The sequence below is a fragment of the Tenacibaculum sp. MAR_2009_124 genome (assembly GCF_900105455.1).
GTDB lineage: Bacteria > Bacteroidota > Bacteroidia > Flavobacteriales > Flavobacteriaceae > Polaribacter.
Window position 1 is genome coordinate 115343 of record NZ_FNSF01000005.1, and the last position, 57671, is coordinate 173013.

Sequence of the window (57671 nt, forward strand, 5' to 3'; positions counted from 1 at the left end):
ATTCAAACGTTCCAATAATGCGGCAGATAATAATGAAATTCCATATTGATAAGACGCATTCATCCAACCAAACCCTTCGCTTGTTATGTATTCAAAATCTACTCCTACATTACCATATTCAGCAAATACTTTATGGGTAGCCTCTACTACATCATATTTTTCTGGAATTGTACCATTATAATCGACTGCATTTTTTGTAATCATATATAACCATCGATAAATTACTTCTTGTGCTTCATCTTTAAATCCATAATTCAATAAGCCTTTCCAAATCATCATTTGATGAGGCGCCCAACCATTTGGATAATCCCATTGTCGTTGAGGGCGTTCTTTCGAAATTTCACCTCTACTTTCTTTAGTACATCCGGCAATGCCACCGTTTTCCAGCAGTAAAGGCAATATATTTTTAACCAAAGCTTGAGCCTGTTCTTCCGATGCCAAATTACACCATAACGGAATTAAAGATGTCGCTGAAACAAACGGCACCTGTTCATAAGTTATCCAATTGTAATCAAAATAACAATTGGCTTCCCCATTCCATAAATACGTATTAATTAATTCTTTTCTATTATGCGCTTTTTCCTCCCAAAAATCACTCGTCATTCCTTCAAAACTATTATTAAACTCTTCACTGATTAATTCTGCAAAGTCCGTTTCATATTTGTATAGAAAAGCATTTAATTCTACTAAATTAAGATCTGCACAGTTCCCGTCAATTCTGTATGAAGTATCATGCCCTGACTCTCTTACGCTTCTGTCATGAATAAAATAGGTATCTAAATAATGATTACTTACTTCTCCATTAACATATTTTCTTTCATACTCATTCATCGTAAGTCCGAGTTTCTCTGCACAAGGAATCATAACAGCATCAAAATGACCTTCCTCACACTCTGGAGGGATTCCTATTCCTTCAGCAAGATAGCGGTTTAACCCATTTCTGGTTTCCCTCTTCCCTTCAACCATCCAAACAGTTTCATATTCTTTTATCGCTGTTTTCAAATGACTCTTTAACCATGCCTTATCTTTTGTTACCTCATAAACTTCACGAATTAAAGATGTATAAAAAGGAGGTTGTGTTCTTGTCAGATAATAACTTCTATTCGCATTTAAAATTTTTCCATAATGCTTTATTTCATATTGAAAATTATCTGCCATTCCTTTGGCTAAGTGAACCTTTCCATCGATTAACAGACCAATAGCTTCAAAATAACTATCCCATCCGTACATTTCATTAAAACGACCACCAGGAACTACAAAAGGTACCGCCTGTATTTCCCCATTAACTTCTTCTAACTTTAAACTTAAAACTCCTGGTTTTTTATTAATAGATTTCACATACTCTGGAGTAATTTCCTTTGGTAATTTTACCGTTTCTATTAACAATTCACCTTCTAGTTTTTTATAATAATCAAATGCCAATTCATCATAAAAAGGAACATATACTGGAAGTCTCTCTGCAGTTAAAGATTCATTTTTGGTATCAGCAATTAAACGTTCAATACCATTAGCTCCCATAGTTCTTGTCAGTCCATTCCAATAATAATCTCTTATCATTCTAGAAACCCTAATTGTTGGTAACTCTTCAATAATAGATTTTGTAATTTCTAACTCTGTTTCACCCTTATTTCTAGCGATAACCAATTCCTGAAGTAGATTGGATAAATGGTATGTTCCTTCTATTACACATAGAGCTTCACCAGAAGTTATGGTAAATGACTTTGGCCCATTATCTTCAATAGTTATTTTTTTATCTCCATCCGTATCTTCTTGTGCTAAAAGAGATTTTAAAGTACGCTCTATGGGAATCTTAAACTTCATTTTGTTTTACTTTTTTATTTAAAAAGATGATTGCGACTAAAATTGCAGACATTGGTATCAGAGAGAGATAGAACACACGATCGCCTCCAAGTAAATCGAATAGATTACCAATAATTATTGAGCCTAATGTTCCTCCAATTGCAGAAAAGAATGTTAATATTCCAGCCAAAGCACTATGCTGTGACTTATCTGTATTCGATAAAACCGTTGAACTTAATAATGGGTATAATGGAGCTAAAAACAGACCTATCATGGGAAATAAAAAAGAAACCAATGGCAAATCACCAATTGAGTTGACTTCTTGATTAGGAACGTTATTAGCCATTGGCAATACGATTATTACTAATATTCCTGCTAAAACAAGCCCGGTGATAGCAATATAAAACCATTTTACTTTCTTCACTAATATCCCAGTAATAAACCTACCAATAGCAAATGATGCCATTAAAATGACCGCTACTTGAGTAGCTAATGCAGATGAAATATGTAATGTTTCTTTGTTAAAAGTTGGAAGCCATGTCATGATTCCCTGTTCAGTCATCACATAGAAAAAGGCAAAAATCGCAAATATCCAAATTATGGGTTTAGAGAAAAGTTGAAACATGTTTCTAAAATCCTCTTTCATGGTCGTATCCTTTCTATCCACTTCAATATCGAACTTAGAAAATAGGATAATAAAGAACGATATAGCAATAAGTCCAGCCATTAATAAATATCCTTTCAACCAATTACTGGGATCAGGGTGTTCGTAAAAGAGAGGAAAAACTAGGTACATAAAAATAATTCCAACCATAAAGGTGGTTTCTATATAACTCATTAATTGACTATGGTCCTTTTTAGATTCTGTTATATATCCAATTAAAGCATATACCGCTACTTTAACTATAGCAAAGGTCATTCCTGTAATTGCAAACAAAATTTTCACCGCCCAAAATGAATTCCCCATATACATTCCTAAACAACCTACGAAAACCAACACAAGGCTAATAAGCATTCCTTTTTTATACCCTAGTCTAGGAAGAAAAGAGCCAATAATAAAAGAGACAAAAGCTATGGAAAGATCTTTAAAAGGCTCCAATAGCGCTGCATCAGTTTTTAACACTCCATAAACTTCTTGCGAACGTTCTACCAAAATTCCAACACTATTTAAAAGTGCTGCAAAAACGAAGTAGATTAAAAACAACGATATTTTAATTCCAAAATGTTTCATACTAATGAATTGATTAAATCTATAAATTAATGACCTGCAATAGGAGGAACTTCGATTCCCTTTTCAGAGTCTTTCGGTTCTTTTAAACGCAGGGCTAATACTCCTGAAATGGCGAAAAACACTCCCGCAAATACAATCGCATTGATTGGGCTATCATTTAGAGCATATTTTACAATAGGTCCAAAACTTACAGTTTCAATAAGCATAGGAATAACAATCATCATATTCACAATTCCCATGTATACCCCTCGCCTCGTAGCTGGAATTACTTTTGACACCATGGCATAAGGAATCCCCATCATTGCTGCCCATCCAATTCCTAATAAAATCATTGGTATGAGTAATAAGTATTGATGCTGAATAAAAGGTAAGGAAAGCATTGACAAGGCTGATAAAAACAAACTCAAAACATATACTTTCTTCGACCCGAACTTACTCGCAAGCGGAACCAAAGCTAAAGCCACGATCATGGTTACGAAGTTATATGTTCCATTCATTAGCCCTACTTGAGCCAGAGCATCGCTATCACTATTTCCTGAAATAGAATGTTTCAACATGGGAGAGATAAATTGCCAATAAATAAATAGTGCGTACCATTGAAAAAAATACACACCAGATAGTTTCCACATAAACTTCGGCATATCGGCTATTGCTTCAGCAGCTTCCAGTAAAGGCATTAATAAATCTCCAAACTTTCTAAAGGTATCGTTTTCGGGATTTTTCTTTATCAATCGATATAAAAAATAAAGCCACATAAATGCAATGCCTAGCATTATCACTACTAACAAATTAAAATTTACAAATAGGTAGGGAAAGAGATAGGCAAAACCCAAACCTAGCAATAGAGGAGCTGACAACACAATAAATAATGCGCTTAACACCTGAATAAATGGATGCGGCTTGCCTTCATTAAACTTCTCTATCTCCTTCAATTCCTCTTCAGAAGGAGGAATTTCGGGTGTTTTCATCACCGACCACAATACGGTTCCAATAGAAGCTATAGCTCCTAAGAAAAAAGAATAATATACCCAAGTAGGAATTGCGTGCAACGTCTCATTTCCTCCCGAATCACTAAACCATCCTTGAAACAAGAATAATGAAAAGTTGGCAATTGTAATTCCAGCCCCCACAAACAGACTCTGCATTTGGTATCCAAACGTTAATTGATTGTCTGGTAATTTATCTCCTACAAAAGCTCTATATGGTTCCATCGCTGTATTATTTGCAGCATCTAAAATCCAAAGTAGTCCGACAGCAAACCATAATTCGGGACTAAAAGGGAAGGCCAATAAACACAAACTTGCCAAGATGGCTCCTATTAAAAAAAATGGTTTTCGTCGTCCATATTTAGGAGACCAGGTTTTATCTGAAATAGCTCCAATAATTGGCTGAATTAACAATCCTGTTACAGGTCCTGCTAAATTCAATAATGGTAATTCATCATGATGAGCTCCTAAGAATTCAAAAATAGGATTTACTGCCGATTGCTGCAACCCGAAACTAAATTGAATTCCGAAAAAACCGACATTCATATTCCATATTTGCCAAAAGGAAAGTTTAGGTTTTGTTATCATTTTCAGTTGTTTTAAAAGATTAGTAAATAAAGAAAGGCAGCCAAAACACTTCCTGTAATAGGTCCCAAAACAGGAATCCATGCATAATTCCAATTACTCTTGCCTTTATAAATAATTGTATGAGCTAATCTAGGGCCTAAGTCTCTCGCAGGGTTTATAGCATACCCAGTTGTTCCTCCCAAACTTAATCCAATACCCCAAACTAGTATTGCTACGGGCAATGCTCCAATACTTCCTAAACCAATTGGAATTTCTGTATTATTAAATTCGAATGACGCCCCTGTTATATATAAAATCACAAAAATGAGCACAAACGTTCCAATACACTCTGATATAAAATTATGTAGGTTATGTCGTATCGCTGGGATCGTTGAAAAAGTTACCAATTTATCATCATGAGATTCCGTAATACGATAATGTTGTATGTAAAATAGGTAAACCGTTAAAGCTCCTAAAAAAGCTCCTAGAAGTTGCGCTCCTATATAAGTTGGAACAACTGCCCAACTTATTTTTTCAAGAATTGCGAAGCTAATAGTTACCGCAGGGTTTAAATGTGCTCCACTTGAAGACCCCGCTACCACTACTCCAACATAAACCGCAAATGCCCATGCAGTTGTAATAACTATCCAAGCATCATTTCCACCGAATTTTGTTCCTTTTAGAACCACATTGGCTACCACGCCATTTCCGAGTAAGATCAGTAAAAATGTTCCGATTGATTCAGCTACAAAAACACTCATAATAAAACTGTTTAATTTGACATGTTAATTCTGGGTATTTTTCCTTTTCAGTGAAATTGCAAATCCTCCTCCAGAAGCCATTGATAAGTCTAATGATTTTTCTGCGGTTAACTCTATCTCTTCAATTTTATAATCTTGGGGATTATCATTCCAATGGGCTTTTTCTCCATCTTTATAAATTGTTCCTTTATAAGTAACACCTTTATCAAGGAAATCGAACGTTAATGTTACTTTTCGGGCTTCTTCGTTATTAATTCCTCCAATAAACCAATTCTCTGTTTCCCTTTCTTTTCTAGCAATCGTTACAAAATCTCCTACTTCACCATTTAACACCTTAGTCTCTTTCCAATTTACTCCTACATCACTAATAAATTGAAACATTGGATGAATTTTCCCTTCTTTTAAATAATGCTCTGGAAGATCGCAAGCCATTTGAATTGGACTATTAATTACAACATATAAAGCTAATTGATGCGCCAATGTTGTATTTACCTGATTTCCTTTTCTATATTCGTCAAACTTAATATTAAATACACCTGGTGTAAAATCAATCGGGCCGCTTAACATTCTAGTAAAAGCAACTGTTGGTAAATGATTTGGAGGGTTTCCTCCATCACTTGCCCAAGCATTAAATTCTTGCCCTCTTAGTCCTTCTCTCGCTATAGCGTTTGGATACGTTCTTCTCTTACCAGTTCCTTTAATTGGTTCATGCGCATTTACTGCTATTTTCTTTTTAGCAGCTTCTTCTAATACTTTATGATAATGATTCACCATCCATTGTCCATGATGATATTCTCCTTTCGGGAAGATAGTTCCTACATATCCTGTTTTTACTGAGTTAATTCCATGTTTTTTCATGAAATTGTAAGCAACTTCCATTTGTTTTTCATAAGTTCTTGGAGCCGATGATGTTTCATGATGCATAATTATTTCTATTCCTTTTTCCTGAGCATATTGCATCACTTCATCAAAATTGTAATCCGGATAAGGAGTCATGAAATCAAAAATACCTTCGCGATTCCCACTTAACCATTGACTCCACCCAGTATTCCATCCTTCAACTAACATTCCTTTGATATTATTACCCGAAGCAAAGTCAATCAACTTCTTAGCGTTTTCCGTCGTTGCTCCGTGGCTTTTAGAACTAGCATTTCCTTCAACATAAGTAGTCATGTCTTGACTTGCTTCAAAATCCCAGGTCGACTTTCCAATATGCATTTCCCACCAAATACCAACATATTTCATTGGTGTAAAATAACTGACGTCACCAATAGCATTCGGATCATTTAAGTTAACTATAAGATTTGATTCAATTAAATCTCCAGCTTTTTCTGAGATTTGAATTGTTCTCCATGGGGTCTTGAAGGGTACGGTTATTTTTGCCTTCGCTTCTAAATTTTTTGATCCTACTAACTCACTCACAAAAGCGGTATTTTCTTTATCCACTTTCAAAGTCATCCCTGAATAATCAGTTAAATCTGCTTCATGAAAACTAAGGTAAAGCCCATTATTTGTTTTTAAAGTTACTGGAGTATTTACTGCATTCTCTGGAATATAGCTAGCACTTAAATTGGGATGATTCCTTTTTGACAATGCGTCAATCTCTGAAAATTTCGATTCCGTATATAGATGTTCGTAAATATCCCAATCTCCAGGAATCCACCACGTCGTATGATCGCCAGTTAAATTAAATTCGGTATTTTCATCAGTAATGATAAGTTCTTTTGCGTTTTCCTGCTCAGGAAATTCATATCGAAATCCTATTCCATCATCAAAAACTCTAAAATTCACAACCAACTGTCTTTTTGTTTCTGACTGTTCTTCTAATAGAATTTTCAATTCATTATAAGTATTACGCACATCCAACTGCTCTCCCCAAGGCATTTGCCAAGTATCATCAACTTTAGTTATGCTTGCCTCCGCTATTTTAAAATTAGATTTTAACGGTGCTTGTGTTTTAAATTCAAAACCAATTCCTGAAGAATCAATTACAGTTTTGTTTTCTTTGAATACTTTGTAATAAGGCTCACCTTTTTTATTTAAATTAAAGGTTACCTCAATAGTGTTATCAGGTGACTTTATCCGTAAGACTTCTTCTTTTTGATTACATGATGCTATCAAAAGAAAGTACATAAAGTAAAAATAATAGAGTCTCATAATTTCAAGTGTTAGTTAATACCATTTCAACCTTAATATGACGCATATAAATTGTTTCTATATGGTTTGATTGTTGTTAAAGAATAAACCTGTAGCTGTAGCTATAGCTATGACTGTGTTTATTGTCTAAATTTATTTATACGACATTTCAAAATTCAATTGGTATGAGTTAATTTTCGATAGGCATGTATACTTCTGTTTTCCAGCGTAACGCATCACCTCCATAATTGGGGTTATTATGAAAAATTTCAACTGGTTTTCGAGAAATCGTTATTTTATTTCTCTCTGCATAATTCAAAAGTTTATACCAAGCTCTATCCGATGTTATGTAATTTCCATTGTAAATTACCTTTAAGGCATTTACACTTTTGTTCTGTTTGTATTGAATTTCTGGGTGATTAGGTAAAGAATCATTTTTTATGATAGGAAAGCAAAAATTGAAATGTATACTATCCTTTTCAATATCCCAATACTTAATTTCAACAAATGGAAGACCGTTATAATCAATGTTATTTTTATTTAGAAAACCACTTAAAAAAGAGTAATACTTCATCATTCCAAAAGCCTTTTCATGTTGCCTTCCTTTAATATTTACATAAGCGCAGTAAGTTTCTTTTAAATTACTTTTTTGAACTTCTGACACTTTAATTTCTGACAAATGCTTTGTTAATCCATTAAAAAAATCACTTACTGTTTTTTTTACTCTCTTTTCAAAATTTGTATTCGTAAAAGGAATTGCTATTTTATTCTGAATACTATTATTTTCATCAGTTACATATATTTTGACCTTTGAAATAGAATCATTCAGTCGTTCCATATTCCAATCAAATGTAAACAGCGAATCCTTTGTAGATACTTTCTGTAATAAATGACCTAATTCTATTTGTTCTAATGATGAATTATCTTTTAGAGTTTTGTTCCAAGATTTTAGTGATTGATTAATCGTTCCAGTAGTTGTTTTTACCTTGAACGTAACTAGATAATCGTAAGGTTTGATTAATAAATACCAAAGCAAACCTGCTAGTAACAGCATTGCAACAAGTCCCCATATTTTCTTCACAAGATTGGTTTTATTTTATATTATTCTTTTTTCAAGAGAATCAAATCTCTTTAACTCTCTATTAGTTCATCATTTTAAGGTTCTCAACAACTAAATCTCCGACCTTTCTCCCCTGTCCTACACCGATTTCAACCGCTGCTCTATAGTGAATTCCTCCATACATTCTGCTAATAGCCGCTTCATCTGCTGCGGCTTTAAATGAAGGAAACGATCTAATTGGCAATCCATAAGGTGTTTCTGTATCATCTTTAAAATTAAAGTCGTCTCCAAAAATTGAAGTTAAAACCGTTGAAGCCGCACCAGAAACTACAGAATGCCCACTTGTATATTCTGGAAATGGAGGAGTTTGTAATATCGGCTTCCATTCATCATTAAAATATTTGTTAATTAAGGTTTCTGGTCTCACCAAATTACTCCTATACTTTTCATCCCAGCAACTTATAAAGGCATCGGCAATTGCTATCGATGTTTTGGTATAAGCATAAATTGTCTCGTTAAAATCTGATTGGCTTTTCTTAGTAGCAATTTTCACTATCCCAATCCAATGAGCTCCAGGTGTTATTTTTTTTATCGCAAACATTAAATGCCCTCTCGTTACAGAAACATAAGGGTTACAATCCCAAAACTGAGCGATTTCGATTTTTTTTGAACTATCACCTTCCTCATCCAACTGTAAACTAATATCATATACTTCTTTCAATTCCTTATAAAAATCAGAACCTTTGTCCATTGAAAAAGCTGGTGGAGGAACAGGTTTGAATTGCGCTGCCGAATCCAAAACAAATGTTCGTATTTTATTCCAGTGAGGTTCTAAACCATCCATATATGATGGAGGCGTAGGTTGCCACCTACTTTCAATATCAGAATCTACTACATATTTCGACATCGTTCTGGTTTGAGCATAGTTATCTTTATTCATCCAATTAGAAACATACTCAGATACTTTTAAACCATATTCTTTGGCATCTTCAAACTCTTTTTCATTTTTTGCATTCCAAACTGAATATAAACTATCGCGATATTCATCCATTTTTTGTTCAGAAAAAATCAGTTCTTTACTCAAGTCTATATGGGCTATTAAAGCAGCTAACGGATAATTAACTTTCTTTTGTGCTTTCGGTATTCCTTCAAAATGTTGTATCTGATCACTTAAAGAATTATACGTACTATCATTTTGGGCAATGATTTCGTAAGCCGCAATATTCGGATAAGCAAAAACCCTACTCGCTACTGGAGGTGAAAAAATATCGTGAACCATAATTTCGATAACCTTATCAACTGATTGATGAAAATTATCTGTTGTTACCTGAATAGGTTCTGTATTTTTCTTGCATGCTTGACTGAACACAAGAAATGGTATTAGGAATAAAAATTTATACTGTTTTTGCTTCATTTTATTTGGTTAATTTATACACTTGAACCTTATCGTTGTTTATGGTTGTTAACAAATAAGGCACTTCGTTTAATGATATTATTTGTAAGTTTTTCACTGCCTTTCTACTAAATTCTAGACCAAGCACATTTCCTAAACTTATTTTATTTTCAGCATAGATCATTGCTCCTGGAAATGAATCGAATCGTCCATGAAATGGACTGACTCCAAAATAATTACCTCCTGCAAGTATTTCGCTCTCTCCGTTTTGATCGAAATCATATTCTAAGAATGAAAAAATTGGTGCTACTTGAAGTTCGTTCTGAAACGGCACAAAAACAAAAGAACTACCTTCATTTTTAAGATAACCAGAAGCCAATGTATGCACTTCTAAAACTTGGGCCTTGTTTAAAACTGAACTTTCAAAAATGCCTTCTATCGGCTTACCTGCAAAACTCTTATAGGTTGTGAATTTTTTTCTTAAACTAACTATTTGACTAGCTAACTCATCTAAACCTAATAGTGGATAATAATCACCATTTTTGTAGTTGCATACAATAGTTTCGGTACTTCCATTTTTATCAAAATCGGCATAATACATTCGTAATGGATGTTTTACTGAGGCTTTAAATTTCGAATTTGTACCCCAATTACCCAATATGTAATCAATATCTCCATCATTATCAATATCAAAAGGGGCAATTTGCTGCCATAACCCTTTTAAATTATCCACCTTTTTCTCTTCTTTAAAACTTCCATTTATATTTCTAAAGAACTTTGGGTTCATCCATTCCCCAACAACGATTAAATCCATGTTTCCATCTGAATCAAAATCATCCCAAAGAGCATCGGTAATCATTCCTGCATTTTGAAAAGGTTGTTTTTCAAGTAGTGAAAATTCTCCATTGGTATTTTTTAAAATAAAGGAATTGGGCATTGCTCCGAAGTCGTTCGAAACAGAATTACTTCCAATGAAAAGATCTAAATCCCCATCTTTATCGTAATCACAAGCCTCTATCACAGAAGCATTCTCGAAAAACTCAGGAAAATTCTGTTTAGTAAAACCATTTTCGGTTTGTTGATAATAGCTATCTAATAATGGCTTCATTTTCTTGAAAAAATCGCCGCCACCAGTACCTATAACCATATCGCTTTTGTGATCATTATTAAAGTCAGAAATAATAGCGACCACATCTTCTTTCTTAACATCTTCCGTTAAAGAAGGAACCTGTTCTTCTACAAAACAAGTATCTTTTTGAACAAATACTTTTCCTGATTTAAATTTAGAACCTCCGAAATAAACATCTTCTTTACCATCATCGTTTAAATCGCCAATAGCCGTGGCAGGGCCTCGATCTGATACTTGATAAGGAATTAACTTTTGTCGAGTAAAATCAATATAATTATCTTCTTTATGTATAAAATCAATTCCTAAATTATTTTCTATTCTTTCAAATAAAATGTGCGGATTACTAGATGCAGAATCAATTTTAATGGCTACAGTATTTTCAGGACTTATTTCTAACTTCTGATTTACGGCTACTTCTTTTAAAACTTGATATGTTTTATTTGGCCAAACAATTTTAAGAGAATCTATTGTTAGATCTTGCCCGTATCCGAAATGAATTATTGGTTCGGAAGATGCTTGAAAACCGCGAACTGTATACAACTCTTTATATTGTAATTTCCCTTTTGAATAGGAATATACTTTTGTTCCAATTCCATATGAATTGGACTTATGATACTTAAAACTTAACTGCAGATAATTGGCTTTCTGATTCGTTTGATTTATATAAAGGGCAACTTCCTCATTCAAATTACTAACTACCAAATCAAGATCACCATCATTATCCAAATCACCCATCGCTGATGCACTAGAAACTGTTTTTTTATTAGGAATCCAAATCTTAGATTTATCTTCAAATTTCAAATCTTTTGAACCTTTAAAAATGTAATTCTGAACCGCTCCAGACGGCATCATTTCCAAGGCTTCTTTATCTACCAACTTCGTATTATCAATTTTGTTTTGAATCTGATCACTTGACACAAACTTTATATAATCTAGGTCATTAGGTCTCTTTGGAATTCCATTAGCTATAAATAAATCTTGTTCTCCATCTTGATCATAGTCAGCAAACAAACTACTCCAACTCCAATCTGTCGCGGACACTCCGCTCAATAAAGCTGTTTCCAAATAAGGATTATTCGCTTGATTTACATAGAGCATATTTCTTGTAAATTGATAGTGATAACCAAAATTATTAATTCTCATTTTTTGAACCTGCACATTATCATCTCCTTCGGACGTTTTTAAGACAACCTCATCTTCTGGTAACATATCCAAGGAAATAATATCTGGATAACCATCATGATTAATATCAGCAACATCATTCCCCATAGAGAAACGCGATATATGACCGAAATACTCTTTTAATTTTTCAAAAAAGGTTCCGTCTCCATTATTTAAATAATAATAATCATCTTCATGAAAGTCATTTCCCACATAGATATCTGGATAACCATCCTGATTAAAATCAGAAATAGTAACTCCCAAGCCATACCCGTTTATGCCTCCATAAATTCCAGCTTCTTCACTAACATCTGTAAATATTCCACCATCATTTCGAAGTAATTTATCTCCTGTTTGATAGTTTCTTTTATTTCTTAGTTCTGCCTTTCCAAAAGATTCTGGTGTATGAATCGCGTGGTTTAATAAATAGATATCTAAATCACCGTCTAAATCGTAGTCGAGAAAAGCCGCCGAGGAGCTATAAGAATCAAAATCTAGTTTATATTTCTGTGCACTTTCTGTAAATGTTTCATCGCCATTATTAATATACAATTCATTGTAGCCATAAAATCCATTGACTCCCACAACCGCACAAACATATATATCCAATAAACCATCACCATTTACATCTCCCATTACGGCTCCAGTATTCCAAGAACTATTTCCAGCAACACCTGCCTTTTCTGTTATGTCTTCAAATCGTAAATTTCCTTTGTTTATAAACAGCTTATTCTTTACTTGATTTCCCGACAGAAAAACATCTAACAATCCGTCGTTATTGATATCACCTAAAGCAACACCTCCTCCATTATAGAAATATAAGTACCCGAGAATATTAACATCATCGGTTTCTTTTAAAGTATTTACAAAAGTTAATCCTGTATCTTGAGATGCAGGTGTTTTAAACAATAAATCTGCTTCTTTTGTACATCCAAAGAATAGAAAAACGACCCCAAGTATGATTGTACCGTACTTATTCATTTATAGAGAATATTTTTGGAGTGTCATTATTTACGGCAGCAACAATAAAAGTTTTACCATTTTTATCGTTAATCGTTTTTAAATGTTTGACCTCATTTTTAATAACAAATCCACTCTTGTTGTAATCTTGCCAATCAAAGTCAAGTTTACCATCTCCTAGCAAAACACTTCCAAAATTTGCATCTAGCCTAGAGTATTGAGGTTTAAACTCAAAATTATTACCAGCAGTTAAAATATCAATGTTTCCATCATTGTTAAGGTCTTTACAGATAATTCCGCAGACGCAAGAAAACTGTACATTACTTGGTAATTTTTTAATACTGAATTTTCCTTCTCCGTTGTTTACCGCTATAATCGTTTCAGAAATTGACATTTTCTTTACTATGGATTTATCGAATATTTCTTTCGGAAATAATTCGTCAATTGATTTACCAGCATATTCGGAAGCTTTTAGATTCTGTTTTTTAAGAGATACTAATTGAGCTGTTAATTCCTTTTTCATGTGAACTGGGTAATCTTTACCATCTTGTTGTTTGGTTAGGATTTGCTCAATGGTTCCGTTATTATCAAAGTCATTGATCCATAATTTTAAAGGGGCTTTCTCTGATGCTTTATGAAAAGTATTGCTTCCTTGATTACCAAAAACAAAATCTAAATCACCATCATTATCTAAATCCACAGCCTCAAGTGCATTCCACATTCCATATAAATTATCTAATGACGTCTTTTGTTTTATAAGTCGCCTCCCATTATTCTTATATATTTTCGGAGTATCCCACTCTGAAGTTGTTACTAAATCTTTAATATTATCTCCATCAGTATCAACCCAAACTGCACTTGTAATCATGCCTGCATTTCGAACTTCATAAGCTACTTTTTCAGAAACCTCTTCAAACGTTCCGTCACCATTATTTTCCAAGAATTGGTGATTCGGATTTACTCCATAGGTCCCCACTACACTTCTAGATCCTACAAACACATCAATGTCACCATCATTGTCAAAATCAGTTGGTGCTATTACAGAAATATTCTTTCTTAAAGAAGGTAATGGTTGTGTTGAATTAAAGTTACCTTTTCCATCGTTCATATATAATCGAACGTTGTAATTTTTGGACTGCCCAACTTCATTTCCACCAGAACCTATCATTAAATCGATAAAACCATCACCATTGGCATCAAAAAAACTTGCGGCAGTATCTTCATAAAGAGCATCGGTTATAAATACGTTTTGACTTGATTTTTTCGTTTTTCCATCTCCTAAGTTTAGGTATAAGGTTCCCGCTTGTTTCTTACCTCCACCAATGTAAAAGTCTTCATTTCCGTCATTATTTACATCTCCAACTGCCAGCGCGGGGCCTTCCTGTGATAGCATTTTGTTAATTAAACCTTCATAATCAAAATCTGAATAACTGTTTTCAATATGTTTTTCAAGGTTTGTATTTTTCACCTCTGAAATCAATGTTTTTTTCTGTGTCTTATCAAAAGGTTTATGAAGTTCAGTTGCTTCCGTTTGCTTTAATGACAAGGTAGTATTCACATCAAGATTAGTCAATAATTGCGTTTTATCATCTGGCCAAATGACACGTAAAGAATCAATTTTTTTTGCCTTTCCTAAACCAATTGTCATTCCATAATCCATAGAAGATTGAAACCCTCTTGAAGGAATCAGTTCTTGAAAATAAACTTTATCATCATAATATAATTTCACGGTACTACCGATAGCAAACTTATTTACTGGTTTTCCTTCAAGTTTTAATTTGATATGATTATTATCGGTAAGCTCGTCAGTATTGTTTTTGTAAACAAAAGTTTTCATGTTTACATTATTAACTATTAAATCAAGATCTCCATCATTATCCAAATCTCCATAAGCAACTCCATTGGACATACTTGGAATTTCAAATCCCCATTCTTTGTTCGCATTTTTAAAAGTTATGTCTCCATTATTTTTAAACGCATAATTGGGTTGAGGCTTTATTGGCATTTTATTAATGATTGAATCTATCGCTTGCTTTCTGCCTGTTAAAGCCATTTTTTGAATGATTTCATTCGCGAAAAAATCAACAAAATCTAAATCCGTTAAATCATGATTAATTCCATTGGTTACAAAAATATCTCGGTAACCATCATTGTCCATATCAAATAAAAGACCTGCCCAACTCCAGTCTGTTTTCGCCACTCCACTAAAATAGGCCACCTCAGAAAAGGTTTGGTTTCCATTGTTTAATTGTAAGGTATTTTGAATATACTGCTGTGAGAAGTCTTTACTTTGTTTTAGCTTGAATATGTTATAGTTTTCAAACTCCATTACTGATTTTATTCTTTTTTCAGCTTCTGGCAACATATCGGTAATAAACACATCGGCATTTCCATCGTTATTTATATCGGCAATATCTACCCCCATTGCAGACAAACTTAAATGCGATATCCAATTTTTAATATCTTCTTTAAAGGTTCCATCTTGATTATTTAAGTATAAATAATCTCTTTCGTAAAAATCGTTGGAAACATAAATATCAGGATACAAATCACCATTTATATCGGTAATCATCACTCCAAGCCCAAAACCAATTAAGCTTCCGTAAATACCAGCGTCTTCACTAACATCAACAAACTTCCCTCCATCATTACGCAATAACATATCACCTACTCCTCTGAAAATATGAGGGACATTTTCCCAATCTTGCGCTCGCTTTTCACGTTGTTCTGCATAGCCTAAACTACTTACTGGGATATTGCTATTATTTAAAATATAAGCATCTAAATCACCGTCTTTATCGTAATCAAAGAAAGTGGCATGTGTTGAAAATCCTGTTTTCGCCAAATTATACTCAGCCGCCTTTTCAGTAAAGGTTAAATTACCATTATTTATATACAAATCATTATCATGATTATCACCCTTTAAGTTTCCTGCGTTACTGACGTAAATATCCAACAAACCATCTTGATTAATATCGACCATCACAACACCTGTAGACCATGGTTTATTCCCTTCGATTCCCGCACTTTTAGAAATATCTTCAAACTCCCAATTCCCTTTATTTAAATAGAGTTTATTCGTTACCATGTTTCCTGTTAAATAAATATCAGGAAGACCATCGTTATTAATATCACCAATAGCAACTCCTCCACCGTTATAGAAATTTCTATACTTAAAGATGTTGAAATCTTTTTGATTTTTGACTTTGTTTATAAAATCAACTCCTGTCTCTTCAGAAGGCAATAGTGTAAATAATGTTTTATCTTTTATTTCATGTTTCTTCTCATTTTTACTACAGGAACTTAGAAAAACACATGCAACAATGGTTAAAGCGATTTTGTTTAGCATAAAAGTTTAGTCATTTATTTTTAAAAAAACAGGGGTATCATTATTTCGTGAAATCAAGAAATAGTGACTGTCTTTAATTTTTAATTTATCAATATTTCGAGCATCTCCCGCCACATTAAATTTATGATTTAATTCTTCTTTAAAAAAACCATTTTTATCATTCATTAAAATTACCCCATGTAAAGCATCTAACTTACCTAACTGGGTATTAATATGATAATTATTCCCTACAAGGAATAGGTCTAAAAACCCATCATTATTAAAGTCTTTAATTTCTATATCATTCACTGAGGAAACTTGAGCAGCAAAAGGTAATTGGTGTTTTTTAAATGTACCATCTCCTTTATTTTCGAAGTAGCAACTGGCTAGCTGAAAAACATACTTCTTCTCTGCTTCATTAATTTTTTCTTGTGAAAGTAAATCTGTAAAATTAGCTTCCGCAAAATCCTTGTAATACAAATACTTTTTATTTAGAAAAGGTAACTGAGAAGACAATATATCTTTTGAAACCAATACAGTCTCTTTCTCATCATGAAAATGGGTAATTACTGGATCTACTTTCGCATTGCTATCAAAATCGTTTCTATATAACGTTACAGGCTCCTTTACAGAAGGCTTTAATCTTGTATTTAGTCCCCAATTACCAGCAACAATATCAATATCTCCATCATTGTCAAAATCAGCAGCTTTTACTGTATTCCACCAACCATGAGTTTTCTCTAATCCATTTTGACTCTGAAGTGATAGCCTTTTGCCATCATTTAAAAAAATACTCACAGGCATCCATTTTCCTACGAGAATGGCATCTAAAAATGTATCATTATTTACATCAATCCATAAAATATCCTGAACATTACCTATTTTTTGAAATTCAGTACTCATTTTTCTCGTAACCTCTTGAAAATTTCCTCTACCATCATTTTTATAAATAAATTGTTTTGGAGATTTCCCAAATTCCCAAGGAACAAGGTTTGCTGTAATACAAACATCTTCATCTCCATCATTATCAATATCTATTGATTGAACCGAAGATGCGTTAATTTCCAATTCTTTAAACTGGGTTTTATCTTCTTCAAAGACACCTTGTTTATTTATATATAATCTTGGTTGTAATGGTTTTCCTTTACGAAATTCATTTCCTCCACTAACTACAAGTAAATCTTTATATGTATCAGTATTAGCATTAAAAAAAATGGCCTTTATATCTTCACTTTTAGCACTTATTTGAAAAATTGAATCTTGTATAGAAGTAAAGTCCCCCTCTAAGTTTTGAATAAATAATTTACTGGGTTGTAACTTACCTCCACAGATAAAAACATCATCTGTTCCATCCTTATTTATATCAGTAATTGCTGCATCGGGTCCCAAATTCGTGCTCGCAAAAGGAATCAAAGGATCTCTATTAAATTCAATAGACTGTCTATCGTAATGCTTAAATTCTAATAGGGAATCATGACTCACTAAAAATGTTTTCTCTTCCTTTAAGTTTTCTATTGAATCGTTAATTAAAGCATCTTTTTCAAAAAGTTTAATAGTTTGATTACTTTTTATATTTTTAAGTGTTTGAGAAACTCCATTGCTCCAAATTACACGTAACGAATCAATTGATTGGTTTTCTCCTAAACCTAAATGAATCTTTGGTTGCGTTGCAGAAAGATATCCTTTAGTCGTATAATTTTCCTCAGTAATTACCTGGTCTTTTATATATGCTTTTAATTTGGCTCCAATACCAAAAGTATTTTTTGCTCCACCTTTTAATTCAATAGAAAGGTAGTTGTTTCTTAAAGTTTCGTTTGTTGTATTTTTAAGTAAATATGCTTGTTCATTTACATTGTTAATCACTAAATCCAAATCTCCGTCATTATCTAAATCCACTGCAATACCTCCATTACTAAATGAATCCGGATGATCTCCCCATTTCATTGTTACATTTTCAAAACTTCGGTTTCTTTTATTTTGATAAAAATAGTTTTGTACTTTCTTTTCGGGTATATTTTTAGAAAGCTCAACATTTTTTTGTGAACTTTCTGTTGCTAATTGTTTTTGAATTTCATTATCCGATATAAAGTTAATGAAGTCCATATCATTCGTTGCTCCTAAAATACCGTTGGTTATGTATAGATCTTTGAAACCATCGTTATCAAAATCACCTACTATCGGACTCCATGACCATTCCGTTGCTGCTATTCCACTTAAATAAGCCGTTTCGCTAAAAGTTGTATTTCCATTATTATAATGCAAAGTGTTTTGCATAAACTGAGGAGTATATCCGTTTTTTAAATAATACTCGTAGGTTTGATATGGATACTCTAATCCTGACGTTTTGTAGGTTTTAAGATCTTCTGGAAGCATATCGAGAGAAATAATATCCAAGTTTTCATCATTGTTTAAATCTGCTATTGCATTTCCCATAGAATAATGCGACGTGTGCCCAAGTTTTCTCTTATTTTCAGAAATAATCTCTTTAAAGGTTTTGTCTTGGTTATTTAAATAGAGGTAATCATTCTCGAAAAAATCATTACCGACATAAATATCAGGGTATCCGTCGTTGTTAATGTCTCCTACTGAAACTCCTAATCCATACCCAATCTTTCCTTGAAAAATTCCAGCTTTCGCTGATACGTCAAAATACTTCCCTTCAATGTTTTCAAAAAGTTTATCTCCAGAAACATCGTCTATTAAATTTCTGGAACTACCTCGGTTATAATTACTATTCGGATATAACGAATGGTTCAATAAAAACATATCTAAATCTCCATCTCTGTCATAATCAAAAAACACCGATTGTGTAGCGAACGACTTAATGTTTAGATTATACAACAAAGCTTCTTCTTTAAAAAAAGGAATCCCTTTTTCGTCAACACCTTGGTTCACAAATAACAAATTTCTTCCCGAAACAGAAAGATGCTTTCCTATTTTACAAACATATATATCTAAAAGTCCGTCGTTGTTTATATCAACAGTAGTTACTCCAGTAGTCCATGGAGTATTATTCTTTACTCCTGATTTCTCTGTTATATTTTTAAAACTAAAATCTCCTAAATTAAGGTACAATTTATCAGAAAACTGATTACTTACAAAGTATAAATCTGCATAGCCATCATTATTAAAGTCGCCTGAAGCTACTCCAGCGCCATTATAGAAATAGAGATAGTTTAAAATATTTAACTCCTTGCTATTTTCAATATTGTTCTGAAAATCAATACTTGTATCCCTACTTTTTAAAGTAATAAATAGTGCACTTTCTTTTTTACAAGAGAGTAGTAGTAAAAACAATAAAACAAACAGCAAAAAACTTTTCATAATTGGAAAAAATATGAAGTTTTTCAACAAATAAGATTTAAAAAATTAAAGAGGGCTTATACCCTCTTTAATTTTACATTAATTATTCAAACAACTAATATCCAGGATTCTGAGTTAAGTTCGGGTTTAAAATAATTTGTGAAGCTGGAATCGGGAAAAGTTGACGATCGGCATTACCAATAGCACTAGGATCTTTAAACTCCCAATCTCTAGTATATTGACCAAATCTAATCAGATCATTACGTCTCCAAAACTCCATATATAATTCACGACCTCTTTCATCAATTAAATCTTGTTCAGAAACACTTGCTATGGTCGCAGCACCTCTCATGGTTCTTAAAGTATTAACCATTGTTGTTGCATCTCCTCCTGAACGCATCATTGCTTCGGCTTTCATTAAATAAGCATCAGCATATCTAAAAAATATTTCATGTTCTGTAAATCCACCGTAACGAGGATTATACTTCATCATTCGAATTCCAGAAACTTCGCCGTTATCAACTAAACTAGATTCTCCTGTTGCTGTACTCGTAAATTCTCGTGTGAATGATAATGGGGCTCCCGCTCTATCCTCTAGTGGCGTTCCATCCAGGTCATATTGTTGACCAATTAAGAAACCAAAACCAACGTTTGATCCTTCTGTCATACTTCCGTCTCCACTTGGTGGAACACCTCCACGACGTTCTTCCTGACCATCTATAGCCATTCCTGAAGCATCATAACGGTTATTATTAGCATCTCCTTCAAATAAGTCATAATATTCGGCAAGAGTACTAAATCCATTCCAACCACCACCACCTGCAGTTGTTGAGTTATAGTGTAATCCATTAAATATTCTATTTCCCACTCCAGTATTTATATACCAAATAGTTTCAGTATCAGGTGTATCTTTGAAAATATCAAAATATCCTGATTGTAATGCAAATCCTTGACTTGCTATCTCATCAACTAAAGAAATAACTCTTGTCATATCTGCTGCATCTGCAGAACCAGATTTAGTGTAAATGTGTTTGTTTAAAAGAACTTTTGCTAAAAGGTAACGACCTGCAGCTTTTGTCGATCTTACATTATCACCACTAACCGTAGCTTCTGGTAACCCAGATATTGCTGCTTCTAAATCTGTAACAATAAAGTTTACTGCATCCGCTCCAGTAAATACATCAGGATCTGCAATTGGATCAGCTTTGGTATCTCTAAAAGGAACTTGTCCAAAATTATCTAAAATCACGAACATTGCTAATCCTCTTAAAAAAAGCGCATGTGCTTTTACTTCTGCTGAAGGAGCTGAACGATCATCAATTACTCTACTTCCAGATAATTGTAATTGATTCCATTGATTCCATACGTTCGTAATATAAGCATGATCTGGAGTCCATGAATGTTGGTGTAATTGTCTCCAAATACCATTATCTCCCCAGTCAGAACCTCTCGTTGGAATTAACAAAGCATCTGTTGTTACTTCACTTAATGCAAAGGTATTGGCTTGATCACCGATATAACCTCTAATTTGATTATACATATCATCAACCTGTGCACTTGATTCACTACTATCAAGACCGTCAAAGGCCTCTCCTAGAATAGAATCGGTTTGCTCTACCTCTAAATCCGTACAAGCCATGGTGAATATCAAAGAAATTGACATTAATATTACACCTACTCTATTTAATATTTTATTTTCCATTTTTTCTATAATGTTTTAAAAGGTTGCATTCACACCAAATGAGAAAACTCTTGGTCTAGGGAACGATGTATAGTCTATCCCTGCACTTGGTATACCATTAGCAAATGCACCAGTGTTCGAAGATACTTCAGGGTCTAAACCACTATACCCTGTTATTAAAAATAAGTTCTGACCACTTAACGAAAGTTTTAAACTCTTTAATGGCCCTTCTTCTTTTAATGGAATGTTATATCCAATATTTAAGGACTGCAATCTTACAAAGTCTCCACTTTCTAAATACAAGGTAGAAACTTCTTGAGATTGTAATTGAACAGAATCAGAAGTTCCGTTTCTTGATGTTCCAAAAGTAGGTCTATTTAAAAACGCATTGGCGGTATTATTGTATACATAAAAGCCAAACTGTCCAGTAAAGTAAGCACTTACATCGAAATTTCCTTTATTAAAATTCAAAGACAACCCTGTGGTAATATCCGGTAAAGCGTCTTTCCCTACAAATTTTTTATCGTCTGCTGAGAAATCTGGAACTCCATTAGTCTCTGCATATTCTGCCATATAGAATGAAAATAGTGACTGTCCTTCTCCAATTCTTTGAGCAAATGCTCCTGTTAAACCAGGACCATTAAGCGGCCCTAAGTCAGCCGTAAAACCAGGCTGTAAATCTTCGACCACGTTATTATTGTAGGCAATATTAAAATCAACAGAGAAATTCATATCGTCCTGTTGAATAAAATCATATCCTAATGAGAATTCAACTCCCTGGTTAACAACAACTCCTTGATCCAAGTTTTTAAATACAATAGGTTGATCTGCTGGTGCCGCTGCTGGACTTAAGAATAATAAATCTCTAGTCTCTTTTCTATAAAGATCAACAGATCCATTAAGTCTATCATTATTAAAACCAAAATCTAATCCTAAATTATAGTCCGTCAATCTCTCCCAACTTAAGTCAGGATTTTGAACAGACACAGTAACTAATCCCGGTCTATTTACAGTACCATCATCAGAAATTCCTGGCCCACCAAATCTTTGTCTAAACAAATAATTTGCATGTCCTAATCCTGCTTGATTACCAGTAACACCCGCACTTAATCTTAATTTTAACGTTGAAACGTTGTCTCCTACAAAATCTTCTTCATGCATTTTCCAAGCAAAAGCTCCTGAAGGAAAATATCCGTATTTATTATTTCCTCCAAATCTTGAAGATCCATCAGCTCTTACTGTTGCTGTAAATAAAAACTTATTATTAAGAGTAAGATTCACCCTTCCAAAGAAACCTTGTAATTCATCGGTGTTATCAAAGGTATCTAACCAAAGTGATCTGTAATCTCCATTGGCATTATTAAGTGTTCCAGAATTATCAAATGGAAATAGACTGTTTAAAAAACTCCCATTTGTATCATATCCAAATTGTTGATACGAAGTAGAACCTAACGCATTTGTTATTCTTGATATTGAACCGTCTAGTGAACTATTCATTCTTTCTAAATCAGTCGTTGAACTTCCCCAAGCTTGAGCATTATACCCTTGCCTTCTGAAATCTTGAAAAGAATATCCAACCAAAGCATCAATAGATAAGTTATCAGAAATTTCTTTCTTATAATTTAAAGTTCCTTCTAACAGTTTACTCGTTGCTTCAAGAGTATTTCTAGAGGCTTGCCCGTTACCTGTAATTCGACCACTATTGTTATAATTTGCAGAAACCGCTGATGTTGCCACCGCATCTGACTGATCATATCCAAGATTCACTTTCGCTGACAATTCATCGGAAAATTGATATTCAACAGAACCATTTAGTAAATACCTGTTGGTTTCTGTTAAACCTAGGTAATTTTCTAAAATATTTGCCGGATTTAATCTATTTCCATCTATTGAAAAAGAAGAAGAATTTGGCCAAGTTGGAGGCGCAGAATAAGCAGCTCCAATTAAATTCCCACTTGCTCCTGATCCTCCACTAATTTGCGGAGCTTCATCTTCAACCTGAGCAACAGAGAGATTTGCGGTTACTTTAAGCTTATCTTGAAAAAAACTATGAGAAGCATTAATTCTTCCAGTAACACGGTCTTGAGAAGAATTTTCCAACACTCCATTTTGCGAAGAGTGAGAGAACGTAGCTCTAACATTACCTCCTGTATAATTTTTAGAATACGACAAGTTATTTGTTGCAGAAAACGTACTTCTTGTAATTACATCTTGCCAATTTGTATTAGCTCCTCTATCATCAAAAGAAGGGACAGGGTTACCTGTAATTGCTAATTGCTGACTTCTATACTGAGCTGCATCAAATAAATCATACTCATTCGCAGGACTAGAATAACTTACATTAGAACTAAACTCAAACTTTCCTTGTCTTGATTTTCCGCTCTTTGTTGTAATTATAACAACCCCATTGGCAGCACGTGATCCATAAATCGCAGTCGCCGAAGCATCCTTCAATATCGAAATACTTTCAATATCATTTGGATTTATAAAACTCAATGAGTTTCTCGCTGTATCTCCACCATCTACTACACCACCTGATGCAGGAGTTGTTCCTTGACTAGACAAAGGAATACCATCAACTACAAATAATGGATTGTTGTTAGAACGAATAGAGTTTGACCCTCTAATTCTAACGGAAATACCTGCTCCAGGCTCACCACTCGCCGCAGTCATTTGAACCCCAGCTGTTTTACCTTGGATTAATTGTTCTGGAGAAGATATAACCCCTTTGTTAAATTCTTCAGATTTAACAGCGGATACAGCTCCAGTTGCATCTTTTACGGTAGTAGTACCATAACCTACCACTACTACTTCGTCTAGTTGTTGATCATCATCATCTAAGACCGCATTAACGGTAGATGAATTACCAACTACTACTTCTTTCGTTTTGTACCCTATAAAACTAAAAACAAGAGTATCTCCTTTTTTCGCTTCAAGGGAATAATTTCCATCAAAATCTGTTTCGGAACCGACAGTGGTTCCTTTAACCAACACACTAACACCTGGCAAAGGCCCCTGAGAATCGGTTACTTTTCCAGATATTTGCTGTGCATAGGTAATACTTCCTACTAATAATAAAGTCAGAAGTATTAACTTCTTAAGCAAACCATTTTTCATAATTGAATTAGATTTTATATTTTAATTAGTTAATCTTCACATGCGGTTTCTACACCCAAAATGAAACCACATCTATAACAAATTTTGCAAAATTTTAACACATTTACAAATATTTAAGAGTAAGATTATCAATTTGTTGCCGAAAACGTTTTCGGCTAATTATAACGTTAATTCCAAAAAAAATACGCATCTTGCATTATCCCTAATAGCTTAATTTTAAAATAATTAAACCGCTTAAAACTTTTTATGTCCAATAAAATCACTTTAAAAAGTATCGCAAAAGAGTTGAATCTTTCAGTGGCTACAGTTTCAAAAGCTTTGAAAGACTATAAAGATATTAGCGAAGACACCAAACAGAAAGTTTTGGACTATGCCGCCAAGTTTAAATATAAACCAAACTCATTTGCGCAAAGTTTACGTTCTAATGAATCAAGAATTATTGGTTTAATTATTCCAGAAATAGTTCATCATTTCTTTTCTAATATTATCAATGGTGTAATTATTACTGCAAGAAAGAAAGGTTACTTCGTTTTAGTAATGCCATCAGAAGAATCTTATGAAGATGAAGTAAACCAGATAAAATTACTCACGGGAAAAAATGTAGACGGAATATTAGTTTCATTATCAAACGACACCATTAATTACTCTCATATTAAGCAAGTAATCAATTCGGGAGTTCCTGTAGTATTATACGATAGGATATCTAAACTTATCTCAGCTTCTAAAGTTCAGATTGATGATATTCAAGCGGCTATAAAGGCTACTGAACATTTAATAAATATAGGGTGTCAAAAAATAGCGCATATTAGAGGGCCTTTAAAGCCGCAAACAACAATTGATAGAGCTAAAGGATATAGACAAGCTTTGCAAGACAACAACATGACCTTCGATAAAAGCTTGGTATATAATGCCGAGAATATGTCTTATGAAAACGGTTATAACCTTGCGGAGTTAATTTTAAAGGAACATCCAGATGTAGACGGAATTTTTTGCTTTACTGATTTAGTTGCTATGGGTGCTTTAAAAAAATTAAATGAATTAGGTGTTCGCGTTCCTGAACAAATATCTATTGTTGGATTTAGCAACTGGTTTATTACTCAAACAAGCTCACCGACTTTGACCACCATCAATCAACCCGGTTTTTTAATTGGTCAAGAAGCTTGTAATATTTTAATTGAAGAAATTCACGCTAAAAGGGACAATAAACCCTTTGAACACAAAACCATAAAAATACCCACCGAATTAGTCATTAGAGAATCTACAAAATAGACTTGTTAATAAACTAGTAGCTTGTGCCCTGTTAAATCTTCTTTCTTCACTTTTTGAACCGTAACATTGAAATCTGGAGAATCGATTACCAAATGGCATTTGTAATCTTTATCGATTACTAAGTTTCGATAATACCACTTGGTTATCCCTATTTTTAAAGACTCCAAGTCTATCTCTATCTGATCAAGAGGAATACTTAAACCTCTTCCATCAGCTTTCATTCCTGCTTCTTTAATTGTCCATATTTCATAGAAAGTTCCTAATGTATCTTCTGAACTTGCTATTTTCAAACTTTCACCGGAAGTAAGAACCTCTTTAAAATCGCTTATGTTAATGTTAGGCTCTATTTTCTCTATATCAATTCCGAGTGAGTTTCGAGTTAAAGAAAACAAACAAATTACATATTGGCCTGAATGCGATATATTAAAAGATAAGTCACAATAGACAAACGGCTTTCCATATTCATTATATTGAATATCTATCAGGTTTAAACTCGTATGTTCTTTCAGTATTTTGTTTATGAGAAGTTTCCCATAAACAAAAGCTTGTCTATCACTCCAAAAACGAAATTTTCTCGCTTTTTCCTGAAACTCGATAGGTAATCCCCTATAATTTCTTCAAATGTATCATTTGACCATTCCTGATCATTTTCTATATATAAGGCAACTGTAGAAATACTCATTTATTTTTCATCTTAGTCGACGTTACATCTTAACGTTTGATCTTTTTAAATATTTTAATCCTTATTTCTTATATCCAATATCCAACCTAACGATAAAATATGTTCATTCGTTTAGGCTTCTCAATATTTAATTAAATGTTAGCCTCAATTTCTTCAAATCAAACTCATCCAAAAGCTTATTTTGAATATCATTATTTTTTAATTAATAAATATTTATTAAAAAAACAAAATTAAGGTATTACCCCATTAAATAACAACTTAAATAGCCATAGCCAATTCAGACACATAACTAGTAGGTACAGTTGCAATTATATTCTGTTGAAGCGAATCGATCCTTACTACAATCTTATTAGAATTATTTACTTTAATCACTTCACACTCTATTCCTTCAAGAGAACCAAAAGATATAATTCGTTTTTCTCCAATTTTAGGGAAATTATTATCTGTTTGTAAATCCATTATATTTTTATCTTCTACTAAAGACCGAAGATTATTTATTTCTTTATCAGTAACCTTAGCATATTCTTTTCCAAAACGAATAAAAGAACATACTCCATCAACTGATAAGGCTTTATGGAATTCCATTGGCGTGTTTAAATTCACAAACACATAAGAAGGAAGTAGGGGTTTTAGAACGATTTTCTTTCTATCGCTCCATTGCTTAATAGTCTTGGCTAGTGGTAAGAAAGTCTCTAAACTTATTTCTTTTAAAGATTCGTGCACTTTCTTTTCCCAACGAGACCTGACATACATAACATGCCATCCACTTGAGTAATTCATAGTTCGGTTAAGTTTTTGATTAGTTAAAAAAACAGATTAGGCTACGCCAACCTCACTTACGTGAGTTCCATTTTTCTAAGTAAAATAAAACGGACTTGACGCCCCTTTATACAATAGTTGTCGTTGTAGTAGGTAGTAAGGTGTTAACAACTATTATTTTACCTTACAAGTATAGCACTTTTTTATCTCAAAAAAATCAATTCATGTTAAAAAATCTTAAAAACAGTGTTATCACTTTTTCACTAAAAAGTCACTTTTTTAAATAAAAACCATAAAACACTAACTAACAAGCACTTAAAATATTAAGGAAAAGTGGAAAATTAATAAACCTCCATAATACAGGAGGTTTATTTTCCAGAAAAACACTGTTTTTAGTTATTTTCAAGCTGTTTAACTCTGTTATTTAAATCGTGAATTAAACGAATAAGTTCTTTTCTTTCTTTTTTATTAGTCTTAATTAGCTGATTTTGTTTGCTTAATTTCTTTTCTTGCTGAATAGTATACAGCGTTAATTCTTCAATTTTTTCTAGCAAGTTCTTTTGCATATCCCCTAAATCGATTCCTTCATTTTCCTCAACCTCTTTTGCACTTGGAATATTAGGTAAATGCCCTTTCTCTTGAATATATCTTTCCACTTGTTGAAGTGATAACAACTCGTAATCATTTTCAAAAACATAATCAGGGAAATCAGTAATCGAAACTTTTACTTCTTTAGCCAAAACTCGCCCATCTACAGCAAGTTTAGCTCCAGGTGTTGTGGTACCAATCCCTACATCTCCACTACTGTTAATGAAAAACTTTGCTTTAGCCTTTGTTGCCGCAATATCTTCGTGTTCAGTATTTGGAGCCACGCCAATCATAAAGCCGTTAGCATGATCTGTATATGGGTTCCCAACAAACCAATTATTTGTCTGTCCTTTACTGAAAACTCCTGCTCCTCTATAATCATTATGACTATTTAAGTAGATTCTCGAGGCAACGTAACCTGTACCGTTATCCGCCATTACATTAGCTCTACCATGCCCTGTTACAATTCCATAGCTATACAAACTGGAAGGTTTTGAAGGGCTTCCTAAAATCACATTTTTACCATTACTATGATTCAAATATAAATGATCGAAATCCGTACTGTCAAAATCTTTACCATCAACATGTCTTACTCTCAATCGTTTACTTTGATTTCCTCCAATATTAACATGACCTTCCATTGTAATATCACCATGTATATTGGAACTTTTATAAGGCACATTAACTACATTCGTTGCAGATGTTGTCAACAGCTCATCTACTGCCGTCCAATTTTCAAAATAAGAACTTACATTATCTACATGTAATCCTTTCGCATAAGTTCTGATTTGAAACCTATTAAAATACTCTTTTGAATCTAGAAAAATGACTACTTTACCTCCATCATTAGCAAGTTTTATTGGAGGACTGTAAGCGCCATAGCTTGATGCCGAATACTGAACAAACTTACCTTGATATACATACCAATTAAGAATTATTCCTATTGTTTGAGCCTTTCCATAATTATACCCTTCAATAATAATCGTCGGCATTTGAGAGCTATCTATATAAGGTAAATTCGTTTTAATTTTAACTCCATGAATTGGTGTTTCATTTAAATAATAACTCAAAGGTATTGAGTTTTGACCAAGCAAATTCACACTTACTATTAAAGTAAGCGCTATTATAATCTTCTTCATAAAATTTTCTAATTAACTGTTACTAAAAATGTGGTGCTATTATCGCTTTCATTATTGGCTTTGTCAAAAGCCTTAACATACCAATAATAAGTACTGGCTTCCAAGTCTTCCTTTTTATAAGTTTTATTCGTTCCTTCTGCCTTAAAACTAAGTTGAGTTAAATTCACATCAGTAAACACATAAATACTATCTACCTCAACAGTTCCAGCAACATCCGTTCGAGTCCAAGAAAAGTCTATCGTTGTGGTAGTCTGGGTATGATTGTTCTCAGGAGCTGTATTCTCAGGTGTATTTGGTTTCTTTGAGTCTATTGTTATTTTTCTAGAAGTATACTTACCATTCTGAGTATCACTTTGAGGTCTAACTTGCCATGTAAACTCGCCATCCGAAAACTCATATATATATTCAGTTTCAGATACCGTTACATCCTTAACCAACGTACCTTGTACATCCGGAGTATAAATCTGAACTCTATATTCAGTAGCGTCTGGAACAGCCGACCAAGTTAACTTCTGACTTACAACATTCGTTATTTCATTATCTGATGGTAATAGTAATTCGGCTTCAGCATTCGCTATATCTGAATCAGTAACCATTAAGGCATGCATTTCAAAAGCTGTTTCATAATCACTATTCTTTGCTTTAACTCTCCACTCATATTCACCAGCATCTAGTTTATGTGCAAATGTATTTGTTGTTACGGTTGTATCTAATACAACTTGACTTGCATTGGTAAAGGAAGGAGTCGCTACTTGTAACTGATAATTGTTCGCCTCATTAACGGGTTCCCATAGAAAACTAATTGTTCCTGTTTTTACTGAAGCATTATTTGATGGCGCCGTCAACGTGACATAATTATTTGAAATATCTTCAACAAAAACAGCCTCACAAGCAACTAAAAATAGTACTGTTAATCCGAATAAAATTATTTTTTTCATTTGTTTCTTTTTTTAAATCAATTTTTAACAAACTAAAATTTAAAATAGTTTTTTTCCAATTGTTTTTCAAGTTTCTTTGGATCTCTATTTGTTTTCAAGGTACAATTTTCACCATCAGACATAATAGTTGCGATATGTACTTTTTCAGTATCAGTAATTCCCCAGCAGAAAGAAGACAATTTAACCCCAAAAGCTGTTGCTTTCGATAAATCTAACACTCCTATTTGTTTTTCTTTTTTAAACAGGTATATAACTTGCTGCTTCTGTTGATTAGTTCGAAAGTATAAAGCATCTGCTTTTTTCAATTGTTGTGTAATATCACTGGAAGCAACTATCCTTAATCCTGTAACAATTTTTGTATTGGGCACATTTTTAATGTAATTTCTTACGTTTACATTATCCTGACTATTTAAAGATTCTATTACCATTGTTTTATCCTCTATAGCAAAATTCAAAAACTTTGGCTTGATTTCAAGGGAATCAACATATTCTATTTTATTAACCACTGTTTGACCTTTAATAGCCTTTTGATATTCCTTGTAAATACCTTTTGTAAAATTCTTCTCTTCTAAAGAGATCTTAATAAATTTAGAATACCCAGGAATACCTGCTGTTTCAAACTGTGTTATGTAGACAGACTTCTTCTTATCTCCTAATACTCCTAATTCAACTGTATTGGAATTCGTCTCATAAGAATTTTGTTCAGGTAAAACTCCACAAGAGAAAAATGTACTAAGACTGATAAGAGTGTATAGCAATTTTCTTATAATCATACTGCAATTAATTTATGTTATTTATAGATAACAAAAGTAATAAATATTTTCTTTTAGCGATTTTATCGATAGCTCACGTAAAAACAAACAGCTATCTTACTTTTTCAACAAGATTTAATACCATTTTCAAATTCAAATTATCGTGCAAAAAGCGCACTTCTTACCTTCTTCTTCACTCTAAATAAACCAATTCCATACTACACCAAAACGTATTACAAAATCTCTATATGGATGATTTGGGGCAGATAAGTAATCTTTTTTTAAGAAAAAAGAACTTAAATTATCCGCTTTAAAGTATATTCTAGTTCTTCGAACTCTAGCATTAAAGAAAAAATCAACAGTAGGATATCCGATTTCGGTATTGTTTTGAATCATAAAGTCACCTAATAAAGGATTATATGCATTCGCTTTGTATTCTGAAAAGTATTTAAATGTTGCCCCTATCTGAACCAACAAAGGATTTCCTTTAAACCAATTATCCATATAATACAGAGTATTTCGAGTTACAAACTCAGGTACTCTCAACACATCGCTTCCGCTCGCTACCTTTTGATACATTAAAGTATTGTCAAAACCAAACTTCCAAAACTTAAATTCTTTAGACACCTTCGCTTTCAAGTAATTAATATTACTACCATATTGTGCCGGAGATCCATCCTCATCAAAATAAGTATAGTTGTCAATATTAGTTATATCTAACGAAGCATTTCCCCATTTACTATTAAATTCACCTCCCAAAACTCTTGTTCCAATATTTGAAAAGTTATTCTCCCAATTAAACTTGTTATAATTACTTTGATGTAATAGAAAATTAAAATCAGGTCTCTTGCTATTGATTCGCAGTTTCGCTTTAACTGAAAAAACACTATCCTTTTTATAAAAAGCTTCGGCTAACAAGTCATTTCCTGACAATCTACCGCTCCCAGGAATTAAAGTTCCACTTGCGTTTATGTAGAAGTTTTTAACTTTCCCTCTCCAATCGGCCCCAAAAGAAACAGCGTCTCCTTTTAAACGATTGTTCTCAATTGCTACTAGGTTATTTTGTAGATTTTCATAACCATAGTTATAAGTCGTATATCCTGATCTTACTCTAAATTTTCCAAGTACATATTTTGAGTTAAAATCTACAAAAAGCTGATTATCATAAACTAAATAATTCGTTTTATTTGCTATAGAACCCGATATTCTATTAAAATCAAAAAAGTCGGATGCCGTTGTCTGTTTGAATTCGAAAAACTTCGAATCTCTCGTAAACGAATGCCCTACTTTTAAATTTGAAAAATCCTTATCATTAACAGTATCTTTAGAAGATAGAATTTTATAGGTTTGTTCAAAATAAAGTCTTTTGCCTTCTAAAACACTTTCTGCATCATTCAAATTAACATCCAAACGTCCTCTATCGGAACTGAAATTCACATCATCAGTTAAAAAAGCTGTTAAGGCCGTATCTGTTAAACCTCCATTTTCTTGGTTAGTGAAATCCTGATTTACAGCATGCCCTCTGATGGCATATTGTCCCTCTGGACTTTCATAACTAAAAGTAAACCTAAAATTACCTGTACTAGCGAGTGAACGTCGATAAGCACCTAAAGATCTCAAACCTCTATATGCAATTCCAATATTAAGGCGTTTTGAAAAATTTACGGTAAATAAGGCATCTAAAACCTGCCCTTGCTCCAAACCCGTTCTATACATAATTTCCGTTGTTGGAGTTGGAACGTGATAATAATCAACATCTTCAATATTAAAATAATTAAATTGTTTCGCTTTAAAACCTATATCTGGTATCACAGAGGTTTTACCAAAATTATATCCTAAATTATTAAAAGTTTGTCCTTGATTATGAAACGCTAATAACTCAAAATTGTCTTTTCTTAAGAAATTAAATTTATAATGTTTTTTAAGTGTTAAGGTCGTGTCAACAATGGTTGTATCGTTTTTATGAGAAATAATCTTGAAATCTGTATATTTTGTCTTCCCACTCAACAGTACGTCTATTTCTCCATTAAGACTATCAACACGTCTATCAGTCAACCCTTCTCCTGTTTTAGGAGCAGCAAATCCTCCGTTTACTGTTCGAAGTTGAGAAAACGTCTGAATTCCAATTAAACAAAAGATTATTAACAACAAGTTTTTCTTCATAAAGGCAAAAGTAAAATAATAAAACGAAAAAAAGCGCCAATATTTTCTTTGAAAACTGTTAATTTGTAGCATGTTGAAACTAAAATTTAGCAAATTTTCTTTAGAGGTAGGGACAGATGAAGCAGGAAGAGGATGTTTATCCGGTCCTGTTGTAGCGGCTGCTGTTATTTTACCTGAGGACTTTTCTCATGAATTATTAAATGATTCAAAGCAACTTTCTGAAAAACAGCGTAAAAAACTAAGGCCATTTATAGAGGAACATGCCATTGCTTTTAGTGTTTCATTCGTTAACCAGACTGAAGTTGATGAATTAAATGTTTTACAGGCCTCAATAACTGGAATGCACAGAGCAATTGCAACATTGAAAACAACACCCGAATTTATTTCTGTGGATGGTAATAAATTCAAACCTTATAAAGAAATTCCTCATGAAACAATTGTAAAAGGTGATGGTAAATATATGAATATTGCTGCCGCTTCAGTTTTAGCGAAAACCTACAGAGATGATTATATGGAGAAAATTCATGAAGAATATCCTTCCTATAATTGGAAAAAAAATAAGGGTTACCCAACTAAAGAACATCGAAATGCTATTAGAGAATTTGGAGCAACCCAATACCATCGTAAATCTTTTAAATTATTACCAGAACAATTAAAACTAGATTTATAATTATTTTGTTTTGGATCCTATAAAATTATCGGATTTCAATTTAAATAACACATTAAACGTAGTTAAACTGCCATAAATTCTAGTAATGTATTGCTGTAAGTCTATTTTATCTTGGTCATCCAGTGTTTTACTAGAATTAATTTTTTGCTCCATAACTCGTATTCTATCACGAACCATAACTATTTTATGGAAGAACGTATCAATTGGAATCTCTTTTGACACCAAATTGGTATCCGCGGGCTCAATAATTATCTTACCTCCTTTGTATTTATCAGCGATAGGCACTACCTCCGAAACATCACTCCATTGTTTTAATATTTTTCTCAATGTACTTTCAACTTCATAAAAACTCACGGTATCCACTTCATCATGCACTGCTTCAATAATTTCAATTTCGTCATCTAATGCAATCGTTTCTAATCCTTTCTCCTGAAAAGTTACCCAATAGTGCTTACTGTCAACATTAGTTACCACTCCAAAACCATATTCAGAATGATTAATTCTTGATCCTATTCCTAATAATTTCATTTATTTAATTTTTTTACTGATTTTAAAGATAAGGTATAGCCTATATACTCAAAAACACTTAATTTACATTTCATAACTTTTCTAACATAATACTTCTATACCTTGCGATTTTTAAAAGATACTAAAATAGTTATTTATTCTTCTGCAAAAACCTATTACCTCACTTCTAGTTTCTCAATTCTTGTAGTATTTCAAAAAAACAATTCCTACAATTAAAATACAAAATCCATAGTTCTTCATGTTTTACAAGCTATCTATCTGACCTAATGAACGTTTACAAAAAAGAGTTCAAATTAAAAATTTGATGTATTTTTGTGTTTCAATTTTTTAGACCAATGATTAAAAGAACACGTGCTGAACTCAATAAATGCATCATTCATAAAGTTGCCAATAAGTATAACAGTGGACAAAATGCGATGTCAGAAACCTTAGTTCGTTTTGATGAAGAGAGTTATGAATTGCTACTTCCTTTTTTATTAAAACCTTTTGGTTCGGTAACACAGAGTTATCGTTTTAATCATCATGCTGATATTTCTTTAAATGAAATTAACAAATATTCTGCCGACATCTTTCAAGATGAAGAAACATTTGTAGAGCATTCAAAAAATATTGTAAATCATTTATACGAGCAATCGAATTCAGCGAATATAAAAACAGGAGATGTTATTATTGCTTATTTTGAAGGACTTGAATATAAAGATGTTTTAGTAGAAGCTGTTGGAATTTTTAAAATTGAAAGCAAAGTAGATTTCTTTCAAACCTATTTAGATGATGATGACAGTTATGATATGGTTGTTCAAAAAGGTATTTCAACGAAAAAATTAGATAAAGGGTGTTTAATTTTAAACTCTTCTGATACTGAAGGGACCGTTGTTCTTTCGGTAGATAACAATAACTATGATGCACAGTATTGGATTAAACATTTTTTAAATGTAAAATATGCTGATGATAGAAACTTACATACTCAGAACTACTTAGAATTATGCAAAGATTTTTCAGAAGAAGTAATTAAACCTGAATTTGGAAAACAAGAGCAGAGTTCTTTTTTAGCCAATACTGTTGATTATTTTAAAGAACATGAAAGTGTCGATTATGACGCTTTTAAAGACGATGTGTTTGCCGAGGATAAACACAAAGATATGTTTGAAGACTATAAAAAACATTTTGAAAAATTAAATAATGTTTTAGTTCGAAATAATTTTGACGTTTCTGATGCTGTTTTAAAAAAGGAAAAAAGCAAGTTTAAAACTGAAATTAAATTGGACACCAATATTCAAATTAAGATTGATGTAGATGCTCCTGATGCACCTTCAGAGTATTTAGAAAGAGGTTATGATGAGGATAAGAAAATGAAATTTTACAAGGTTTATTTCAATGCCGAGAAGTAAACTTACTTAGGGCAGTATTTCATAAACTGTGTAAGTTTTAAAATCTCGGGGTTGAATTCAACCCCGAGATTTTTTTATTCATTAACTTTAATTTTTACACATTTATGAAACCAGAAGATTTATTGAACGGCGAATTTCTAAAACAATTTAAAGATGGCTCAGAGTTAACTAGCTTTATAGAACAACTTCACAAACGAGGAGTTGAAAAGATTTTAGAAGGAGAGTTATCAGCTCATTTAGATTACGAGAAACATCAAAAGAGCACTAACTCTAATTCTCGAAATGGCTATTCAAAGAAGAAGTTAAAAACAACTTTAGGAGAAACAGAAATAGAAGTCCCAAGAGACCGTGAAGGATCTTTTAATCCTATGTTGGTAAAGAAAAGAGAAAGTACTACAGATGGTGTTGAAAATCTTATCATCTCTTTGTATGCTAAGGGAATGAGTGCTTCTGATATAGAGGAGCAAATCCGAGAGCTATATGACTTTAACATCTCTACTTCAACGATTTCAAGAATCACAGATAGCATTACTAATGACATTGTAGCATGGAAAAATAGACCTTTAGAAGCTACTTATTTAATCGTTTGGATGGATGGAATTGTTTTCAAGGTTAGAGAGAACTCTAAGGTTATTAACAAAACTATATACATAGCTGTAGGCCTTAGATCCGACGGTAAAAAGGAAGTACTAGGTTTGTGGTTAGGTAAAAATGAATCAGCTGCTTTTTGGATGAGTGTTTTGACTGATATTAAGGCCAGAGGAACGCAAGATATACTGATTACTGCAACCGATAATTTAAACGGATTTACAGATACTATAAAGACAGTGTTTCCTAATTCTACCACACAAATATGTGTAGTACATCAGATTAGAAACTCTTGTAGATACGTGGTTTGGAAAGATAAAAAAGAGTTTACTAAAGATATGAAGCAAATCTATACAGCTCCAACTAAAGAAGCCGCAAAGGCTGCTTTAAAAGATTTTAAAAATAAATGGGAAGCTAAATATTCGTATGCTATTAAAAGTTGGGAAAACAACTGGGATGAACTCACTGTTTTCTTCGATTTTCCAATTGAAATAAGAACTATTATTTACACCACTAATCTTATTGAAAATCTTAATGGGAAAATACGCAAATACACTAAAAACAAACTCTCTTTCCCGACAGATGACGCTGTTATCAAATCGGTATATTTAGCTTTAAGAGAAAGTACTAAAAAGTGGACAATGCCCATTAGAAATTGGGGCATAATTCTAAATCAATTTTTAGCTATATTTGAAAAAAGGATTAGGCTATAAATAACCTAACCCTGATATTTTGAACTTACACACTTTTTAGGATAGTGTCTTACTTAGTAATAACAACCTCACAGATGTTTATACTCTGTAAGGTTGTTGTTATTTTAGATTTATAGAATCTTCAAATTCATAGGCCTTTTTAATACTTGTCTAACAAAGCTTTTCCATCTTTTTCAGTTATTACTGTTTCTTGTGCATTCACAAATGCAGCCAGCCCAATACAGGCCATAGCTAATATTGACTTTCTCATATTGTTTATGATTTATTTTAAATAATAGTATGATTATGTACGATACAATTTTTATACTCTAGCAACTATTTTTTTGAAGAATTTATTAAACTCTTTCCAAAACCTTATTTTATCAATTTCAAGTTCTCATAGCTTGTATAGTTAGAAAACGTTTAAAACAAACAAAGACCTAACTAACAACAAATTAAATCAGCTCTAAAGCTAATTATTTATTTATTCCTCCGCAAAACTACTCTTTTTCCGCCATTTTTTTAACATATTCGGTAACAATTACTATTTGTGTTCCTCCTACTTTCCCTTCAATATACTTTGCATTTTCCGGATCTAAAGAAATTCGTCTTACGGCAGTTCCTTGTTTAGCAACCATACTGGAACCTTTTACTTTTAAATCTTTAATTAAAACCACGTTATCCCCTGCCTGTAAAACAACTCCATTTACATCTCTATGAATCACTTTTTCACTTTCATCTAAATGATCTCCTGAAGCTTCAGCAAAACGTAATTCTTCTCCTTCCAAATACATCATATCCAATAAGTCCTGTGGCCAACCTTCTTTCTTCAATCTGTGTAACATCCGCCACGCAACAACTTTTACCGCTCTAAATTCACTCCACATACTATCATTTAAACAGCGCCAATGATTAGAATCAACAGATTCGGGTGTCTTAATTTGTTCGACACATGTATTACATATTAATATACTTCCATCGACACCTCCTGCAGAAATTGGTGGAACCTCATAAATACTCAACTCTTTTTTTGAGGCGCATAATTCACATTGATGTCCACTTCTCTCTTCTAATTGTTGCAATAAACTCATTATAACCGGTTAAATTAATCAGGCAAAAGTACATTTTTAATATGACTTCAATTATTTATTCTTAACGAAAGAACTTCTAATATTCTTTAAAAGAGAACTCTGTAATTCTTGTCATTAGATTACAAAAAGAATATATTACAAAGAAAATCAAAAGAATTTCTAATATTTTTTTTCTCAATGAAGACTTTCTAATAAAAATAAGCTATCAAGAAATAATTGCTCAAATGGATTACACAACAGTAAAAGACTGTCAATCAACAACATTTAAAACGCACTGAATTTTATAGATAATTCTAATTAAAAAAAATACTCTTTTTTAATATTCTGTTTTTTAAAATGTACTAAATAATATACATTTGTAGCTCTATCCCTTATAGAAGTATTACCAATATAAACCAACTACAAACCAAATGAGATTAGCATTATCGAAACAGAAACTCTCACGTATTAGCAAAATTAAACAAGAAAAATTCTTAGTACTCCCTTTATTTTATAGAGGGTCAATGTACTGGCTCGAGAGTGTTTTAATTAAGAAGAACTTTAACGGAGTTAATTATCAGATTACCGATGTAACCAGAACCAAAAAGATTTAGAGTTCGTTTCTTCTTTTTTCCCCTTAAATTTTTCCTAAAAACTTATAAATACAAATCGATCAATCCTTCAGGTGTAGTAACTTCAATTATTTGATTTTCACGATCAACTTTCTTAATAAAATCGTCAATCATTGGGATAAAAACTTCTTTTCCTTCTCTATCTATTACGAAAAGTGGTTGCGCTGATGAATCATTAATTTCCTTAATCGTCCCAACAATTCCAAATGAGGTATCTTTTATATTGAAACCAACTACCTCATGATAATAAAATTTATCACCTGTAAGTTTAGGAAGAAAATCTAATGACAAGAATACCCCTGCTTTTTGTATAGCATCAGCATCCTCTTCACTATCAACACCTTCAAACTTTAATCGAAGCATTGTACCTCTACTTAAAGAGGATTTTTCAATAAAAAAAGGAACCAGATTATTGCCTAAATCGACAAAAACTGATTCCAAATTTCCATAAAGTTCAGGTTCGTCCGTATCTAACTTGATTACGACTTCACCTTTAAAACTATGTTTTTTTACGATTCTGCCAAGATAAAAGCAGTCTTCTTTTTGCATCATCGTATTAAGAATTTTTATTCTTCACTATCAGAATTAGCATTCTCTCCAGCTGTATCTTCATCATCAGCTACAGGAGCCTTTGCAGCGATACGTGCTTCGTTTACAGATTTTTCAGCTTCCAAAGCTTTAGCTTTTGCTTCTTCTTTAGCCTTTTCTAAACCTTCAGTTTTCCCGGTAACTTTACCAGCTTTTTCATCTAACCAAGCTGTAAACTTCGCCTCAGCCTGCTCTTCAGTTAAAGCACCTTTTCTTACTCCACCAGCCAAGTGATTTTTAAGCATAGCTCCTTTATAAGATAAAATTGCTCTTGCAGTATCAGTTGGTTGTGCTCCATTTTGTAACCACTTTACGGCACCATCTACATCTATATCAATAGTTGCAGGATTCGTATTAGGGTTGTACGTACCAAGTTTTTCTAAGAAACGTCCGTCTCTCTTTGATCTTGAATCCGCAGCTACTACCCAATAAAATGGTTTCCCTTTTTTACCGTGTCTTTGTAATCTAATTTTTACAGGCATAATTTTAATTTTTCAGGTACACGTACCTTGTTATTAATTTTGAGTGTGCAAATTTATAAAATATTTTTAACTTACTTACTCATAAACTTTCTTTTTTAAAAGAAAAAAGCATCTGTAAAACAGATGCTTAAAAAAATTAAAAGTATTTATATATTAAATTACTCTAACGCTAACAGCGTTTAATCCTTTTTTTCCTTCTTTAAGTTCAAACTCAACTGTATCTCCTTCACGAACTTCGTCGATTAATCCAGATACGTGTACAAAATGTTCTTTGTTTGATCCTGACTCTGTGATGAATCCAAAACCTTTAGATTCATTAAAGAACTTTACCGTTCCTTCTTTCATTATAAATATGTTAAAAATTAAAGCCGCAATTTACGCTTAATTTTTGAGTAACATTAATTTTTTTTTAATTATTTTCAAATAATTCATTACCAACAACATAAACACAAGAAACATGGAAGATTAGATAGTAAATCTTTTCTGAATTCTTTTCAATAATTTGCTCGCTTTCTTCGTTTTCGACTTAAAAATAAATTTATAAACTCCATTTAGCACTCTGTTCAGCCTTCTATGACTCCTATATTTCTTCTTTAACTTATAATATTGATAAGGTAACTCGAGCGTTTCTTCTGTATAAGAAACTTTAGTATAAGCTTGCAATTCTTTCAAATAATTGAATCCAAACTCTTCCGTAGGCTCCAACATAGTACCTTCTCCAAAGTCATTCCAAGTAATCAATTGAATAAACTCAACAGGCTCATTATCCATAAGACTGAGCGTTTCGCTAAGAGTCTCTCCATTATTGTGAGGAATCATCCAATCATTTTCATTTGATTCTCTCCAACCTCCTTCAACATAAAAATCATGAAAACCGGGGTATACACCTCCAATTGTGGTTACTTCATTTTCACGAGCATAGTTGTAATAACCTTTTAATGTTTCCATATGATCCTTATCTACCCAACTAAACTCTCCTCCTGACATTTTACCAACTCGATCACTCGCTTTCCATAGTGTAAAAACTTCAGGTTGACTTCCAATATTCGAAAACACTTCATTCCATTGTTCTGAAGACACCATAAAATGAGGGCCAAAAACAAACAACATTTCCGCTCCATTATGCCTTATATAATTCTCACTTGTAAAATAGGTGTCTTCAATATATTTAATATCATTGGCAACAGCTTCCATTCCCGCTGCCGTTCTTCTTTTAGCATCACTCACTTTTGCCATTGTATATTCCGCAACACGATCTTCGTACATAATAGCGAACTCCAATCCAACTTCTTCAATTTCTTCAATAAAAGATTCCGTATTTTTTTTAATTGATAAATAGTCATTAATATCTCTACTTCCATACCAATCAAAAATAACACCGTCAATTCCAGCCAATTTCATCAGAAGTAAATGATATTTTTGCAAATCTGGATCTTGCGAAGAATAAGGACCTACCAACGGGTAGTAATGAGAACCTATTTCTCTATTGCCTAATTCATTATAATTATCAGGATTTTTATTGGTCATTGTCCAATGTTGCCCCCAATAACCATCATACTCCTTGGTATGAAACCATGGCATATAATGAACATATAATTTTTTGGGATTTCTTTTTACCATATCGCCTATGGTATTTTCATCTGGAGCTTCTAACAATTCTTTGTAAAGGTTTTCGATATCTTCAATATCTACTTCTTGATCGATTTGTTCGGTTGTCACATCTTCTGAACAGCTTACAGCGATGCATAGCAGCATCAACAGAATTAGCCTATTGCTAATACTTTTCATATTTCTGGGGGGATTAAGGTTAAAAACGTATGTAAATTAAAAACTTATTTAAAACTGAATAGAACAATTCTTTAAACCCCTAATAAACAACCACTAAACAACAATAAGTATAGATAAAACGCTCTCTATATAAAAATCTCCTTTCTGTTAATAAACTGATTATACAACCTTAAAATGAACCATAAATTCTTCGTATTTTTACATGCTTACTTGGGATAAAGCTTCAAATAGAAAAAAAACGGAGAATGTACTTAATTTTTGACACTGAAACAACCGGATTACCAAAGAGTTGGAATGCTCCAATTACCGACACAAATAACTGGCCAAGAGCTATCCAAATTGCTTGGCAGTTACATGACAACATGGGTAATTTAATTGAGCACAGCGATTTTCTTATTCAACCTGATGGATTTAATATTCCTTTCGATGCTGAACGTATTCATGGTATATCAACAGATTTAGCAGCCGAACAAGGTATTACTCTTGCTGAAGGTTTAGATTTATTCAATGAAGCTCTTAAGAAAACAAAGTTTATCGTAGGTCAAAATGTTGGTTTCGATGTTAATATAATGGGATGTGAATTCCATAGATTAGGAGTTGAGAACAATCTTACCGAACTTCCCGTTTTGGACACCTGTACCGAGCATACGGCTGGGCTTTGTAAAATACCCGGAGGTAGAGGAGGTAGATTTAAATTACCTACCCTTACCGAATTACACAATTTTCTTTTCGGTGTAGGTTTTGGTGAGGCGCACAATGCAACCGCCGATGTTGAGGCCACTACAAGGTGTTTTCTTGAATTAATAAGACTTCGTCAATACACCCAAGAACAGTTAGATGTAACTGAAGACTATTTTGAAAAATATTCAGAAAACAATCCGATGACAATTAAAGTCATTGGTTTAAAGCATCTAAATTTAAAAAAGGAAAGTGATAAAATACGTAAAAGAAAATCTTCAGAATCTACTGATTTTTCTACTCATGACACCTCTGAAGGTTTAGCTACCTTAGAAGATGTAAAATTTGCTCATTTACACAATCATACTCAATACTCAGTTTTACAATCTACAATTCAAATTGGTAGTATTGTAAAGGCAGCAGCAAAAGATGGGATGTCTGCAATAGCTCTTACGGATAGTGGAAATATGATGGCAGCCTTTCACTTCGTTAGAGAAGTATTGAATCATAACAAGTCTGCTGACACCCCTATCAAACCCATTGTTGGCTGTGAATTTTTCGTTTGTGAAAATCATACTGATAAATCAAAAAAAGATAATGGGTACCAAGTTGTTCTTCTTGCGAAAAACAAAAATGGCTATCATAACTTGGCCAAAATGGCTTCTATTGCTTATGTTGATGGTTTCTACTATGTTCCGAGAATAGACAAAGAGATTATAAAGCGATACAAAGAAGACATTATTGTTTTAACTGGAAATTTATATGGAGAGGTTCCTGGTAAGATTTTAAATGTTGGAGAAAAACAAGCAGAAGAAGCTTTAATATGGTGGAAAGAACAGTTTGGGGATGACCTATATATAGAATTAATGCGTCATGGGCAAGAAGATGAAAAAGCAGTAAACAAAACGCTTTTAGAATTTGCCAAAAAACATGAGGTTAAAATTATTGCCACTAATAACACCTATTATTTAGAGAAAGAAGATGCCAATGCACATGATATTTTATTATGTGTAAAAGATGGTGAAAAACAGGCTACACCAAAAGGTAGAGGTCGAGGATATCGATATGGACTACCTAACGAAGAATATTATTTCAAGTCATCTGAAGAGATGAAAAAACTCTTCGCAGACATTCCTGAGACAATTATCAATATTCAAGAAATTGTTGATAAAGTTGAAGAATATACTTTGGCAAGGGATGTACTCTTACCCGCTTTTGATATTCCTGAAGAGTATCAAGATGAAGCTGATAAAGGAGATGGAGGAAAGCGAGGAGAGAACAACTATTTACGAGCATTAACCTATGAAGGTGCTGAAGAACGATATGAAGAGATTACCGATAGTATTAGAGAACGTTTAGACTTTGAACTAGAAGTAATTGCAAATACTGGATATCCTGGGTACTTTTTAATTGTACAAGATTTCATTAAAGCCGCCCGAGTGATGGGCGTTTCTGTAGGGCCAGGACGTGGTTCTGCTGCAGGATCTGCTGTAGCCTACTGTTTAACAATTACCAATATTGATCCGATTAAATATGACCTACTTTTTGAGCGTTTCTTAAATCCTGAGCGTGTATCGATGCCCGATATTGATATTGATTTTGATGATGAAGGGAGAGGCCGTGTAATGGATTATGTAATTGATAAGTATGGAGCCAATCAGGTAGCTCAGATAATTACCTATGGAACCATGGCTGCTAAATCATCTATTCGTGATACCGCTCGTGTTTTAGATTTACCTTTATTTGAGGCAGATAGAATTTCAAAATTAATTCCAGGGGTAAAGCTGAAAAACATTTTTGGTGATGATGATAAAAGTAGAGGTAAAATTGCTGGGCTTCGTTCTGAAGAAAAAGAATGTGTTGATGAACTTCGAAATATTGCTCAAGGAAATGGATTGGAGTCAGAAACTATCAGTCAAGCTGTTATTCTTGAAGGATCTGTAAGAAACACTGGAATTCACGCTTGTGGGGTAATTATTACTCCCGATGACATTACAAACTTCGTTCCTGTTTCAGTAGCAAAGGACTCCGACATGTATGTAACTCAGTTTGATAACTCTGTTGTTGAGGACGCTGGATTACTTAAAATGGATTTCTTAGGGTTAAAAACATTAACTCTTATTAAGGATACCGTTAAAATTGTAAAAGCTCGTCATGATGTAGATCTCGAACCAGAGGAATTCCCTATTGATGATGTAAAAACATACGAACTCTTCCAAAGAGGTGAAACTGTTGGAATATTCCAATATGAATCTCCTGGTATGCAAAAATACATGCGCGAATTAAAGCCTACTGTTTTTGCCGATTTAATTGCAATGAATGCCTTGTATCGTCCAGGGCCATTAGAGTATATCCCTTCTTTTATTAGGAGGAAACATGGTGATGAACCGATTGAATATGATCTTCCAGCTATGGAAGAATATTTAGCAGAAACCTATGGTATTACCGTTTATCAGGAGCAAGTAATGCTTTTATCACAAAAGCTAGCTGATTTTACCAAAGGTGAGGCCGATGTACTTCGTAAAGCAATGGGTAAAAAGCAAATTGCGGTTCTTGAAAAAATGAAGCCTAAATTTGTAAAACAAGCTGCTGCCAATGGTCATGATGAAACAAAGTTAGAAAAAATATGGAAAGACTGGGAAGCCTTTGCTTCTTATGCCTTTAACAAATCGCACTCTACCTGTTATGCTTGGGTTGCCTATCAAACAGCTTATTTAAAAGCTCATTATCCTGCTGAATATATGGCTGCCGTTCTTTCTAATAACATGAATGACATTAAACAAGTTTCATTCTTTATGGAAGAATGTAAACGTATGGGGCTTGAAGTATTGGGTCCTGATGTTAACGAATCTTTCTCTAAGTTTTCTGTAAACGAAGAAGGCGCTGTACGTTTTGGTATGGCAGCTATTAAAGGAGTTGGAGGGTCCGCTGTAAAGGCAATTATTAATGAACGAAAAGAAAATGGTAATTTCACTTCCATTTTTGATGTTTCTAAACGTGTCGATTTAAGGGTAGCGAATAAAAAAGCATTTGAAGGACTCATTTTAGCTGGAGGTTTTGATTCATTTACCAGTGCTCATAGAGCTCAATACTTTGCGCTAGACGAGAAAAATCAAACCTTTCTAGAAAAAGCCTTGCGCTTTGGAAATAAATACCAAGAAAACAAAAACTCGTCTCAAGTTTCATTATTTGGTGAAGCGTCAGCTGTAGAATTACCAGAACCAACAATTCCTCTTTGTGATACATGGGGAACCATGGAACTTCTTGCTAAGGAAAAGGAAGTAATTGGAATGTATATTTCAGCACACCCACTTGACGATTTTAAAAATGAACTCAAATTCTGTAATGCAGCCTTAAATTATTATAAAGACTTAGGGAAATATGAAGGTATGGCTTTAAGTTTTGCTGGTATTGTTACAGATGTACAGCACCGAGTATCTAAAATGGGAAAAGGATGGGCTTCTTTCATCGTTGAAGATTATGGGGATAGCTTTGAATTCCGAATTTTTGGAGAAGAATATTTACGTCACAAGCATTTTTTAGTTCCCAATTCGTTCGTATTTGTAAAAACAATGGTAAAACCAGGATGGACAAACAAAGAAGGTGTAAAAGGAGATCCAAGAGTATCTTTCACCGATTTTACACTCTTACAAGACATCATGGATAAGCTTTGTAAAAAAATTACAATTACCATGCCTTTAAACAAAATTAATGAAGAGTCCATTAAAGATTTACAGCATTTATTTGTTACCAATAAAGGTTCTCAGAGTCTATTTTTCACTATTTGGGATGCAGAAGAAAAAATAGAATTGAATTTACCAAGCAGGACAACTAAAGTAAAAATATCAAATGAATTCCTCCGATCTTTGGACGATCAGTTTATTAATTACAAATTGAATTAAAACAGCATGCTCTCAGATTACAGCAATAGCTTAGATTTATTAAATACTGTTTCTGAGAGAAACTTATACCAAGAACTTATCTTACAATTAAATAAGGATTTCTCTTTAGTTGGATTAGATCATACTTTTTCAAAAGACCAATCACCAATTCAACTAAAGGAAAATCTAATTATTGTTATAGAAAATCTAATTAATACCGATTTCACTTCTTTTGTAAATCTACTTTATAGAATTGATGTTTCTGAAGAAAAAATCACTAATAAAACTTACGAAGGCACTGTCATAAAATAGCTAAACCCTTGTTTTTACGAGGGTTTTGTTGTATCTTATATTCATAATAAACCCCGAAAATCACCAAAAAAGGTAAAAAACGGGGTTTCCATTTGTGTAATTATGAAAATACGAAGAATTTCTGAAATGCAACACCGCATTTCAATTTTTTCCCCTCAGTGAGAATTATGATGCTCATTACACACGTTTTTTAGAGGGAGATTTGGGCAAAATCTATTCTGCTATTGATTGGGATGACTTGGTTACTACTTTAAATATTACTGAACAAAAAAAAGGGCGTAACTATCTTTTTAGCCCTAAAGGAAGACTTGGCTTGATGTTTTTAAAGCATTATGCCAATTGTTCGGATAGGAAAATGATTGAACAACTCAACTCAAATTTAGACTATCAATTTTTCTGCGATATAGAATTAGGTTTTGAACGTTTAACAAACTATAAAATAATAAGTCAAATACGTTGTGAATTAGCAGAGAAACTAGATATTAATTTAGTAGAAAAAGTTCTTTTTAATTCTTGGAAAAATCATATTGATAGTACCGACCAAATCGTAATGGATGCTACTTGTTACGAAAGTGAAGTTCGTTATCCTACCATCCAGAAATTACTTTGGGAATCTGTTCACTGGTTGTACAATCAATTACGTAAAACTTGCTCCATCTTAGGAACTAAGATGATCAGAAGTAGATATAACAAGTGGAAAAAACGTTACCAAGGATTTAGTAAAATGCGAAGAAAAACCAAGTCTAAACGTACTTCATTAACCCGAGCTTTACTGAAGCTATTAAGTAAGTTTATCGATTTTGAAAAGGAATTATCCAAGGCCTACAATATCGAGTTTAAGCCCTTGTATTATAAGCGAATCGACACAATCCAAAGAATTTACAAACAACAAAAAGATCATTTTGATACAGGAGAAAAAATCAAAGATAGAATTGTAAGTATTCATAAGGATTATATCCGTCCTATTGTTCGCGGAAAAGAAGTAAAGCCTGTTGAGTTTGGAGCAAAAGTTAACAAAGTTCAAATTGATGGAATTAGCTTTATAGAACATATTAATTTTAATGCGTTTCACGAAGGAAACCGTTTTATACAAACAGTTCAAAAAGCGCAAGGGTTAACTCGAAAAAAGGTAAAAGTAGCCGGTGGAGATAAAATTTATGCTACCAATAAAAACAGAACATATAGTAGCTCAAAAACCATACAGACAGACTTTATCCCCAAGGGTAGAAAACCTAAAAATCATAAAGAGAAAAAGCAACTTAGGGCTATCATTGCTAAAGAAAGAGCAACAAGATTAGAAGGCTCTTTTGGTAAGGATAAAGAACATTATCACCTACGGAAAATAAAAGCCAAAACAAAAAAGAATGAAATTCTATGGATATTCTTTGGTATACACACAGGAAATGCATTAGAAATTGGTCGAAGAAAAATAGCTCAAACAGACCAACAAATAGCCTAAAATAAAATCTTAGTATTTTTTTCATGGGAGAGCTACGTCTTGTAGGTACGTTTTTAGGAGATTCAATCAATAAAACCTCTTTTAAACAGAAATAGAGGATAGAATTTATATAATTTTATCCTCTATTTTCAATGTATTTTAAAAAATAGACTGTTTTCTGAAAGTGCCTACGAAAACCTCACTTCTTATTCTGAAAAAGCCTCGTTTGAAATTCTCAAAAGAATTTGGAAAAAAGTTTGGTTAAGAAAAAAACTTTCTTGATACTTTATATTACTTTAACTTTATTATTAATTTCCTATTTTTCGCTTTTTTTACCTGCTCATTTAATAACTCAACTTCAGAAAGCTTTTCTTTCGGAATTCTGTCTTTAAGCACCGCGTATTTCGAAGAAATCAACACTTGATTATTTTTGTTTTGTTTCAATTTGAACTTATATTCTCCGAATTCGCTCTTAAAATTAATACTCTTATCCTCTAAGCCTAATACCTCAATCTCAGCAGGAAAATCCAAGAAATACATTAAATCATCAGAATAGCTATAATCCAAATAATAATTTAAATCACTTCCATTAGAACTATTTTCGAGCTGATTATGACTGATCAATTTATCCATTGAAATACTCACCAAATTTTCATTAATAAAAGTTATGACATTATTCAGAGTACCTTCTCCCATCGCTTTGTAAACAAATGGTCTTTTAGCATCCTGATTCGACTTCATTACTGTATCAACCTCTATCGTATTATCAACTCCCTCAAACTTTGATAAAGCATCATAAAAATCACTAGCCTCTTTATTTTGTCCTAACATTCGATAAAAACTTCTCAAATCCGTTGATAATCCGCCAGATGTTTTAAAACGATACCTTATTTTTGTCTCTTTATTTTGAACATCTACTTTTCCCAAAACAATTTGCTGAATGTAATTATTACTTGCATCCATTCCAGGCAAATTAATGGTTATAGCCGATACAGAATCGACTTCTGCCAACTGTAAATCTCTTGATATAAATTTATCTCTTTTTCTTAGTTTTTTCTCCAAAATAGGCTTTACTAAAACCCCTTCAGTATTGTAAATATCAGTTGGAATTTCATTGATCTGATATCGATAATATTCGCTATGAGGATATAAGAACTTCAACACTCCCTTTTTATCTTGCATCGCAAAAAATACATGATCGAACTCTCCTTTTCGAATATAGTACTTGTCTATACTACCCAAACGTTTTGATTTAGCAAATACGGCCCAATAATCGATATCAAGATCTTCTAAGACTTGCCTATAAAACCTTCTTATACTTATGGGATCAAATCTTTTTTTCTTTAAAAAATAACCACTTGATTTAATTATTTCAGCACTTTTTACCGGTTCAATTTTAAAATTATTTAAAACTTCGGAATGGAGTAAATTAAACTTATAATACTTAGAACTATCTTTGGCCGCTCCAATTATCCTTCGCTTCCATCTTTTATAATATGAAGACTTGTCATAATCTAGAGACATTGGCTGAGAAACAATATTAAATTCACCATTGTAAACATCTTTCCATGTTCTCAAATCGCTTTCTTTCCTTTCAAAAGTATAATAGAGATATGGTTTTTCACATAGTAAACAACTGAATTCACTCTGAGTATACCCTTTAACACTATCCATTGCAAACTGTGCATAAACAATACTATCATTTGCTACAACTTTTGGTTCTGGAAAATCATTATACCCCTTATATCTCACAATTAATTCAGAACTACTCGCTCTTAATGTATATTGAGATTTTAAACTTGGTAATTCAGCATATAAATTAACATAGTTCATAAGTTCAGATGCTTTCAATCTTTCAGAGTACACATAATTTGTTTCAATTGTATCACCTGGTTCTACTGCTGGAATAGGGTAGTTTATTGACCCAAATTTTTCTTTTTTCGATTTTCTTTTAAATACTAGACTCGAGTCTAGTTCTATAATTGTTCCATCAGATTTTAGTGTTCTAATTTTAAAGCTTTTTATGTGATTACTTTGATATTCTGTTAGGTTTAAAAACGCATAATTTTCTACCCCCTTTTTGGTATTCAATACCAACTTATTCTTAATGGTTACATCTCTATTATAGCGACTCCAGTTTTTCGTGTATGAAACATCATTGAAGTAATATTCATAATACGCATCAGACTCTATGCACAGCGATAAAAAAGAATCGTTTACATCATTATAAAAAGAAGGCTTAAATCCATATAAAAATAATCCTACAACAAAAACAAGCAAACTAGTTTTTATGTTTTTCGATAACAATTGGTTCATTAATAATTTTTTTGAATGATTTTAATATTTTGTTTAAATATTCAATATTTCCCCTTTCAACGAAAACGTAATTACATATAAAATCATAACTACATTCGATCTCATATTTCCCTACATATCTTATTTTCAACTCCAAGGACACTCCTTCTTCTTCGAAAATATGTTCTTTGGATGTAAATTCTTTAATGGGTTCCTCCATTACTATTTTCGAAAGCACCCTTTTTCGAAATGGATTTGTTAAACGAGTACCTTCCAGAAGTTCTTCCCGATCTTCACTTTCCATCAGCTTTGGTAAAAAATCGATAAAGAAATATAGATTAGCCCCATCACTAAAAGCTTTATCATTAATTTCAATATTTCCATTAATTTTCACACTTTGTTCATTCTCAACTATTGATAAATCCGAAACAGTTTGCTTTCCCAATACCTCCTCATAAAACTCCTCTCCAAAATTTTCAAAATCTTTCTCAACCTCACTACTTAAAACATATCTCAAAAAACTACCTGACAAACCTTTATAAGTAATATTTAATTTACCATCTATAGGTCCACCACCTTTTGACATGTTCAAATTAATCGAATAATAAATCTCATTTTGATCCGGATTAAAGCTTTCAACTTTATGGAAGATTCCTCCATCTTTATTCATAATTAAAATACTACGATCTTGTAAACTTTGTACAGGCATACCTTTGACATGGCTAGGATCTGTAGGATCAAGTATTATTTTCTCTCCATTGATATAAGCAATATTTACAACGTGATTGGCAGAACTCAAAGAAGGAAAATCACAATCGCTAATATGATCAAAAGTAGCAGCCAACGCTATATCGCTATTGACCCCCTTATATCTCAAAACTTCAGATAAGAAATTTGACAAATCCTTACAATCTCCCTGCTTGTTAGAAAACACCTCATTCGGACTTGAAGGAACGAAAGCCCCCATACCAACTTCAATGGCTACGTATTTAAAATTATCTCTGACATAATCATAGATAATTTTTACTATCTCGTTGGAATCGGTAATTCCTTCAGTCAAACTATCTATTTTCTGTTTAACCGACTCACTTATTCCATTAACTGGCAATAGTTTTTGCATGTACCAATCGTTAAGATATTCAATAGCCTTATCTTCATATGATTTTGGAACTACTAAGGTTCGCATTAACGGGACTTCCATATTTTTGTAAATTCCAAAAAACTGCAATGGATCCGGTTTTACCTTTTTAGGTGATACTTTTATATCCCAAACTGTGTTCGTATGAGAAATGGTAGAGTCCATTTTGAAAAAAGACAATGAATCTTTATAAACTGTATTATATTTTAATTTATACTTTGCAGGTACTCTTATTTGATATTTCAATGTATCTATCTTATTGTACGAGAAAAAATGCAAACTGGATAAATACATTAACTCTTTGCAATGTAGGTGATAAGTCAATTTAACTTCTGAATTGGCAGGAATTAGAACCGATTTAATTTTTTTACTATTGATATAATCAAGTTTCGCGTCTTTTTCAAAAACTTTCTTTATATATTCCTGCTTATAGCGATTACGTTTTTTGATGTAAAGTTTAATATTTGCTACCCTTTCTAGTTCTGAATCATAAAAAATGGAATAAAAACGAGGCGCACTATTCTCTTTTATATGTATTGTTATTTTGTTTATAAACAAGGAATCTCCAATCACTTCAATATTTTCCGATCTCAATTTTAATTCAATATCCTGAGAATATCCATTCAAATTATAAAAAACGGCTAGTAACAATAGTAACTTAATAATGCAATTATTCATACTTTAGGTAAATTATAGGTCGCATTATTACAAATATGTACGAAAAAGTATTTACGAGTTCTCTTTCACAAAGAAAACATCATTAAATAATATTTTAGATATCTAAGAAAAGGAAAAAAATTTCTTAACACTCAAACTCACAACAATTAAACCAATACATTTCAATTACTTATATTTTATTAAAAAAAATACAAATAATTTAATTTTCATTTTATTTAGCGATTCGAAGGTATTAAAATAATGTGTATTCCAAAACAATTAAAATGGAAAATCAAAATCCACATAATAAAATAGGTGTTCGTAGTATTTTATTCCAAACACTTCAAACATCTATCAATAAATAAATTATTTATTATAAAACTCAATTTATATAATTACATCAAGAAATATGAACAATAAGTATATTGAAGAATCAAATCCTTATCGTCTTCCCTTCTTTTCCATACTCTCTTCTTATTCCTTCTAGGATAAATTCTTTTTGAATTGTTTTATGGTTTCCATGAATTGTTTTTAAGCAAGCATATTGTACGATATTGATAATGTTTGCTCCTGTAATTCCATATTTCTTGGCTAATTCTGGAATAGAAACCGACTCTTCAACCTCAATTCCTTTTGGTAAACTCTTTTCCCAAAGTTTAATTCTTTCTTCATATGATGGAGCTTCGAATTCAATAATACTATTAAACCTTCTAGTAAATGCAGTATCTATATTATTTTTAAAATTGGAGGCGAGAATCACCAATCCAGCATGTCCTTCTATTCTTTGCAAAAGATAAGACACTTCTTGGTTTGCATATTTGTCATGAGCATCTCTTACGTTTGTTCGCTTTCCAAAAATAGCATCAGCTTCATCGAAAAATAGAATCCAATCTTTGTTTTCCGCCTTATCAAATAGTTTCGAAAGATTCTTTTCTGTTTCACCAATATATTTGGAAACCACCATTGATAAATCAACTCGATATACATCTCTTTTCGTATACTTCCCTAATAAACCAGCAGTTAATGTTTTACCAGTTCCAGGGGGACCCCAAAACAAAACGCGATATCCAGGTTTTATCTTACCATGCATATTCCATTCGTTCAAAAGAGTTTCATTACACTGCAACCAAGCTTCTATTTCTTTAACTTCTTGTAATGTTGATAATTTTAAAACCAAATCATCCCAGCCTAAGGTTGTATCAATTAAACTCGCTGGAAAGGAAGGGCTCAACTCTGGTTTTATCTCTTCTCCGAATAAAAGAAGAGTTTTATACTCATCGTCTATCAAAAGTTTTCCGCTCATTTCAGGTTCTCCTGATGGGACTCTTTCTATATCCACTATTCCATTATTGAGTACAAAGGAGTCATTAATCACATAACTCATCCCTTCTAATCTATTCTGGAAACTATTTCCATATAGAATATATAAAGCTGTTTCAACAGTAGGCAAAATACCTCTATGATTCTTTCCTTTTACTCCACCAAACTCGGGAAACTCCCCACCACTTGGTAAAAACGAAACAATAATATCATTAATAAAACTTGGAGAAACATGTGGTATTAATGCCAATAATAAAATAACGGTATCCTCTAGAGATAAGTCATGTTCCTTAATAAAACTATCAATATAAGTTTCTTTTTTATGACTTAGAAATGTTGGTTTTAATAAGATACCTTCTCCGAATTCTTTATCAAGACGATATTTAATCATTTCTGACAAAAACTTAAAAATGTAATTCTCATTTTCGCCGATATTATTTGGTAATACTTCTGTAAGATGCTCTTGCATATGCTAACTAAACCTTTAAAAATGAACTACTCAAACCAAGAAAATTTTAGACCTAGTATCGTAATTTCATCAAAGTTACTTTTTATAATTATACCATTTGGGACTTGAAATTACTGTAAAAGAAAATGATGATATTTTTCTTTAGTCGAATTACAAAAATCAATCATAGCCTTAGTTTATGGTTTCTTTTTTTAATAACGAAGAAAGGAAAAAAGGGCGTTTTATTACGGTAATTTCAATTTGTAAATAGTATTATTCCGTATTAAATTAATGAATCTATTGAAAATACATCTATTTTCGATTTATGGAAATTTCGTATTCTTTTCATCACAGCGATCCCATTTCTTGACCCTGCTTGATTTGTATTCCCTTCAATGGTTTGAATCGTTTCTCCTTGTATTTCCATAATAATTCCTGTATGAACCCAATCGAATTTCGATTTTTGAATTAAAAATATATCTCCTGGTTCCATAAATGAAGATTTTTTTCTTAACTGCTGGTATCTATGTAAATACCCTTCTTGAATTCCCTTTTGACCGACCGTATCACAACTATAAGTAAGAGGCATTAATTTAGTAAAATCTTTACCTAATTCTGAAGCAGCCTGATCAATTATTGTTTGTACAAATCCCATACACCAAAACCATATACTTCCATCATTTCCATCCATATAACTTCGTACCCATGGCCCGCTATTCCATTCTCCGTTAATTTGTAATTCTAATGGATGTTGGCTTAAATGCAAATGAGCAGCTTCTAACACCTTATCTCTTAAATTAACTGATTGTAATGGTGTTTCAAAGGCTTTCGCCATGCCCCCGCATAACACAGAAAAAACTTGAGCATCTACAACTCCTGTTACATTTAACCCGTTATGACTTTGAAAATTCTCAACCGCCCTTTCGGTCGCTGGTCCGAAGGCTCCATCAATGGAAGTCGCTGTTCCACTAGCAGGATGTTGCATTCCATATAAATTAAGCCAAGATTGAATTTTTATTACTTCATTACGTCTGTTATTAACGCCGTCTCTTTCTTGAGTACTCCTTAACGTTAATTCTTTTTTATACGCCGATTTTTTCATGACTATTTAGTTTGTAGTTAATGTTTTCTTTACGAGACAAGAAAGTTACTAGTTAATTCCTTATAAAAACTAAGGTATTTCCCTGTTATTATTAGGTGGTTTTTCAAGTTCTTTTTCAAGTTAAAGTACTCTACACAGTATTTAAGTTAGCATATGCACTTCTTCAATAACTATATAACCAATCTGGATTAATCATTTTTAAATTTCATTTAATTTCAAAAAACTGGGTAATGTTTTTTTTCTTCCCATACTATTCTATGATTGATCAATTTAAAGAGACAATCTATTATCAAATAGTATTACTAAAATAATTTGATAAGTATTGTTTCGAAGTATAAAAAAGGCGGGATCCGAAAAGCCTTAATAGAGTAGGTAAACTTTAAAACTAAAAATCATGAAAAAATTAGTAGGAATTACTTTAGCACTAGCCTTTACTTTATCATCTTGTAGTAATGAAGAAACAATAGCTCCAAGCGATACTAGTGGTGTTGAAGAGAATACAAGAGCCCTTGGAGGTAGGGTATGGTTCGATAACGGTGCTCAACCTGGAGTTGATGGAGTAGATTACGGCTGTTCTGGTTCTGGAGGAAATTGCTTAGACGAAGTTGTTGTTTATGGTATTGCAAGTCCATATGTTCTTAATGACCTAAACGACACCATTGGATCTGGAAATACACAAGGAACTCAACATGTATTTGAAGCACATGCTGAAGAATTATCAAAATTCATTCCTGGAAAACTGATTGATGGAGTTATTAATGGAAGTTTATATGTAAAATCGAGAGGTAAATTAAACAAGGAACAAACCATGTATTTAAACTTTACGAACAGACGTGGTAAAACTGTAAGTATTGTTCCATTGAGATAATAGCTTTTAAATAATAACACCATGCCTTTACAAATTTTATTCAAGCCTATTCTAACCAGCATATTTAGTAGCTGTCTTAATCTTAAGGCAGTTGTATTGGCATGGTGTTTCTATGAATTCAAAAAGACACTGTTTATTTTTTTTATAATAAGCAGTATCTTCTCATGCTCAACACACACTGACAAATCAAACAATTTTCAGTACTTGAAAGATCTAACATTTAAAACAGGATTTAAAAGTGGTAATGTTCAAATTGAAATCATAAACGGAAAAGAATATTTGTGTATCGGAGATTTTCAAAGAGAAAAATGCATTGTTTTACATCCGCTTGATGGGAAAAAGCAACTAACAGTAGATCTAAGCAATTTAGATTTGTTTCAAGAAAAGATAATGGCTTTTGAAATACTTGATCTTGATACTATTTTAGTGCTCCCTTATTACTCTACCAAAATCTATTGCCTAAATAGAACTGGTGATGTATGGAAAATAATAGATCTCAAACCCTACCTTCCAAAGGATGGAAAGTATGAATTAAAACGTTCAGCTACCCCTTTTCATTATCAAAATAACACTCTTATTTTTTCACTTGAATATGTATATACAAACGAGAATGACATATACTCATTTAGACAAAAAAGAAATGCAGCTCCTATTTTATTTAAGGTAGAAGATATTTTTGCCGATAGCCTTAAAGTGAGTTATGGTTTAGATAACTTATACAATAACTTTTCTGATGCAAATCATGTTAATATCGAAGGAAACAATTTTGTTTTTTTTAAAGATAAAATCGTTTTCAATAGTGCTTACAGCGACTCTCTATACATCATAAATCCAGTAAACTTCAAAATACAAACCAAAATAAAACTACACTCTAAGTATTCTAAAATTAACATACGTCCTGTTACCAACCAACAACAATCAGAAGAACCCAGCATTGTTAATTCTAATTTCAGAACTAATGGTCAAATTAGAAGTGTAAAGTATTATAAAAAGAAAGACGTATACTTCGTATTTGCTTCTCACAAACCTCAGCAAAAAGAAAGAAATTGGTCTATTATTATTTTAGATAAAAACTTTAATCAAATTGATGAAATTTTAATGGACTCAAAGAAACATGCTCACTACGGATTGATTTCGGAACAAGGTATTCTTATTTCAAGCTATTATGAAACCTTGTGGGATTCGGACACGAATTATAAAAATACTTACGCTCTTTTCGATTTTTTGTAATGGCTTAACAATACTTAGTAAATCTTAAGCTATTATAGTGCATATTTCTCATATGCCTTTTGAAGTTTAGTATCGTATTTGTTTTCTTTATAGCCTGGTCCATTGTAGGCACGAGCAAAATTTGCCCAGTTTTTATCTCTTAACCAAGAGATTAATTTTCTACTTCTAAAAGAATTAACACTAATAAACTTTCCAAATGCCTTTAAATGCTCTCTCTCATGATCGTACATCTTAGAAACAAAATCGTCTATAGAATCATACCCTAAACTTTTATAATGATATCCCATGATTTGAAAAGCACCCCAAGATGCCGAACAATACGCTGCTTCTCTTACATCTTCAGAATCTAAAAGTTCCGCAGCTTTTTCTAGACGAGAATATTCTTTTTCGCCTCCGATATAATATTTTCGCGTCCATTTTTTATAGAGTACATCTTTACTTTCCTCACTAAGTAGGCTTTCCGGTGAAACATCTCTCTTTTCTAATTGTCTCCAAAAGACATGCCCTTCAAAAAGAATAACTGGTTTTCCATAAACGAAAAAACCTTTCCCCCTGCTTTCAACCTCATTTACGGCTTTAACAACTGCTAACTCCAAATTGTTTTCGTTAGCAAATTCTTTCAAATCTTGCTCTGATAAAAACTTATCATTAAATTTCGGTAATAGTTGTTCTTTTTCAACAACCTTCAACCATGTTTTTGGACCTACCAACCCATCAACTACCAGATTATTCTCTAATTGAAATTCTCTAACAGCTTTATCGGTGTCTTTTCCAAAATATTCAGAAACATTAAGTTTATAACCTAATTTGACCAGTATTTCTTCCAAAATATATACTGACGGTCCTCTTGATCGATATTTTAGTATGCGCATAGTTTTATTTTTTTAGATATTATGATTAAGCAATCCCCTTCTCTTATAATTCCTTCTTTACAATTTACAAAAAATTAAAAATTCTAAAATAATTGATTTTAGC

39 protein-coding genes (1 of these 39 cut by a window edge) are annotated in these 57671 nt (G+C 32.5%); 9 read left to right on the top strand and 30 right to left on the bottom strand.

Going from position 1 to position 57671, the window contains the following annotated elements; translation table 11 throughout:
• The 12 genes from BLW23_RS11430 to BLW23_RS11485 all read right to left on the bottom strand — a co-directional run.
• Positions 1-1821: the 5' portion of an alpha,alpha-trehalase gene (locus BLW23_RS11430; RefSeq protein WP_093669944.1), read on the bottom strand. It extends 30 nt beyond the left edge of the window; 1821 of the gene's 1851 nt are visible here — the first part of the coding sequence; it begins with the start codon at positions 1819-1821; its stop codon lies beyond the left edge, outside the window.
• On the bottom strand, positions 1811-3031 hold the full coding sequence (locus tag BLW23_RS11435; RefSeq protein WP_093669946.1) for an MFS transporter: 1221 nt from the start codon (positions 3029-3031) through the stop codon (positions 1811-1813). Before BLW23_RS11435 ends, BLW23_RS11430 begins: the two co-directional genes overlap by 11 nt.
• Positions 3032-3057: 26 nt before the next feature.
• A complete protein-coding gene (locus tag BLW23_RS23680) occupies positions 3058-4605 on the bottom strand; it encodes an MFS transporter (protein WP_093669948.1) in 1548 nt (515 codons plus the stop codon).
• Between the two features lie 11 nt (positions 4606-4616).
• A complete protein-coding gene (locus BLW23_RS11445) occupies positions 4617-5345 on the bottom strand; it encodes an MIP/aquaporin family protein (RefSeq protein WP_093669950.1) in 729 nt (242 codons plus the stop codon).
• 24 nt (positions 5346-5369) lie between these two features.
• Positions 5370-7502, bottom strand: coding sequence for a glycoside hydrolase family 97 protein (locus BLW23_RS11450; protein WP_093669952.1), 2133 nt, complete (start codon positions 7500-7502; stop codon positions 5370-5372).
• Between the two features lie 169 nt (positions 7503-7671).
• Positions 7672-8562, bottom strand: coding sequence for a GyrI-like domain-containing protein (locus BLW23_RS11455; RefSeq protein ID WP_093669954.1), 891 nt, complete (start codon positions 8560-8562; stop codon positions 7672-7674).
• A gap of 61 nt (positions 8563-8623) precedes the next feature.
• Positions 8624-9955 carry a vanadium-dependent haloperoxidase gene (locus tag BLW23_RS11460; RefSeq protein ID WP_093669956.1) on the bottom strand — a complete coding sequence of 444 codons (1332 nt, stop codon included), beginning with the start codon at positions 9953-9955 and terminating at the stop codon, positions 8624-8626.
• 1 nt (position 9956) lies between these two features.
• Complete coding sequence (locus BLW23_RS11465; protein WP_093669958.1) at positions 9957-13205, bottom strand: VCBS repeat-containing protein; 3249 nt, start codon at positions 13203-13205, stop codon at positions 9957-9959.
• Positions 13198-16533 (bottom strand): VCBS repeat-containing protein, encoded by a 3336-nt coding sequence (locus BLW23_RS11470; protein WP_093669960.1) that lies wholly within the window; start codon positions 16531-16533, stop codon positions 13198-13200. Before BLW23_RS11470 ends, BLW23_RS11465 begins: the two co-directional genes overlap by 8 nt.
• A 6-nt stretch (positions 16534-16539) precedes the next feature.
• Positions 16540-19836, bottom strand: a complete 3297-nt coding sequence (locus tag BLW23_RS11475) for a VCBS repeat-containing protein (protein WP_093669962.1) — start codon at positions 19834-19836, stop codon at positions 16540-16542.
• 94 nt (positions 19837-19930) lie between these two features.
• On the bottom strand, positions 19931-21517 hold the full coding sequence (locus tag BLW23_RS11480; RefSeq protein WP_093669964.1) for a RagB/SusD family nutrient uptake outer membrane protein: 1587 nt from the start codon (positions 21515-21517) through the stop codon (positions 19931-19933).
• Between the two features lie 15 nt (positions 21518-21532).
• Entirely contained in the window at positions 21533-24613 is a 3081-nt protein-coding gene (locus tag BLW23_RS11485; protein WP_093669966.1) for a SusC/RagA family TonB-linked outer membrane protein, read from the bottom strand.
• 246 nt (positions 24614-24859) lie between these two features.
• On the opposite strand from BLW23_RS11485, the gene BLW23_RS11490 reads away from it, so the two are divergent.
• The gene (locus BLW23_RS11490; protein ID WP_093669968.1) at positions 24860-25882 is read left to right on the top strand and encodes a LacI family DNA-binding transcriptional regulator; all 1023 of its coding nucleotides are present in this window, start codon (positions 24860-24862) and stop codon (positions 25880-25882) included.
• 5 nt (positions 25883-25887) lie between these two features.
• On the opposite strand, the gene BLW23_RS11495 is transcribed toward BLW23_RS11490, so the two are convergent.
• The 7 genes from BLW23_RS11495 to BLW23_RS11520 form a co-directional block, all read right to left on the bottom strand.
• Positions 25888-26478: a 4'-phosphopantetheinyl transferase family protein gene (locus BLW23_RS11495; protein ID WP_093669970.1), complete on the bottom strand. Its 591-nt coding sequence runs from the start codon at positions 26476-26478 to the stop codon at positions 25888-25890.
• Complete coding sequence (locus BLW23_RS23225) at positions 26400-26564, bottom strand: hypothetical protein (RefSeq protein ID WP_176829805.1); 165 nt, start codon at positions 26562-26564, stop codon at positions 26400-26402. Before BLW23_RS23225 ends, BLW23_RS11495 begins: the two co-directional genes overlap by 79 nt.
• Before the next feature lie 258 nt (positions 26565-26822).
• The gene (locus tag BLW23_RS11500; protein ID WP_093669972.1) at positions 26823-27344 is read right to left on the bottom strand and encodes a UpxY family transcription antiterminator; all 522 of its coding nucleotides are present in this window, start codon (positions 27342-27344) and stop codon (positions 26823-26825) included.
• 371 nt (positions 27345-27715) lie between these two features.
• Positions 27716-29050, bottom strand: a complete 1335-nt coding sequence (locus BLW23_RS11505) for a hypothetical protein (RefSeq protein ID WP_093669974.1) — start codon at positions 29048-29050, stop codon at positions 27716-27718.
• 8 nt (positions 29051-29058) lie between these two features.
• The gene (locus BLW23_RS11510; protein WP_093669976.1) at positions 29059-29988 is read right to left on the bottom strand and encodes a hypothetical protein; all 930 of its coding nucleotides are present in this window, start codon (positions 29986-29988) and stop codon (positions 29059-29061) included.
• Positions 29989-30020: 32 nt separating this feature from the next.
• Complete coding sequence (locus tag BLW23_RS11515) at positions 30021-30761, bottom strand: hypothetical protein (RefSeq protein ID WP_093669978.1); 741 nt, start codon at positions 30759-30761, stop codon at positions 30021-30023.
• Positions 30762-30938: 177 nt separating this feature from the next.
• Positions 30939-32903: a putative porin gene (locus BLW23_RS11520; protein WP_093671758.1), complete on the bottom strand. Its 1965-nt coding sequence runs from the start codon at positions 32901-32903 to the stop codon at positions 30939-30941.
• 70 nt (positions 32904-32973) lie between these two features.
• Between BLW23_RS11520 and BLW23_RS11525 the strand changes: the two genes are divergently transcribed.
• On the top strand, positions 32974-33573 hold the full coding sequence (locus BLW23_RS11525) for a ribonuclease HII (protein ID WP_093669980.1): 600 nt from the start codon (positions 32974-32976) through the stop codon (positions 33571-33573).
• Here BLW23_RS11525 and BLW23_RS11530 read toward each other — a convergent pair whose 3' ends face one another.
• Positions 33574-34101, bottom strand: a complete 528-nt coding sequence (locus tag BLW23_RS11530) for a hypothetical protein (RefSeq protein ID WP_093669982.1) — start codon at positions 34099-34101, stop codon at positions 33574-33576.
• Between the two features lie 335 nt (positions 34102-34436).
• Here BLW23_RS11530 and BLW23_RS11535 point away from each other — a divergent pair, with 335 nt between their 5' ends.
• Complete coding sequence (locus BLW23_RS11535) at positions 34437-35489, top strand: nucleoid-associated protein (protein WP_093669984.1); 1053 nt, start codon at positions 34437-34439, stop codon at positions 35487-35489.
• Positions 35490-35593: 104 nt separating this feature from the next.
• Positions 35594-36790, top strand: coding sequence for an IS256 family transposase (locus tag BLW23_RS11540; RefSeq protein WP_093667472.1), 1197 nt, complete (start codon positions 35594-35596; stop codon positions 36788-36790).
• Positions 36791-37269: 479 nt separating this feature from the next.
• On the opposite strand, the gene BLW23_RS11545 is transcribed toward BLW23_RS11540, so the two are convergent.
• From BLW23_RS11545 to BLW23_RS11565, 5 genes are all read right to left on the bottom strand, one after another.
• A complete protein-coding gene (locus BLW23_RS11545; RefSeq protein WP_093669986.1) occupies positions 37270-37860 on the bottom strand; it encodes a PhnA domain-containing protein in 591 nt (196 codons plus the stop codon).
• A 635-nt stretch (positions 37861-38495) separates the two neighbouring features.
• The gene (gene rimM / locus BLW23_RS11550) at positions 38496-39020 is read right to left on the bottom strand and encodes a ribosome maturation factor RimM (RefSeq protein WP_093671760.1); all 525 of its coding nucleotides are present in this window, start codon (positions 39018-39020) and stop codon (positions 38496-38498) included.
• 17 nt (positions 39021-39037) lie between these two features.
• Positions 39038-39541, bottom strand: coding sequence for a 30S ribosomal protein S16 (locus BLW23_RS11555; protein ID WP_093669988.1), 504 nt, complete (start codon positions 39539-39541; stop codon positions 39038-39040).
• 153 nt (positions 39542-39694) lie between these two features.
• A complete protein-coding gene (locus BLW23_RS11560) occupies positions 39695-39886 on the bottom strand; it encodes a cold-shock protein (RefSeq protein WP_093669990.1) in 192 nt (63 codons plus the stop codon).
• Between the two features lie 120 nt (positions 39887-40006).
• Positions 40007-41329 carry a glycoside hydrolase family 99 protein gene (locus tag BLW23_RS11565; RefSeq protein ID WP_093669992.1) on the bottom strand — a complete coding sequence of 441 codons (1323 nt, stop codon included), beginning with the start codon at positions 41327-41329 and terminating at the stop codon, positions 40007-40009.
• A gap of 245 nt (positions 41330-41574) precedes the next feature.
• Here BLW23_RS11565 and dnaE point away from each other — a divergent pair, with 245 nt between their 5' ends.
• From dnaE to BLW23_RS11580, 3 genes are all read left to right on the top strand, one after another.
• Positions 41575-45909 carry a DNA polymerase III subunit alpha gene (gene dnaE / locus BLW23_RS11570; protein ID WP_093669994.1) on the top strand — a complete coding sequence of 1445 codons (4335 nt, stop codon included), beginning with the start codon at positions 41575-41577 and terminating at the stop codon, positions 45907-45909.
• Positions 45910-45915: 6 nt separating this feature from the next.
• On the top strand, positions 45916-46200 hold the full coding sequence (locus tag BLW23_RS11575) for a hypothetical protein (protein WP_093669996.1): 285 nt from the start codon (positions 45916-45918) through the stop codon (positions 46198-46200).
• A gap of 202 nt (positions 46201-46402) precedes the next feature.
• On the top strand, positions 46403-47659 hold the full coding sequence (locus BLW23_RS11580) for a transposase (protein WP_093668298.1): 1257 nt from the start codon (positions 46403-46405) through the stop codon (positions 47657-47659).
• A gap of 270 nt (positions 47660-47929) precedes the next feature.
• Here the strand turns inward: BLW23_RS11580 and BLW23_RS11585 are convergent, their stop codons facing one another.
• From BLW23_RS11585 to BLW23_RS11600, 4 genes are all read right to left on the bottom strand, one after another.
• Entirely contained in the window at positions 47930-49954 is a 2025-nt protein-coding gene (locus tag BLW23_RS11585; protein WP_093669998.1) for a DUF3857 domain-containing protein, read from the bottom strand.
• Entirely contained in the window at positions 49920-51749 is a 1830-nt protein-coding gene (locus BLW23_RS11590; RefSeq protein ID WP_093670000.1) for a transglutaminase-like domain-containing protein, read from the bottom strand. The genes BLW23_RS11585 and BLW23_RS11590 overlap by 35 nt, the downstream gene beginning before the upstream one ends.
• 412 nt (positions 51750-52161) lie before the next feature.
• The gene (locus tag BLW23_RS11595; protein WP_255362784.1) at positions 52162-53517 is read right to left on the bottom strand and encodes an ATP-binding protein; all 1356 of its coding nucleotides are present in this window, start codon (positions 53515-53517) and stop codon (positions 52162-52164) included.
• Between the two features lie 262 nt (positions 53518-53779).
• On the bottom strand, positions 53780-54598 hold the full coding sequence (locus BLW23_RS11600; protein ID WP_093670002.1) for a peptidoglycan-binding domain-containing protein: 819 nt from the start codon (positions 54596-54598) through the stop codon (positions 53780-53782).
• Positions 54599-54992: 394 nt separating this feature from the next.
• Here BLW23_RS11600 and BLW23_RS11605 point away from each other — a divergent pair, with 394 nt between their 5' ends.
• Positions 54993-55466, top strand: coding sequence for a hypothetical protein (locus BLW23_RS11605; protein WP_093670004.1), 474 nt, complete (start codon positions 54993-54995; stop codon positions 55464-55466).
• A gap of 204 nt (positions 55467-55670) precedes the next feature.
• Complete coding sequence (locus BLW23_RS11610) at positions 55671-56696, top strand: hypothetical protein (protein WP_093670006.1); 1026 nt, start codon at positions 55671-55673, stop codon at positions 56694-56696.
• A gap of 32 nt (positions 56697-56728) precedes the next feature.
• On the opposite strand, the gene BLW23_RS11615 is transcribed toward BLW23_RS11610, so the two are convergent.
• Complete coding sequence (locus BLW23_RS11615; RefSeq protein ID WP_093670008.1) at positions 56729-57568, bottom strand: N-acetylmuramidase domain-containing protein; 840 nt, start codon at positions 57566-57568, stop codon at positions 56729-56731.
• Between the last annotated feature and the right edge of the window lie 103 nt (positions 57569-57671).

What these genes read in the sequence shown, in the direction of transcription:
- BLW23_RS11535 (WP_093669984.1), top strand. Translation starts at nt 34,437, where the DNA reads ATGATTAAAAGAACACGTGCTGAACTCAATAAATGCATCATTCATAAA.
- BLW23_RS23225 (WP_176829805.1), bottom strand. Translation starts at nt 26,564, where the DNA reads ATGAGTATTTCTACAGTTGCCTTATATATAGAAAATGATCAGGAATGG.
- BLW23_RS11540 (WP_093667472.1), top strand. Translation starts at nt 35,594, where the DNA reads ATGAAACCAGAAGATTTATTGAACGGCGAATTTCTAAAACAATTTAAA.
- BLW23_RS11595 (WP_255362784.1), bottom strand. Translation starts at nt 53,517, where the DNA reads ATGCAAGAGCATCTTACAGAAGTATTACCAAATAATATCGGCGAAAAT.
- BLW23_RS11460 (WP_093669956.1), bottom strand. Translation starts at nt 9,955, where the DNA reads ATGAAGCAAAAACAGTATAAATTTTTATTCCTAATACCATTTCTTGTG.
- BLW23_RS11615 (WP_093670008.1), bottom strand. Translation starts at nt 57,568, where the DNA reads ATGCGCATACTAAAATATCGATCAAGAGGACCGTCAGTATATATTTTG.
- BLW23_RS11480 (WP_093669964.1), bottom strand. Translation starts at nt 21,517, where the DNA reads ATGGAAAATAAAATATTAAATAGAGTAGGTGTAATATTAATGTCAATT.
- BLW23_RS11515 (WP_093669978.1), bottom strand. Translation starts at nt 30,761, where the DNA reads ATGATTATAAGAAAATTGCTATACACTCTTATCAGTCTTAGTACATTT.
- BLW23_RS11585 (WP_093669998.1), bottom strand. Translation starts at nt 49,954, where the DNA reads ATGAACCAATTGTTATCGAAAAACATAAAAACTAGTTTGCTTGTTTTT.
- BLW23_RS11590 (WP_093670000.1), bottom strand. Translation starts at nt 51,749, where the DNA reads ATGAATAATTGCATTATTAAGTTACTATTGTTACTAGCCGTTTTTTAT.
- BLW23_RS11605 (WP_093670004.1), top strand. Translation starts at nt 54,993, where the DNA reads ATGAAAAAATTAGTAGGAATTACTTTAGCACTAGCCTTTACTTTATCA.
- BLW23_RS11465 (WP_093669958.1), bottom strand. Translation starts at nt 13,205, where the DNA reads ATGAATAAGTACGGTACAATCATACTTGGGGTCGTTTTTCTATTCTTT.
- BLW23_RS11505 (WP_093669974.1), bottom strand. Translation starts at nt 29,050, where the DNA reads ATGAAGAAGATTATAATAGCGCTTACTTTAATAGTAAGTGTGAATTTG.
- BLW23_RS11600 (WP_093670002.1), bottom strand. Translation starts at nt 54,598, where the DNA reads ATGAAAAAATCGGCGTATAAAAAAGAATTAACGTTAAGGAGTACTCAA.
- BLW23_RS11445 (WP_093669950.1), bottom strand. Translation starts at nt 5,345, where the DNA reads ATGAGTGTTTTTGTAGCTGAATCAATCGGAACATTTTTACTGATCTTA.
- dnaE (WP_093669994.1), top strand. Translation starts at nt 41,575, where the DNA reads ATGTACTTAATTTTTGACACTGAAACAACCGGATTACCAAAGAGTTGG.
- BLW23_RS11470 (WP_093669960.1), bottom strand. Translation starts at nt 16,533, where the DNA reads ATGCTAAACAAAATCGCTTTAACCATTGTTGCATGTGTTTTTCTAAGT.
- BLW23_RS11450 (WP_093669952.1), bottom strand. Translation starts at nt 7,502, where the DNA reads ATGAGACTCTATTATTTTTACTTTATGTACTTTCTTTTGATAGCATCA.
- BLW23_RS11530 (WP_093669982.1), bottom strand. Translation starts at nt 34,101, where the DNA reads ATGAAATTATTAGGAATAGGATCAAGAATTAATCATTCTGAATATGGT.
- BLW23_RS11490 (WP_093669968.1), top strand. Translation starts at nt 24,860, where the DNA reads ATGTCCAATAAAATCACTTTAAAAAGTATCGCAAAAGAGTTGAATCTT.
- BLW23_RS23680 (WP_093669948.1), bottom strand. Translation starts at nt 4,605, where the DNA reads ATGATAACAAAACCTAAACTTTCCTTTTGGCAAATATGGAATATGAAT.
- BLW23_RS11435 (WP_093669946.1), bottom strand. Translation starts at nt 3,031, where the DNA reads ATGAAACATTTTGGAATTAAAATATCGTTGTTTTTAATCTACTTCGTT.
- BLW23_RS11565 (WP_093669992.1), bottom strand. Translation starts at nt 41,329, where the DNA reads ATGAAAAGTATTAGCAATAGGCTAATTCTGTTGATGCTGCTATGCATC.
- BLW23_RS11475 (WP_093669962.1), bottom strand. Translation starts at nt 19,836, where the DNA reads ATGAAAAGTTTTTTGCTGTTTGTTTTATTGTTTTTACTACTACTCTCT.
- BLW23_RS11555 (WP_093669988.1), bottom strand. Translation starts at nt 39,541, where the DNA reads ATGCCTGTAAAAATTAGATTACAAAGACACGGTAAAAAAGGGAAACCA.
- BLW23_RS11500 (WP_093669972.1), bottom strand. Translation starts at nt 27,344, where the DNA reads ATGAATTACTCAAGTGGATGGCATGTTATGTATGTCAGGTCTCGTTGG.
- BLW23_RS11575 (WP_093669996.1), top strand. Translation starts at nt 45,916, where the DNA reads ATGCTCTCAGATTACAGCAATAGCTTAGATTTATTAAATACTGTTTCT.
- BLW23_RS11560 (WP_093669990.1), bottom strand. Translation starts at nt 39,886, where the DNA reads ATGAAAGAAGGAACGGTAAAGTTCTTTAATGAATCTAAAGGTTTTGGA.
- BLW23_RS11525 (WP_093669980.1), top strand. Translation starts at nt 32,974, where the DNA reads ATGTTGAAACTAAAATTTAGCAAATTTTCTTTAGAGGTAGGGACAGAT.
- BLW23_RS11510 (WP_093669976.1), bottom strand. Translation starts at nt 29,988, where the DNA reads ATGAAAAAAATAATTTTATTCGGATTAACAGTACTATTTTTAGTTGCT.
- BLW23_RS11520 (WP_093671758.1), bottom strand. Translation starts at nt 32,903, where the DNA reads ATGAAGAAAAACTTGTTGTTAATAATCTTTTGTTTAATTGGAATTCAG.
- BLW23_RS11545 (WP_093669986.1), bottom strand. Translation starts at nt 37,860, where the DNA reads ATGAGTTTATTGCAACAATTAGAAGAGAGAAGTGGACATCAATGTGAA.
- rimM (WP_093671760.1), bottom strand. Translation starts at nt 39,020, where the DNA reads ATGCAAAAAGAAGACTGCTTTTATCTTGGCAGAATCGTAAAAAAACAT.
- BLW23_RS11485 (WP_093669966.1), bottom strand. Translation starts at nt 24,613, where the DNA reads ATGAAAAATGGTTTGCTTAAGAAGTTAATACTTCTGACTTTATTATTA.